45 protein-coding genes and 4 tRNA genes (2 of these 49 running past the window's edge) are annotated in these 57,671 nt (G+C 36.0%); 21 read left to right on the top strand and 28 right to left on the bottom strand.

Annotation, left to right across the window (positions count from 1 at the left end; genetic code table 11):
- Nucleotides 1-600 carry the 5' portion of a carbonic anhydrase gene (locus AO58_RS0107535; RefSeq protein WP_074917619.1) on the bottom strand. 57 nt of this gene lie to the left of the window's left edge, so the window shows 600 of its 657 coding nt (coding positions 1-600); the start codon lies at nucleotides 598-600; the stop codon falls past the left edge of the window.
- A 263-nt stretch (nucleotides 601-863) separates the two neighbouring features.
- Between AO58_RS0107535 and AO58_RS0107530 the strand changes: the two genes are divergently transcribed.
- The 8 genes from AO58_RS0107530 to AO58_RS0107495 all read left to right on the top strand — a co-directional run bounded on the left by AO58_RS0107530 (nucleotide 864) and on the right by AO58_RS0107495 (nucleotide 8,036).
- Complete coding sequence (locus AO58_RS0107530; protein ID WP_024981123.1) at nucleotides 864-3,053, top strand: TonB-dependent receptor; 2,190 nt, start codon at nucleotides 864-866, stop codon at nucleotides 3,051-3,053.
- Nucleotides 3,054-3,501: 448 nt separating this feature from the next.
- Nucleotides 3,502-3,906: a DUF2141 domain-containing protein gene (locus AO58_RS0107525; RefSeq protein ID WP_024981122.1), complete on the top strand. Its 405-nt coding sequence runs from the start codon at nucleotides 3,502-3,504 to the stop codon at nucleotides 3,904-3,906.
- A gap of 136 nt (nucleotides 3,907-4,042) precedes the next feature.
- A complete protein-coding gene (locus AO58_RS0107520; RefSeq protein WP_024981121.1) occupies nucleotides 4,043-4,666 on the top strand; it encodes a hypothetical protein in 624 nt (207 codons plus the stop codon).
- Between the two features lie 77 nt (nucleotides 4,667-4,743).
- Complete coding sequence (locus AO58_RS0107515; protein ID WP_024981120.1) at nucleotides 4,744-6,099, top strand: histidine kinase; 1,356 nt, start codon at nucleotides 4,744-4,746, stop codon at nucleotides 6,097-6,099.
- Between the two features lie 2 nt (nucleotides 6,100-6,101).
- Nucleotides 6,102-6,428, top strand: coding sequence for a 2TM domain-containing protein (locus tag AO58_RS0107510; RefSeq protein WP_162150398.1), 327 nt, complete (start codon nucleotides 6,102-6,104; stop codon nucleotides 6,426-6,428).
- 2 nt (nucleotides 6,429-6,430) lie between these two features.
- Complete coding sequence (locus tag AO58_RS0107505; protein ID WP_024981118.1) at nucleotides 6,431-6,736, top strand: 2TM domain-containing protein; 306 nt, start codon at nucleotides 6,431-6,433, stop codon at nucleotides 6,734-6,736.
- Nucleotides 6,737-6,754: 18 nt separating this feature from the next.
- Nucleotides 6,755-7,105 (top strand): 2TM domain-containing protein, encoded by a 351-nt coding sequence (locus AO58_RS0107500; RefSeq protein WP_024981117.1) that lies wholly within the window; start codon nucleotides 6,755-6,757, stop codon nucleotides 7,103-7,105.
- A gap of 163 nt (nucleotides 7,106-7,268) precedes the next feature.
- Nucleotides 7,269-8,036 carry a LytR/AlgR family response regulator transcription factor gene (locus AO58_RS0107495; RefSeq protein ID WP_024981116.1) on the top strand — a complete coding sequence of 256 codons (768 nt, stop codon included), beginning with the start codon at nucleotides 7,269-7,271 and terminating at the stop codon, nucleotides 8,034-8,036.
- Nucleotides 8,037-8,130: 94 nt separating this feature from the next.
- Here AO58_RS0107495 and AO58_RS0107490 read toward each other — a convergent pair whose 3' ends face one another.
- On the bottom strand, nucleotides 8,131-8,904 hold the full coding sequence (locus AO58_RS0107490) for a CDP-alcohol phosphatidyltransferase family protein (protein WP_024981115.1): 774 nt from the start codon (nucleotides 8,902-8,904) through the stop codon (nucleotides 8,131-8,133).
- A gap of 163 nt (nucleotides 8,905-9,067) precedes the next feature.
- On the opposite strand from AO58_RS0107490, the gene AO58_RS0107485 reads away from it, so the two are divergent.
- Nucleotides 9,068-9,538 (top strand): hypothetical protein, encoded by a 471-nt coding sequence (locus AO58_RS0107485; protein WP_024981114.1) that lies wholly within the window; start codon nucleotides 9,068-9,070, stop codon nucleotides 9,536-9,538.
- Nucleotides 9,539-9,552: 14 nt separating this feature from the next.
- On the opposite strand, the gene AO58_RS0107480 is transcribed toward AO58_RS0107485, so the two are convergent.
- The 3 genes from AO58_RS0107480 to AO58_RS0107470 all read right to left on the bottom strand — a co-directional run bounded on the left by AO58_RS0107480 (nucleotide 9,553) and on the right by AO58_RS0107470 (nucleotide 12,707).
- Nucleotides 9,553-10,572: a COX15/CtaA family protein gene (locus AO58_RS0107480; protein ID WP_024981113.1), complete on the bottom strand. Its 1,020-nt coding sequence runs from the start codon at nucleotides 10,570-10,572 to the stop codon at nucleotides 9,553-9,555.
- Nucleotides 10,573-10,652: 80 nt separating this feature from the next.
- Nucleotides 10,653-12,080, bottom strand: coding sequence for a CCA tRNA nucleotidyltransferase (locus AO58_RS0107475; protein ID WP_024981112.1), 1,428 nt, complete (start codon nucleotides 12,078-12,080; stop codon nucleotides 10,653-10,655).
- A 66-nt stretch (nucleotides 12,081-12,146) separates the two neighbouring features.
- Entirely contained in the window at nucleotides 12,147-12,707 is a 561-nt protein-coding gene (locus tag AO58_RS0107470) for an L-threonylcarbamoyladenylate synthase (RefSeq protein WP_035717448.1), read from the bottom strand.
- A 267-nt stretch (nucleotides 12,708-12,974) separates the two neighbouring features.
- Between AO58_RS0107470 and AO58_RS0107465 the strand changes: the two genes are divergently transcribed.
- Nucleotides 12,975-13,670 carry a TapB family protein gene (locus AO58_RS0107465; protein ID WP_024981110.1) on the top strand — a complete coding sequence of 232 codons (696 nt, stop codon included), beginning with the start codon at nucleotides 12,975-12,977 and terminating at the stop codon, nucleotides 13,668-13,670.
- A gap of 45 nt (nucleotides 13,671-13,715) precedes the next feature.
- Here AO58_RS0107465 and AO58_RS0107460 read toward each other — a convergent pair whose 3' ends face one another.
- Entirely contained in the window at nucleotides 13,716-15,281 is a 1,566-nt protein-coding gene (locus AO58_RS0107460; RefSeq protein WP_024981109.1) for a protein adenylyltransferase SelO, read from the bottom strand.
- 275 nt (nucleotides 15,282-15,556) lie between these two features.
- Between AO58_RS0107460 and AO58_RS0107455 the strand changes: the two genes are divergently transcribed.
- Together AO58_RS0107455 and AO58_RS17560 are read left to right on the top strand one after the other, a co-directional pair.
- Nucleotides 15,557-18,085, top strand: coding sequence for a mechanosensitive ion channel family protein (locus AO58_RS0107455; RefSeq protein WP_024981108.1), 2,529 nt, complete (start codon nucleotides 15,557-15,559; stop codon nucleotides 18,083-18,085).
- A gap of 85 nt (nucleotides 18,086-18,170) precedes the next feature.
- Nucleotides 18,171-18,812 carry a COG3650 family protein gene (locus tag AO58_RS17560; protein ID WP_024981107.1) on the top strand — a complete coding sequence of 214 codons (642 nt, stop codon included), beginning with the start codon at nucleotides 18,171-18,173 and terminating at the stop codon, nucleotides 18,810-18,812.
- Between the two features lie 54 nt (nucleotides 18,813-18,866).
- Here AO58_RS17560 and AO58_RS0107445 read toward each other — a convergent pair whose 3' ends face one another.
- The 5 genes from AO58_RS0107445 to AO58_RS0107425 all read right to left on the bottom strand — a co-directional run bounded on the left by AO58_RS0107445 (nucleotide 18,867) and on the right by AO58_RS0107425 (nucleotide 24,507).
- Nucleotides 18,867-19,769: an N-acetylmuramoyl-L-alanine amidase gene (locus AO58_RS0107445; protein ID WP_024981106.1), complete on the bottom strand. Its 903-nt coding sequence runs from the start codon at nucleotides 19,767-19,769 to the stop codon at nucleotides 18,867-18,869.
- A gap of 33 nt (nucleotides 19,770-19,802) precedes the next feature.
- The gene (locus tag AO58_RS0107440) at nucleotides 19,803-20,258 is read right to left on the bottom strand and encodes a hypothetical protein (RefSeq protein WP_024981105.1); all 456 of its coding nucleotides are present in this window, start codon (nucleotides 20,256-20,258) and stop codon (nucleotides 19,803-19,805) included.
- Nucleotides 20,259-20,287: 29 nt separating this feature from the next.
- Nucleotides 20,288-21,601, bottom strand: coding sequence for a 30S ribosomal protein S12 methylthiotransferase RimO (gene rimO, locus AO58_RS0107435; protein ID WP_024981104.1), 1,314 nt, complete (start codon nucleotides 21,599-21,601; stop codon nucleotides 20,288-20,290).
- 342 nt (nucleotides 21,602-21,943) lie between these two features.
- The gene (locus tag AO58_RS0107430; protein WP_024981103.1) at nucleotides 21,944-23,446 is read right to left on the bottom strand and encodes an OmpP1/FadL family transporter; all 1,503 of its coding nucleotides are present in this window, start codon (nucleotides 23,444-23,446) and stop codon (nucleotides 21,944-21,946) included.
- Nucleotides 23,447-23,496: 50 nt separating this feature from the next.
- Nucleotides 23,497-24,507: a hypothetical protein gene (locus AO58_RS0107425; RefSeq protein ID WP_024981102.1), complete on the bottom strand. Its 1,011-nt coding sequence runs from the start codon at nucleotides 24,505-24,507 to the stop codon at nucleotides 23,497-23,499.
- A 102-nt stretch (nucleotides 24,508-24,609) separates the two neighbouring features.
- Here AO58_RS0107425 and proS point away from each other — a divergent pair, with 102 nt between their 5' ends.
- The 6 genes from proS (at nucleotide 24,610) to rpsT (ending at nucleotide 26,871) form a co-directional block, all read left to right on the top strand.
- Nucleotides 24,610-26,088 (top strand): proline--tRNA ligase, encoded by a 1,479-nt coding sequence (gene proS, locus AO58_RS0107420; RefSeq protein WP_024981101.1) that lies wholly within the window; start codon nucleotides 24,610-24,612, stop codon nucleotides 26,086-26,088.
- Nucleotides 26,089-26,164: 76 nt separating this feature from the next.
- A tRNA-Glu gene (locus tag AO58_RS0107415) sits at nucleotides 26,165-26,236 on the top strand.
- A gap of 46 nt (nucleotides 26,237-26,282) precedes the next feature.
- A tRNA-Glu gene (locus tag AO58_RS0107410) sits at nucleotides 26,283-26,354 on the top strand.
- 44 nt (nucleotides 26,355-26,398) lie between these two features.
- A tRNA-Glu gene (locus tag AO58_RS0107405) sits at nucleotides 26,399-26,470 on the top strand.
- 42 nt (nucleotides 26,471-26,512) lie between these two features.
- Nucleotides 26,513-26,584, top strand: a tRNA-Glu gene (locus tag AO58_RS0107400).
- 35 nt (nucleotides 26,585-26,619) lie between these two features.
- Nucleotides 26,620-26,871 (top strand): 30S ribosomal protein S20, encoded by a 252-nt coding sequence (gene rpsT, locus AO58_RS0107395; protein ID WP_024981100.1) that lies wholly within the window; start codon nucleotides 26,620-26,622, stop codon nucleotides 26,869-26,871.
- Nucleotides 26,872-26,931: 60 nt separating this feature from the next.
- Here rpsT and AO58_RS0107390 read toward each other — a convergent pair whose 3' ends face one another.
- Both AO58_RS0107390 and AO58_RS17035 read right to left on the bottom strand, forming a co-directional pair.
- Entirely contained in the window at nucleotides 26,932-27,342 is a 411-nt protein-coding gene (locus AO58_RS0107390; RefSeq protein WP_024981099.1) for a response regulator, read from the bottom strand.
- Nucleotides 27,343-27,347: 5 nt separating this feature from the next.
- Complete coding sequence (locus tag AO58_RS17035) at nucleotides 27,348-28,994, bottom strand: PAS domain-containing sensor histidine kinase (protein WP_255211331.1); 1,647 nt, start codon at nucleotides 28,992-28,994, stop codon at nucleotides 27,348-27,350.
- A 225-nt stretch (nucleotides 28,995-29,219) separates the two neighbouring features.
- Between AO58_RS17035 and typA the strand changes: the two genes are divergently transcribed.
- Nucleotides 29,220-31,016, top strand: a complete 1,797-nt coding sequence (gene typA / locus AO58_RS0107380) for a translational GTPase TypA (protein WP_024981098.1) — start codon at nucleotides 29,220-29,222, stop codon at nucleotides 31,014-31,016.
- A gap of 183 nt (nucleotides 31,017-31,199) precedes the next feature.
- Here typA and AO58_RS0107375 read toward each other — a convergent pair whose 3' ends face one another.
- The 7 genes from AO58_RS0107375 to AO58_RS0107345 all read right to left on the bottom strand — a co-directional run bounded on the left by AO58_RS0107375 (nucleotide 31,200) and on the right by AO58_RS0107345 (nucleotide 43,950).
- A complete protein-coding gene (locus AO58_RS0107375) occupies nucleotides 31,200-31,613 on the bottom strand; it encodes a DUF2141 domain-containing protein (protein WP_051536639.1) in 414 nt (137 codons plus the stop codon).
- Nucleotides 31,614-31,624: 11 nt separating this feature from the next.
- On the bottom strand, nucleotides 31,625-32,542 hold the full coding sequence (locus AO58_RS0107370) for an alpha/beta hydrolase (protein WP_024981096.1): 918 nt from the start codon (nucleotides 32,540-32,542) through the stop codon (nucleotides 31,625-31,627).
- A 7-nt stretch (nucleotides 32,543-32,549) separates the two neighbouring features.
- A complete protein-coding gene (locus AO58_RS0107365; protein WP_024981095.1) occupies nucleotides 32,550-34,385 on the bottom strand; it encodes a glycoside hydrolase family 13 protein in 1,836 nt (611 codons plus the stop codon).
- 204 nt (nucleotides 34,386-34,589) lie between these two features.
- Nucleotides 34,590-39,533, bottom strand: coding sequence for an FIDD domain-containing protein (locus AO58_RS17025; protein WP_024981094.1), 4,944 nt, complete (start codon nucleotides 39,531-39,533; stop codon nucleotides 34,590-34,592).
- Between the two features lie 304 nt (nucleotides 39,534-39,837).
- On the bottom strand, nucleotides 39,838-42,174 hold the full coding sequence (locus AO58_RS0107355) for a T9SS type B sorting domain-containing protein (protein WP_024981093.1): 2,337 nt from the start codon (nucleotides 42,172-42,174) through the stop codon (nucleotides 39,838-39,840).
- Between the two features lie 15 nt (nucleotides 42,175-42,189).
- Nucleotides 42,190-43,026, bottom strand: coding sequence for an ABC transporter permease (locus tag AO58_RS0107350; RefSeq protein ID WP_024981092.1), 837 nt, complete (start codon nucleotides 43,024-43,026; stop codon nucleotides 42,190-42,192).
- Nucleotides 43,027-43,056: 30 nt separating this feature from the next.
- On the bottom strand, nucleotides 43,057-43,950 hold the full coding sequence (locus AO58_RS0107345) for an ABC transporter ATP-binding protein (RefSeq protein WP_024981091.1): 894 nt from the start codon (nucleotides 43,948-43,950) through the stop codon (nucleotides 43,057-43,059).
- A gap of 188 nt (nucleotides 43,951-44,138) precedes the next feature.
- Here AO58_RS0107345 and AO58_RS0107340 point away from each other — a divergent pair, with 188 nt between their 5' ends.
- Nucleotides 44,139-45,200 carry a hypothetical protein gene (locus AO58_RS0107340; protein ID WP_024981090.1) on the top strand — a complete coding sequence of 354 codons (1,062 nt, stop codon included), beginning with the start codon at nucleotides 44,139-44,141 and terminating at the stop codon, nucleotides 45,198-45,200.
- Nucleotides 45,201-45,231: 31 nt separating this feature from the next.
- On the top strand, nucleotides 45,232-46,443 hold the full coding sequence (locus tag AO58_RS0107335) for a TCR/Tet family MFS transporter (RefSeq protein WP_024981089.1): 1,212 nt from the start codon (nucleotides 45,232-45,234) through the stop codon (nucleotides 46,441-46,443).
- A gap of 135 nt (nucleotides 46,444-46,578) precedes the next feature.
- On the opposite strand, the gene AO58_RS0107330 is transcribed toward AO58_RS0107335, so the two are convergent.
- From AO58_RS0107330 to purL, 8 genes are all read right to left on the bottom strand, one after another.
- The gene (locus tag AO58_RS0107330) at nucleotides 46,579-48,369 is read right to left on the bottom strand and encodes an acyl-CoA dehydrogenase FadE (RefSeq protein ID WP_024981088.1); all 1,791 of its coding nucleotides are present in this window, start codon (nucleotides 48,367-48,369) and stop codon (nucleotides 46,579-46,581) included.
- A 76-nt stretch (nucleotides 48,370-48,445) separates the two neighbouring features.
- The gene (locus AO58_RS0107325) at nucleotides 48,446-48,811 is read right to left on the bottom strand and encodes a four helix bundle protein (protein WP_024981087.1); all 366 of its coding nucleotides are present in this window, start codon (nucleotides 48,809-48,811) and stop codon (nucleotides 48,446-48,448) included.
- Nucleotides 48,812-48,942: 131 nt separating this feature from the next.
- Entirely contained in the window at nucleotides 48,943-50,124 is a 1,182-nt protein-coding gene (locus AO58_RS0107320; protein ID WP_024981086.1) for a thiolase family protein, read from the bottom strand.
- Nucleotides 50,125-50,173: 49 nt separating this feature from the next.
- A complete protein-coding gene (locus AO58_RS0107315) occupies nucleotides 50,174-50,536 on the bottom strand; it encodes a four helix bundle protein (RefSeq protein WP_024981085.1) in 363 nt (120 codons plus the stop codon).
- Between the two features lie 45 nt (nucleotides 50,537-50,581).
- The gene (locus AO58_RS0107310; protein ID WP_024981084.1) at nucleotides 50,582-52,972 is read right to left on the bottom strand and encodes a 3-hydroxyacyl-CoA dehydrogenase/enoyl-CoA hydratase family protein; all 2,391 of its coding nucleotides are present in this window, start codon (nucleotides 52,970-52,972) and stop codon (nucleotides 50,582-50,584) included.
- A gap of 46 nt (nucleotides 52,973-53,018) precedes the next feature.
- The gene (locus AO58_RS0107305; RefSeq protein ID WP_024981083.1) at nucleotides 53,019-53,510 is read right to left on the bottom strand and encodes a MarR family winged helix-turn-helix transcriptional regulator; all 492 of its coding nucleotides are present in this window, start codon (nucleotides 53,508-53,510) and stop codon (nucleotides 53,019-53,021) included.
- Between the two features lie 341 nt (nucleotides 53,511-53,851).
- Nucleotides 53,852-55,633 (bottom strand): AMP-dependent synthetase/ligase, encoded by a 1,782-nt coding sequence (locus tag AO58_RS0107300; RefSeq protein WP_024981082.1) that lies wholly within the window; start codon nucleotides 55,631-55,633, stop codon nucleotides 53,852-53,854.
- Between the two features lie 346 nt (nucleotides 55,634-55,979).
- A protein-coding gene (purL, locus tag AO58_RS0107290; RefSeq protein ID WP_024981081.1) for a phosphoribosylformylglycinamidine synthase crosses the window boundary here: on the bottom strand, nucleotides 55,980-57,671 show its final stretch. Its footprint extends 2,010 nt past the window's final position; the window shows 1,692 of its 3,702 coding nt (coding positions 2,011-3,702); its start codon lies off the right edge, out of view; it ends in the stop codon at nucleotides 55,980-55,982.

Here is a 57,671-nt window from a genome sequence, read left to right as displayed (position 1 = left end):
AATTTCTTTTTGATCGATGAAAGCATTGGCTAGGATTTGATGTGTCGAATGTTTGATATTGGCAATTACACATTCATTAAGATGTTCTTTGTGAGGTCTTGGAACGTTTTTTTCTTCATCCTCTTTTTTGATGGTTTCAATAATAGTTGAAATATGACCATGAGCCGGATGTTTTTCTGTGCTTTCTTCATCTTCTACGAAAGCCTTAATAGCACCACATTCGGTATGACCCAAAACTACCACCAACTTTGTGTTTAAATGTTCAACAGCATATTCTACGCTTCCCATCGCAAAATCAGACATCAAATTTCCGGCATTTCTAATCACGAATAAATCTCCGATTCCTTGGTCAAAAACAATTTCTGGACTTACTCTACTGTCAGCACAAGTGATGATTACGGCAAAAGGATGTTGTGCTTTTTCGTTAGCGATAACAGCAGCTTTGTCTTGGTGTAAATGAACCGATCGATTGTTTAAAAATCGCTCATTTCCTGAGGTAAGTTTGTCAATATTTGAAAGTGTAGGGGTTTGTTGTAGTGCATCGTTGCAGCTGGTTACTACCATAGAAAGTAGTAATAAGCCAATTGAATATATTTTCATTTTTAAAGTGTTAAATTGTACTGTAAATTTAATGATTTCAAGGGTTAGACATTTTTTTAGTCCCTTGTTTTTTTCCTTTTTTCCGATATTTAAAACGGGTCTCAATTGAATAAAATGCAGTGAATTTTGGTCGAAAACGATTAAGAAAACGGCTATTTTTTACGTTTTTACAATTCAGCCTTACTTTTCTACAATTCAGTCAAAACTTTTTAGAGAATCGATAATCTCGTAACATCTTTGTTGTGTTAAAAAAAACTATCAAAATGAAAACTTTTACTACACTTACCAGACGATTTCTTCAGCTTTTTCTTGCTTTATTTTTTTTAATGAGCATGACTTCATGGGCTCAAAACACCATTTCAGGAAAAGTTATTGACCCAAAAGGTAAGCCCGTCGTTAGCGCCAATATTTATATCGAAGGCACTTATGATGGCGCCACAAGTGATGAGAAAGGACTTTTCTCATTCGAAACCACAGTCAAAGGAAATGCGACCTTAATCATAAGCTCTTTGATACACGAAACAGCTACCATTTCAATAGATGTTGCGAATTACAAAGACAAAACAATAACCCTCAAAGAGAATGTCAACACCTTAGATGCGGTGGTGATTACAGCTGGAACTTTAGAATCAGGAGACAAAGCTCGTGTTTCGGTGTTGAAACCTTTAGATATTGTAACCACAGCGGGTTCTGCTGGAAATATAATTGCAGCGCTACAAACGTTGCCAGGGACACAAAACGTGGGTGAGGACGGTCGTTTGTTCGTTCGTGGGGGCGAAGCCAATGAAACGCAAACTTTTGTCGATGGTATCCGAGTAGCACAGCCTTATGGCGCCAGTACGAATAATTTGCCAACTCGCGGACGCTTTTCTCCGTTTTTGTTTAGCGGAATTTCCTTCTCTACTGGAGGTTATTCTGCCGAGTATGGCGAAGCTTTGTCGAGTGTGTTATTATTGAATACCCAAGACGAACCCGACCAAAACAAAACCGAAATCGCCTTAATGACTGTAGGTTTGGGCGTTGGAAATACACAAAAATGGAAAAAAAGCTCGTTGAGCGTCAATGCTGCTTACATCAACTTGGCGCCGTATCAAAAAGTAGTGCCTCAAAATATCGAATGGAACAATCCTTTTCAATCCCTTTCTGGCGAAACGGTATACCGCTACAACTTCAATAACGGTATCCTAAAATTATACGCAGCTTTCGATTCCTCTAAATTCGATTTGAATCAAGAAAGCGTTAATTTACCTAACAAAGTCAGAGTCGATTTGAACAATAACAACTTTTACTTAAATACTTCCTACAAAGGTGGTTTTGGAAACAATTGGCAAGTGACAACGGGATTGAGTTATGGCTATTCCAAAAACAAATTAGGATTGGATTTGGATAAACTAAACAATGACGAAAACGCCTCACATCTTAAATTCAAACTCCGTAAAAGCATTTCGCAACACGTTAAATTAGCTTTCGGAACGGATTATTTCATTACTAGTTTCAACGAAGATTTCACGCCAAATTCAGGCATAGGTGGGACTAGCGGATACAACTCTTCAATAGCAGCAGCTTTTGCCGAAGGCGATATTTTATTCACAAAAAACTTTGCTGCCAAAGTCGGGGTTCGTGCCTCATACAACGATTTGTTGAACGAAACTGCCGTTGCTCCTCGTGTTTCCTTGGCTTACAAACTGAATAAAACCAGTCAGTTTTCTTTCGCTTATGGCGATTTCACTCAGGCGCCAAGTGTCGATTTTATCAAGTATTCCAAAATGCACCAATTCGAAAGCGAAAAAGCATCGCATTACATCTTAAACTTTCAATACAACAACGACCGTCAAACGTTTAGAGCCGAGGCTTATTACAAAGACTACAGCAATTTGGTAAAATTTAATACAACAACGCCAATGTTTAATTCAGTGTACAACAACAACGGTTCTGGTTACGCCAAAGGACTCGATTTGTTCTGGAGAGATGGTAGCTCGATTAAGAATTTAGAATATTGGATTTCCTATTCTTACATCGATACCGAACGCGATTATCGCAACTTCCCTAAACAAGTCACCCCAAGTTTTGTGGCGGACCATACAGCGTCTTTGGTGACCAAATATTTCATCACCGACTGGAAATCACAAATCGGTTTCACCCATTCGTTTGCCACAGGTCGTCCGTACAACAATCCAAACGAGACCCAATTTATGAACGGAAAAACCAAAGCTTTCAATAATTTGAGTTTCAATTGGGCGTACTTGGTGTCGCAACAAAAAATCCTGTATTTCTCCGTGTCCAATATTTTGCAAACTCAAAATGTCTTTGGTTACGAGTACGCCAATACTCCAGATGCAGCGGGCGTTTACAACCGCAGAGCCATCACACCAACTGCCGATAGTTTCTTTTTCGTAGGTTTCTTTTGGACCATCAGCGACAACAAAAACGACAACCAGTTAAAGAATTTATAAGCTAATTAGGAGCAGTAAGCATAGGGCTTTTCCAGCAGGCATTGTCCCGTGATACGCTATATCTTTGCTGCCGAACCCCGTCAGCAAAGGATGCCGCTCCTCCCGGGGCTAAGAGGCAAGATAAGGTGTTTTTGGAAAGAAAAGTGTTTTTACAATTCATCCAAGGCATTTGCTTTTAAAAACATTCACCACGAATTCACTAATGAATTACGAATAAAAATGTGTTTTAATGATACGAATTATTACTATTGATGGAATTCGCGACATTCAATTTCAGTTTCGATGACAATTAGTGACAAGTCGTGTAATTAGTGGCTAACTTTTTTTAAAAGCGAATGCCTACAATTCATCCTCCAAAAACAACAGTTCAGTTGCAATCAATTTTAGTTTCGATTGGTCCAAACTACTTTTACATCAGCATAATAAAACAACCTTAAAAAAATAAATTATGAAAACATCAGTTCTTATCCTGTTCTTAGCCATAAGTGCAATGGCAACCGCTCAAGTCGCTATCAAAGTAGACATCGTTGGTCTAAAAAACAACAAAGGGCAAGTCCTAATCGGATTGTACAATTCCGAGAATCATTTTCTAAAAAAAGTCTACAAAGGCAATGTCGCTTTAATCAAAAATGCAAAAGCAACGGTCACTTTTGAAAACCTTCCTGCTGGCGAGTATGCTATTAGCGTTTTTCACGATGAAAATAGCAACGGAAAATTAGACACCAACTTTATGGGAATTCCAAAAGAAGCTTATGCCGCTTCAAACGATGCCAAAGGGTTTATGGGGCCTCCAAAATACAAAGACGCTAAGTTCCAAGCCACCCAAAACAAGCACATCGTATTGAAAGTATAATCAGTTTACAATTCATCCTCAAAAAACGACAGTTCAGTCAGAATCAATTTTACAGCAGTTACATCAGTAGTACTTTTACATCATCAAAATAACAACAACCATTTAAAAGAAATTAACAACTAAAAAAATAGAAATTATGATTAAAGTTTTAACCGCCACCGCTTTATTTATTTGCAGTTTATTAGCTGCCCAAGGACAATACGAACAAGGAATGGGAAAAGCGTTCCAATTGTGGGGAGAAGGCAAAAATACCGAAGCTGTAGCTTTATTCGAAAGAATTGCAGCAGTCGAAAAAAACAATTGGTTACCTAACTATTATGTGGCTTTAGTAAACACTACAACCGCTTTTAGAACCAAAGGTAAAGACGAAGTAACCGCTTTGTTGACAAAAGCACAAACCGCTTTGGATGTAGAATTAATCAAAAACGAAAACAATCCTGAGTTATTAGTAATGCAAGCTATGATTCACACCGCTTGGATTGCTTATGACCCAATGACCAACGGACAAAAGTTGTCTGGAAAAGTAATGGAACTCTACGGTAAAGCACAGGCTATTGCTCCAGAAAACCCAAGAGTGGTATTCTGTAAAGCCGAATTCGAAATTGGTGGAGCCAAGTTCTGGGGAACAGATACAACACCTATGTGTGCACAAATTGATAAAGCTATCGGACTTTTTGCTACTTTTAAACCAGAAACAGCTTTCTCACCAAAATGGGGATTAGATCGCGCTCAAGAAGCTCAAAAAAATTGTAAAAAATAGCATTAACCCTTTCAGAGTTTTAACCCTTTCAGAGTTTTGAACTCTGAAAGGGTTGAAAAACTCAAAACCTAAATAAAATGGAAAAACAAAAAAACAGCACGCTAGAAGTAATCAAAAAAGGTTTTATCGATTGCTTAAAGATTACACTGGTATTTACGCTTGTTTTTTCGTTGTTGCAAGGGGATTTCAGTCCTCAAAGTCTACTCACCACTTTTTTAGTTAGTGCCTTGTATTCTTACGGAATTGGTTTTGGAAACGGACTCATCAATGATATTTTGGACCGCAGATGGAATTGGTTAGAGCAAACCAATTTGAGAGTGTATTTTGGGATTTTTTGCACCATTTTGTACACCGTTCCTGTAGTTTTAGGGATAGACTATTTGACTTTTGTAGTGTTTTCAAAACTAGAAGTTTCGGAGTTTTTCAACAACAGAATGGTTTGGGTGCATATGTTTTATATCATTCTTTCTTTGGGAGTTTCTACATTTATGCACGCACGTAGTTTTATGCTCAATTGGAAACAAGCATCTAAAAAAGAAGTATTCGAACAAAAGATTATTGCAGGTACAGCTTCGGCTAAATTTGAAACCTTAAAAAATCAAATCGACCCACATTTTCTTTTCAATAGTTTGAATGTGTTAAGTTCGCTGATTGAGGAAAATCCAGAGAATGCCCAACGTTTCACTACTTCTTTGTCTAAAATTTACCGCTATGTGTTGGAACAAAAAGATAAAGAATTGGTATCGGTAGCCGAGGAATTGAGTTTTGCAACTACGTATATGAAATTGCTGAAAATGCGCTTTGAGAACAGTTTGTTTTATGAGGTGACTGCCGAAGTTCAAAATCCAGATGCCAAAGTAGTGCCGCTTTCACTGCAATTGTTATTAGAAAATACCGTAAAACACAATGTGGTAAGCGAACAAAGACCTCTACACATCCGAATTTATATTGAAAATGACTATTTGGTGATTCAGAATGATTTTCAAAAGAAAGAAGTATTGCAAGACCGACAAGGCGTTGGATTACAAAACATCATCAATCGATACGCAATCATTACCAAACGAAAAGTACTGATTGAACAAAACGAACAAACTTTTACCGTTAAAATACCCATTTTAACCCAACAAATAACTGTTATGGAGACGACATTAAATTACAGAGAAAACAATGCGTACTACCGCGCAAAAAAGAGAGTAGAGGAATTAAAAGGATTTTATGGCAACCTGATTTCGTATTGTGTAGTGATTCCCATTTTAATTTATGTGAATCTTACTTTTGTCCCACAATTTCATTGGTTTTGGTTCTCCGCTGGAGGCTGGGGATTCGGTTTGATTATGCACGGTTTCAAAGTTTTTGGTTACAGCTCTAGCTGGGAAGAACGAAAAATTCAAGAGATTTTAAGAAAAGAAGACGAACAACAAAAATGGAAATAAAGATGGAACGAATAGATACCAATCAAGAACAAGAAGCTTTGGTTCAAATGGCCAAAGAAAGAGTGAAAAAGTTTAATGATTTTTATTTTCATATGGTGTTTTTTATGCTAGGCGTAGTAATTTATGTTTTGAAAACGTATTATGGTGCACCTTTGAACTTTTTTCCCATTCGTTACATCAACGGTTTTGTAATGGCGATTTGGACTACTTTTTTTGCTATTCAAGCGGTTCAATTGTTTTTTACCGAAGTAATTTTGGGTAAATCATGGGAAGAAAAGCAAATTAAAAAAATGATAGAAAAGAACAACGAAAAACAAATCTGGAAATAATTATGGAAACGAATTTTCAAGAAGAAGATAGATATTATCAAGCCAAGAAAAGAGTAGAGGATTTAAAAGGATTTTACGGAAATTTGACCTCTTACATTGTAGTGAATATATTTTTAGCAGTAATTAATTTGTTGACCTCGCCAGGATATTTATGGTTTTTTTGGCCTTTACTAGGTTGGGGTGTAGGCGTGTTCTTTCACGCGATGAAAGTGTTCAATTGGATGCCTTTTTTCGGCAAAGAATGGGAAGAGCAAAAAATCAAAGAGTTTATGGAAAAAGAAAAACAATCCAGAAACGATTGGAAATAAATTAAAATAAAAAACATCATGGAAAATAATCAAAACAAATACGATCCATTTTTGGATAAGACTCAAGAAGAGCGTTACGAAAGCGCTTTTAAAAGAGTGCAAAAAATAAAAGGATTTTATGTGCATCTAATAGTGTATGTTTTAGTCAATATCGGATTAATCGCTATGAGAGCAAGACATTTGGATTCATTAGATACCAATTTTTGGAGTTGGCAAACACTCAATACCGCTTTCTTTTGGGGCATTGGATTGGTAGCACACGGAGCTTCTGTTTTTGGGAAAGATTTGTTTTTAGGCAAAGATTGGGAGAAAAGAAAAATGGAGGAATTTTTAAAGGAAGAAGATGAAAAACAACAACAGTGGAAATGATTTCTGTTTTCGGTTCTGAGTTTTCAGTTCTGGGTTCTCGGTTTTCTGCCTTCTGCCTTCTGCAATCTGCTTTCTGCAATCTGCCTTCTAACTTCTGCCTTCTAACTTCTGCCTTCTAACTTCTGCCTTCTGCCTTCTAACTTCTAACTTCTAACCTCAAATAATGACTACTATAATAATCGAAGACGAAAAACCAGCAGCGCGTTTGTTGCAACGTAAACTCGAAAAACTACAAATCAATGTAACCGTGTTACTGCACTCGGTAGAAGAGGCTATCGAATGGTTTTCGAACCATCCCCATCCTGACCTTATTTTTTTGGATATTCAATTATCGGATGGCTTGTCTTTTGCCATTTTTGAAGCAGTCGAAATTAAGAGTGCTATCATTTTTACCACCGCTTATGACGAATATGCTTTGCGTGCTTTTAAGCTCAACAGTATTGATTATTTACTCAAACCCATCGATGAAGATGACTTGGAAATTGCAGTGAATAAATACAAATCTCGAGTGCCAGAAAAGGCACCTGAAAACCCTTCGCTTGCGTTAGATTTTGAAGCCATCAAAAAGATGCTGACCAACCCATTTGAGAAAAATTATAAAAAGCGTTTTACACTAAAAATTGGGCAACATTTGAAAGTGATTTCAGTGGATGAAATTGAATGTTTTTACAGCGAAAATAAAGGAACCTATTTGCATACTTTCGACAACAGAGATTATCTTTTGGAAACCACTTTAGAAGTTTTGGAACAAGAATTAGATCCTGCTGCTTTTTACAGAATCAGCCGAAAATTTATCATTCCACTAAAAGCCATAAAGGAGATTGTGGTGTACAGCAACTCCCGTTTGAAGATTATTTTGCCTACTTATAAAGCAGAAGAGGTGATAGTAAGCCGAGAAAAAGTAGCCGATTTCAAAAATTGGATTGGTTAAGAATTGACTTGATTTTTTAGTTTAGATAAAAACAGTTAAAAATATTGGTTATTAGTTATTTAGATATTTGTTATAGGATTTATCTATAAGGCTTTTATTCGCAAATAAATCGTTTTCTAATGGCGATAAGCACAAAAACCATAAGTGTATAAGCAATAAAAAATGGTGCTATATATTCGATAAGATGCAAAGGTAACATCACGGCAATAATTAGCAATTGAAACCCTAAACCATAAATAGATAACAAGCTCATAAACCAATTTGGAAACGTTTTTACTTTGTAAGCTTCTTTATCTAGAGCGTGAATTATTTTGTCAAAAAGTCCATAAACTATTGTATAAATTCGGAACAAAAGAGTCACCGATTTTTGTGTTTCTCCAGGTAAAGCTTTGGGTGTTTTGTATTCAAAAATTTTACTGGTGCTGTCTCCTCCAACCGATTTATGTCTCAGAATTACGTAGTAATAATTGTATAAAGTTCCTTGTAATTGGATGCCAAAAAAAGCGGCAAACGCATACCAAAATGTCGTTTTTGAAACCCAACAAATGGCCATAAAAATCATAAAATTTAGGATAATATCAAACACGCTATCAAGGTATCTTCCAACATAGGAAGGGGTGTTTTTTAGTCTCGCTAATTCACCATCAGCAGCATCAATTCCTGATTTTAGAACTATAAAAAAAGCAGCCAAAAAGTAATGATTTGACAAAATACAAGCGATGGCAATTAGGCCTGAAAGACCAAAAAGTAGTGTTACGTGAATGGGTGTAAAACGTGTTTCTTTTAATTGTTGTGCAAGGAATTTACCAAATGGGCGACCATAATCGGAGAGGTCGAAGAACTTATCTTGTGCAGCAAGTTTAGACATTAATAGTGGATAAAAAGGGAAGGACAATATAGTCGAGGCGCAAAAGTAGCTCTATTTAAGTTGAATAGTTGCCTAAACAATAGTTTACTTTGTGTTAAAGTAAAAAAAGCGCGTTTCGAGTTTTAGTACTTTTATGGTATTAAAAAACCAAATTTATTGTATTATGGCGGCACCAAATTTAAAAGTAATTCAAGCCCTTAGAGAAACAGCGAAACAAATTGCAAGTAGCGGTCGTTATGAATGGGGGCATATGGGAAGTTGTAATTGTGGGCATTTGGCACAAAATATAACTTCGTTTACCAGAGCAGAAATTCAACAATTTGCCTTGCAAAAACGCGGTGATTGGTCGGAACAAGTTATAGATTATTGCCCAACGAGTGGTTATCCTATGGATTTAATCATTGGTAGAATGATTGAGTTTGGATTTACAGCTTCTGACTTAAGACAACTCGAAAACTTGTCCAATCCTGAGATTTTAGCCAAAGCTGGTGTGACTTCTTTCAATAGAAATGTGATGTCAGATACGGTAAAATATATGAATGCTTGGGCAGATTTGTTAGAGAGCCAATGGATGGAGCAAAACATAAATCACATCGTTTTACCCACTTTTGAAAGAGAAGAGATGGTGTATTAAGCCATCTCTTTTTTTTATTTAGTGAAACGGTGTAGCGTGTAAGTCATAGCTGTCAATAAAAAGAAAGCTGTGATTTGGTGTGCCAATCCTAACCAAAGGGGTACGCTGTATAACAAAGTCAAAACGCCTAGTGCAAATTGTACAAAAACAAGTATAACAAGCGCATTGAGACCGTTTTGTTGCGCTATTGACAAAGTGTACTTTTTGCTTTTGAAATACAACAAAACCATTAACGCCACAACAAGATAAGCGGTTGTACGATGCACGAATTGTACGCCGCTTTTTCCTTCAATCAAATTGAGGAAAAAACTGTTTTTTTCGATAAATACACTGTCGTGAATGAATTGGCCATCGCTCATTAATGGCCAATGGTTGTGAATTAATCCAGCGTTTAAACCTGCAACAAAACCACCGTATATGATTTGAATAATCAAAAACACAAAGGCAAATCGAGCAATAGTTCTCAACTGAGGATAAAAGTTGTCTTTGTTAGGATAAATTAAATCCAAAGCCACCCAAAGGGTATAAGCAAAGGTGATGAAAGCAAAAGTAAGGTGTAACGCCAGTCTAAAATGGCTCACATCTGGATTGTCGATTAAGCCACTTTTTACCATAAACCAACCCAAAAAACCTTGAAATCCTCCCATACACAAAAGAACAATGCATTTTTTGATAGTAGATTTGTCTAATCTTTTTTTGGCTAAAAAATAAAAGAAAGGAATTAAAAACACCATCCCGATGATTCGACCAATAAAACGGTGAAACCATTCCCAGAAGTAAATGAACTTATAGTCCGACAATTGGAAATCATTATGAATATTAATTTTTTGATACTCTGGAAATTTCTTGTATTCATTGAAGGCTTCTTGCCATTTTTCTTCACTCATCGGAGGAAAGGTATCTGTTACCAAATGCCAGTCCGTCATAGATAATCCGGAGTTGGTTAAACGTGTGATGCCACCCACAGTGACCATAATAAACAAAAGAAAGCAACCTGAAAGGAGCCAATAGATTACGGATTTATTTGAATTCATTTTCGTAGTAAATTTGATGCAAAATTAGGGGTTAACTTTTGATTCAAACACAGAACAAAAGTTAATGTTTCAAGTTATACTTAATTTTTTGTCAGTCCCATTTTTGAGGCGCGTTGCAGGATAAAATCGTAAGCTGCTTGGTATTCGTTCGGGATTTCTCCTTCGAGTATGGCTTCTTTTACAGCTTCTTTCAAAACACCAATTTCTCTTGATGGTTTTAAATTGAAGAGCTCCATTATTTCCTCACCACTGATTGGAGGTTGAAAATTCCGAACGTGATCACGATTCTCAACTTCTACAATTTTTTTGCGTACAATTTCAAAATTACTGTGGTATTTTTTGAACTTGTTTGGATTTTTAGTGGTGATATCGGCTTCACAAAGTGTCATTAAGTTTTCTACATCTTCTCCTGCATCAAAAACCAAACGACGTACTGCTGAATCGGTAACTGTGTCTTGAGCCAAGACAATAGGTCTCGAACTCATCACTACCATTTTTTGTACAAATTTCATTTTGTGGTTCAAGGGCATATGCAATCTTTCGAAGATTTTCTTAACCATTTTACCACCCAAAAACTCGTGTCCGTGAAACGTCCATCCTTGTTTTTTGTTGAAGCGTTTCGTTGGAGCTTTTCCGATATCGTGCAATAAAGCAGCCCATCGTAACCAAACATCGTCTGTGTTCGGGCAAATGTTATCGACTACTTCAAGTGTGTGATAAAAGTTGTTTTTGTGTGTGTGTCCTTCTATCTCTTCTACTTGATTCAAGGCGGTTAATTCAGGTAGAATCAGTTCTAATAATCCCGTTTTGTAAAGCAATAAAAAACCCAAAGAAGGTTTTTCAGTCAGAAGAATTTTGTTTAACTCTTCAACAATGCGTTCTCCTGAAATTATTTTTATTCTTTCTGCATTTTTGGTAATAGAAGCTAAGGATTCTGGATGTATTTCAAAACCTAATTGCGTCGCAAAACGTATGCCTCTCAACATTCTTAGCGGGTCATCCGAAAAGGTGATGTCTGGGTCAAGCGGAGTTTTTATTGTTTTAGATTCTAAATCAGAAATACCAGCAAAGGGATCTAAGAGTTCTCCGAAGTTAGATGGATTCAAAGACAAAGCCAAGGCGTTTATGGTAAAGTCACGGCGGTTTTGATCATCTTGTAAGGTTCCATTTTCTACGATAGGATTTCGGCTATCGTGGGTGTAGGATTCTTTTCTGGCACCTACAAATTCAATATCGGTATCTTCAAAACGGAGCATAGCAGTTCCGTAAGTCTTGAACACTTGCACCTTTGGTTTTTTAGGTAAAAGTTCTGAAACTTTGAGTGCCAATTCGATGCCACTGCCTACAGCCACCACATCGATATCTTTTTTAGTGCCTCTTTTTAAAAGTAAATCCCTAACGAACCCACCAATTACATAACTTTCTATGTTTAGTTCTTGGGAAGCTTTTGATATTACTTCGAATATTGTATTGTTAAGTGCTGATTTATATGAAGTTTCAATGCTCATTTTAAAATGTTTAAAGTTTAAAGTTTAAAGTTGTTAAACTGAAAACCGAAAACTGTATTCTGAAAACTATTTTCTTATGATTTTAACTTGAGAATCATTCGTCAATTTAATAATCGTAGAAGGTTTTCCTGCAATTTTTTCGTGCTGCAAATTTACAACATAGTCTACGCCTTTTATAATTTCTGGACTAATTTCTTTGAAAGAACTTGGTGTAGGTTGCCCAGAAATATTAGCAGAAGTAGAAACTAGCGGTTTCTTCATTCGCTCCAATAGCTTAAAGCAAAAAGGCTCTTTTACCAATCGAATTCCTAATGATTTGTCTTCAGAAATTAAATTAGGAGCTACATTTCTAGGATTGTCCAAAATCAAGGTGGTAGGTTTCTCAGATAAATCTAGAATTTGCCAGGCTACTTCGGGAATTTCCTTGAATACATTGTACATCATTTTTTCCCCATTCATAAGGCAAATCATACTTTTGCTTTCGGTTCTTTGTTTGAGTTGGTATATTTTGGCCACGGCTTCAGGATTCGTCGCATCGCAACCAATGCCCCAAACCGTATCCGTTGGATAAAGTATGATGCCGCCGTTTTTTATAACTTCAAAAGCATTGATAATCTCTTGATTCATCTTTATTTTATTTTAAGGATTTTGATTTTGTTCTATAAAATGCAAAACTATCCATTTGATTTTTGATAGCGTATAAAAAAGAGTATTTTTTGACACCGCTTCATAATTATAATTTGATTTCAGGTTGTTAATAGTAATAAATGATTTTGAAATCATATGCTGGCTATGTTTTATGAGGTAATCGTGCTGTAAATATTTCTATTTTTTCAATTTTTTTTCTTTTGAAAAAGTTATATTTGCTTGTGTATCAACTTAAAAAGAAATAATATGAAACGAAAAGTATTGCATCAATTTGGTTTTTTAGTACTGGTTTTATTATACTCAACTACTTTGGTATTTGGACAAAAACCGTGTGACGGATATTTTGCTGCCCACAAAGGAGCTAAATATGAAATTACGGCCTATGATAAAAAAAATGAGGTAGAGGCAGTTTCTAGTTTTTTGGTAAAAGATGCTTCATCAGGCAAAGTTGTCATTCATCTTGTGACCAATTCCAAAGGAAAGGAAACCTTGAATACCGAGTACGATATCACTTGTGATGGTAAGGTAGCTATCATGGATCAGAAAAAGATTGTAAGTAATCAATTAAAATCTAATATGAAAGATCCCAACATTACAGTAGATGTTTCTGGTAAAGATGTTGAGTCACCGCTAGATTTAAGTGTTGGTCAGACATTACCAGATAGTGAAATTGATATTGCTGTAAAATCCTCAGCAATGAATATGAATATGTATTTTAAAACCTTGGATAGAAAGGTAGTTGGGCAAGAGAAAATAACCGTTCCTGCAGGTACTTTTGACTGTATGATTATTACGGCCACAACAGATACTAAATTGCTTTTTGCCAAAAAAGGTACTACTAAGCAATGGGTTGCTAAAGGAGTAGGTATGGTGAAGCAAGAAACCTATGCTAAGAATGGCAAGATTGAGAAAACGGAGTTGTTGACCTCTTTCTCAAAGTAAAAAATGATTTTTAAATGAAAAAGGAAGCTTTACAGCTTCCTTTTTTTATGAACTGCAACTAAGCATTGAGCAACCTATCTTCACTCTTGCCCAATCAGGTCGTTTAGCGTACCACTTTTCATATTCGGGTTGTTCTTCGTAAGGTTTTTGTAAAAGTTCAAACAATTCTTTTAGTATAGAATAGTCTTCTTTTTCAGCGGCATCAATAGACAATTGCGCCATATAATTGCGAAGGACATATTTTGGGTTAACTTGATTCATAGCGGAACTTCTTTCTGCATCAGAGAATGTTTCTAGTTGAAGTCTGTTGCTATATTTAGTGAACCAATTGTGCCATTTCAGAGCAATACTTTCATTACAATCATTAGCATTATAAAAGGCAAATTCAATTTTTGTTAAAGCAGTTTCTGGAGTATCATTTTTAAGTACTAAACTCAAGTTTCTAAAGAAAATAGTCATATCTGTTTCTATGGCTTGAAGTACGTCAATAAGTTCTTGAATTAAGTCGCGATCTTCTTTATCGTTTATTTGTAATCCCAATTTTGATTGCATCATTTGGAGGTATTTTAAATCATACGCTTTGGTGTAAGCATCCAAAATAGCTTCCAGCGGTTGAGTTTCTTCAATTAAAGGATATAAGGCATTGGCCAATTGATACAAATTCCATAAACCAATTTGGGGTTGATTTTCAAAACGATATCTTTTGTTTTGATTGTCAGTGGTGTTAGGTGTCCAGGTGGGATTATAGTCTTCCAGCCATCCATAAGGACCATAGTCAATGGTAATTCCGTGAATTGACATATTATCTGTATTCATAACTCCGTGAACAAAACCTACTCTTTGCCAGTTAAGAATCATCTCCAATGTGCTTTTAGAAACCGCTTCAAAAAATTGGATGTATTTTTCTTTTCCTGTTACTTTTATCGATGGGAAATAATGCAGTATTGTAAAATCAGCCAATAGTTTAAGATTCGTATGATCTTGTCTAGCAGCGAAAATTTCAAAATTTCCAAAGCGAATAAAACTAGGAGCAACTCTGCATACGATGGCTCCTTTTTCATAAGCGGGGTTCCCATTGTACATAATGTCTCTAAGCACTTCGTCTCCAGTTAAAACCAATGAAAGTGATCGAGTGGTAGGTACTCCAAGATGATGCATAGCTTCTGCGCATAAGTATTCCCGAATGGAGGAGCGTAAAACTGCCAATCCGTCTGCTGTTCTAGAATAGGGGGTTGGTCCAGCACCTTTTAATTGTAAGGTAAAGTTTTTTTCTTTATGGTTGATTTCCATTAAATTTATGGCCCTTCCATCACCTAATTGACCTGCCCAATTCCCAAATTGATGACCTGCATAGCATAAGGCAAACGGTTGAGTGTTTGGGTAAATTTTTGCTCCTGAAAAAAAAGCTACAAAATCCTCATCTTCAATATCATTTTTATTCAAACCTATTTCTTCAGCCATTTGATGCACAACGTGAATTATCGATGGATTTGAAGGGATTTTGGGTGATACATACGAAAAGCAAGCATTGTACACCTGTCTAGGAACATTGTTGGTGTCAGTGTCGGCAGGTAATTCTTTGGTAAATAGTTTGTTGAGATTTAAGACCATTTTTTGAATGCGATAATAGTATTTCTCTAAATTGGATACAATTTTGAAATACTGAATTAGCTAGTAAAATTAAATCAATCTACTGTAATCTCTTTTGTTTTTTGATTTTTATTAACGATTGTAATCATTAGATTCTTTATATTTTATTCATTATGAAATAGTTGTGGTTTTGTTTTTTTAACTATTTTTATGATAAATTTTGTAATTTATATCTCAAAAGATACTATGAGAGGTGTTTTTTTGATACTACTTATGTTTTTATTTAATCTTATACTATGATGCAATTTTTTATGAAAAACAGCAAAAAAAGGCCCTTTACCGATTTTTTCTATTTCAATTCAAAAAGTACCTATGTTGTATTCTTTTTTATTTTGAATTCAATTGCTTTTGGTCAAACAAAAGAAGCTGTCAATAAGGATACTTTAGCCAAAGAGAACAAACAATTGGATGCACTTATGCAACAATTAAATGCAGAGAGTTTAAATGAGAATAAAACAAACTACGAGTTTAATGTGTTGACCAATAAGCAAAATAGTAGTTTTAATTTGCTTAATGAGGAAATTCAGAAAGCAAATACCATACTGAAAGAAGGTATCGATTATAAGGGCTTTACCAAAGAACTTGAATTATTAGTAGAATGGAAAGAAAAATCAGTAAAAGGCATCGTGCAGAATGTAAGTAAGATGCAGACAGCTAGGGATTTAACAACAACTTCTCTATTGTTGAAAGAATTGCTTAAAAGAACTGATTATCAATTAGATAGAATTTCATCAAATAATAAATCTTTGAGTGAAATTCAAAGAAGAATGGATTCCTTAGCTACAGATAAGATTTTTTATCAAATCCCTGCTCAAGAAGCTGCAAAAAAAAATTATTATCAGCGAATGGTATTAATGGCTAAAGATTTAAATATTGCGAATACTAATTTAAAAAATGCTATTGATAGCATCCAAAAGTTAGAGGTTAACGGAAAAATGTTCAAATTTAGTTTGGAGTCAGATTTAGCTGTTGTAAATAACGCTAGAAAGAAACTAAGTGAAAAGGTTAACTCAATTTCGCCAGATATTGTTGATGCAAAAGAGAAAAGTTTGTCATTTGTTGAGAATTTTGTGCATTCCTTTACAAAAGGATATTTATTATTTATATTTTATTTTGCCAATCAAACAGGGATTTTGTCCTTGTTACTTCTCTTTATTATTGGGCTCACACTTTATTTAAGAGTCATTAGAAGCAAATATAAGAGGGCAAACTTATATGAGAATTTAAAATACCCAGGGAACGTTTTGAATTATCCTTTGGCAGCTTCTATATTGATTATGATTTCTATTTTTCAGTTTTTCTTGCCTTCACCACCGTTTGTATTTAGTGCCTTTTTATGGATTATCGCTGGATTAGCACTAACGCTTATTTTATACAAGTCGGTTAGTAAATATTTGTTTTTAATTTGGATAGCATTTTTTGTGCTCAATAATTTGGCTTTTCAAGATAATTTATTGTTGCTCTATACTGTATCAGAGTCTCGATTCGTATTGTTTTTAAGTGTTATAGGACTTGCTTTAGGACTTTATGTGTTTTTGAACAGAAAGAAAAAGGATAAAGAAATACAAGAAAAAAGTTTTGTAATTGCATTATTGGTATTTATGGTTTTTGAATTCAGTGCTATGGTCTTATCATTTGCAAATTGTTATAATTTATCCAAAATTTTAATGACCTATGGTTATTTTACAATTTTAATCGCTTACCAATTAATTTGGTCATTTGGTTTAAGTTTAGATATTTTAAACTTTTCAAAATATTTATCACAATCTGAAGAAGATGCGCTTTTAGCAGAAGAAAAAGAAGGGGAGAGTTTTAAAGTACCAAGTTTTATTTATGTTTTATTTGCTATAGCTTGGTATGTTTTAATAAGTAGAAATTCCTATAGTTTTCAAAGTTTTATAGAGCCTATTTCCGAGGCTTTTTATGAAGAAAAACAATTTGGCGAATTCAAGTTTTCATTTAACGCGATATTCTTATTTTTCTTCATTTTATTCATGTCAGGGTTAAGTGCCAAAATTGTTTCGTTTTTAACCACCGATAATAAAGGAGCAAACAATGGAACACCAAAATCAGGTTTAGGCAGTTGGTTATTGCTGATACGTATTGCTATAATCACCATTGGTGTTTTAATCGCTTTCATATCAGTGGGAATACCTATGGATAAAATAGCATTGATGATTAGTGCATTGAGTGTGGGTATTGGTTTTGGTTTACAAAATGTAATTAACAACTTAGTTAGCGGATTAATCATTGCTTTTGAAAAACCCATCAATTTGGATGATATTGTTGAAGTAGGTGGGCAGACTGGAAAAATGAAATCAATTGGAATTCGAAGTAGTGTTATTACTACTTGGGATGGAGCCGATGTGATAATTCCAAATGGAGATTTGTTGAGTCAACATTTGGTAAATTGGACTATGGGTAGTAATCGCCGAAGATTTGAGATTGATCTTGGTGTAGCTTATGGTTCAGATCTGAATGAAGTAAAAACTATTTTGATAGAGATATTAATGCAACATGAATTGGTATTAAAAAATCCAGCTCCGATGGTTTGGGTGACTAAATTCAATGATAGTTCTATAGATTTTGCTGTAAAATATTGGGTGCCTCATTTTAATTTTGGGAATGATGTTCGCAATGATCTCATTATAGCTATTGATGTAGCTTTTAAAGCCAACGGCATAGAAATTCCTTTTCCACAGCAAGATTTGCATATTCGGCCCAATGTTTCTAATAACAATGATGAAAATTTAGATAAAGAATAATTTTTATAAAGTGGAATGATTTTTGTACTCACACGATTAAAACTATACAATTGAAAACTAATTTTTATATAAAAAAAACACACCTATGAAAAAAGCAATAATAACTCTAGCCATTGTGGCCTTTTTTGGAATAACTTCCTGTAAAAAAGAAGCAAAACCAGAGGAATCAATTACTGATACTACAACAGTTGCGGTAGATTCTTCAAAAACAGAAGCTTTGGTAGATCCAGACCCAACCGATACCATTCCAGCTGGTAGTTATGGAATTAATTCTTCTAATTTGAAAACAGCAGATTTAATCCGATTAACTATTAAGGATTTGTACAAAGATGATTTGGCAAAGAATATTGTCTCTGATTTGAGTCAAAAGTTTATTTTCTTCGAATATGATTTAAATGAAGACGGTAAAAAAGAAATTCTAGTAGGATTTACAGGACCATATTTTTGCGGTTCTGGAGGGTGTACTCAACTACTATTAGATGATCAAGGAAATGTAATTACACAATTTTCTGTATCAGGCAATCCCGTTGTAATTGATATCAATAAAACTAATGGATGGAAAGATCTTTTTATTTACAGTGGAGGAAAATACCGTATCGTGAAGTTTAATGGAAAGAAGTATCCGTCGAACCCATCAATGTTACCTGAACTAAAAGTAACTCCTGGAGATGGTTTACCAAGAGCATTAGATTTTGAGCATGAACCTTATGCTTGGTTTAAATTTTAGTATAAAAAAAAGAGGCTTTTGAATTGTTCTAAAGCCTCTTTTATTGTAATGAATTTAGAGCTGTTTCTTATAAACAGCGTAAAGTACGTTTAATGTTTTTTGATCGATAACAGCGTCTACCTCCGTTTTTATGTAGTGAAGTTTGAAGGCTTTAATGGCAGCATTCAAGTTTTTGGTATCGTATCCTATTATTCTTAAGGCCATTTCTGCATTAAAATCAGTAGGTGCATTTTCTACAACGGCGTCAGGCCAAACGCCAAATCCTTTTTCGGCTAATAATTGCCACGGAAATAAAGCACTCGGATCTACTTTTCGAGTAGGAGCAATGTCCGAATGACCAATGAAATTTTGGGTCGGAATATTATAGTCTTTTTTTAATTTGTTTAGTAATGCCAACAAACTATTGATTTGTGCTTGTGAAAAGGGTTCAACTCCATTGTTGTCTAGCTCAATCCCAATAGAAGAAGAGTTGATGTCATTATTTTTCCCCCAAATTCCATTACCAGCATGCCATGCTCTTAAGTAATCGTTTAACATTTGAATTACTCTTCCATCATCTGAAATTACGTAGTGTGCACTCACGTTGGTGCGGGCCAATGTAAATGTTTTAATAGTTTGCTGCAAGGAGTCTTGTGCAGTGTGATGGATAATCACAAAGTTGGGCTTTCTCAGGTTGAAATTTACTGTACCAATCCATTCTGTCACTGTGTTTTCTAAAGCCGCTGGATTTGTTTTGGAAATAGAATCCTTTATAGCATTAATTTGCTTGGTAAAAAGGGTATCTAATGTACTGGTAGTTTCTATTTTTTTTAAAGTAATAGCTTCTTTTTCTGCCAGTTTCTGTTGTAAAATTTTCAGTTGCTCTTCATAAGCTTTATTACTCTCTTTATACGGATTGGTTCCGCAAGAATAAAGCATAAATCCAACCGTAAGAAGTACTATAATTTTTTTAAGCATCATTTTTTTGGGTTTGGTTAGTCAATAATTGCTTTATTTTTTCTTTTTCTTTTTGAAACCTTCAGATGAGATTTTTTTGTAGATCTCTTTTTGGTCCGGATTTAGTAATTCTAGAATTTTACGATCGGTATTTTCTGAAATTACTTTTAAATCTTCTCCTTTACTTTCGTTAGAGGTTTCTTTTTTTATGATAACACCTTGGGCGTTTAGACTTTCAATCAGAATATTCTTTACCGCAATTTCTTGCAAGGCATCAAGCGATAATTCTGGTTTGAGGCGCTCCATAACTTTTGAAGCGGTCTCTTCATTAGAAGGTGGTTTTGGTGCACTTTGTTGTGAAGGTAGTTGACTCATTTGGTTCATTTGTCCCATTCTCCCATTGTTACCATAACCATTATTACCGTAGCCATTGTTGTAATATTGTGACCAACTGTTTTGTGTAAAAAACAGACCTAATCCTAAACAAACTAAAAATAATCCCTTTTGCATACTGTGTTTTTAAAAATCAAATATAACAATTATACTGGTTCTCCGTATAAATCAAATTCGGTAGCTTCGGTAATTTTTACCAACACAAATTCTCCAGTTTTAACATAATGTTTTGATGCATCAATTAAAACTTCGTTGTCAACATCAGGACTGTCAAATTCTGTTCTTCCAATAAAATGAGCACCTTCTTTGCGGTCAATAATACAACGGAACGTTTTGCCTATTTTTTCTTGGTTCAAATCCCAAGATATTTGCGATTGTAATTCCATAATTTCGTTTACACGATCTTGTTTTACATCGTCTGGAACGTCGTCTTCTAGCAAGTAAGCATGCGTGTTTTCTTCGTGTGAATAAGCAAAACAACCCATTCTGTCAAATTTCATTTCTTGAACAAAATCTTTCAAAGTGTCAAAATCCTCTTGAGTTTCACCAGGATAACCTACAATTAATGTAGTACGAATTGTAATTCCAGGTACAGCCGCTCTAAAATCTTTTAACAATTGAGTAGTTTTTGCTTGAGTAGTTCCTCGACGCATTGATTTCAGAATGCTATCCGAAATATGTTGCAAAGGAATATCAATATAGTTACAAATTTTTGGCTCTCGTTTCATGATTTCCAATACATCCATCGGGAATCCAGTAGGGAAAGCATAATGCAAACGTATCCATTCAATGCCTTCTACCTTTACCAAAGCTTCTAATAAATCACCAAGAGCACGTTTTTTATACAAATCAAGTCCGTAATACGTCAAGTCTTGCGCAATCAAAATCAATTCTTTTACACCATCTTTGGCTAAACCTTCGGCTTCTTTAACTAATTTTTCAATAGTTTGCGAAACGTTTTTACCTCGCATTAACGGAATGGCACAAAAACTACAAGGTCTGTCACATCCTTCCGAAATTTTTAAATAGGCATAATTTTTTGGTGTTGTAGTCAAACGCTCACCCAATAACTCGTGTTTGTAATCGGCTCCAAGTGCTTTCAATAATCCAGGCAATTCAGTAGTGCCAAAAAACTGATCCACATTTGGGATTTCTTTTTCTAAATCAGGACGATATCTTTCAGATAAACAACCGGTTACAAAAACTTTGTCTACCAGTCCTCTTTCTTTTTTATCAGCATATTCCAAAATCATGTTTACCGACTCTGCTTTGGCATTGTCAATAAATCCGCACGTATTGATTACAATAATATTACCCTCATCGGCCGCTTTCGCCTCATGCGTTACCTCTTTTCCACTGGCGCGAAGCTGTCCCATAAGGACCTCACTATCATATACGTTTTTAGAACAACCTAAAGTAATGACATTAATTTTGTTCTTTTTTGATGACTTTGTTCTCATAATTTTACTCTTTCTTCTTCGAAACGGCAAAATTACATTTTTTTCTACTTCAATTGCTATGATCTTCAAAAAAGCCTGCTTTTGGACCAATTATTTATAGCTTTAGTTTTTATTTAATAGTAAAAAACGTCGCACAAAATCTTTAGGTTGGTTTTTGAAGTAGTATCAATAGGCTTCTTTATTCTCAAAGTCCCGTTATCCGCTATATCTTTGCTTTGAAAAAAAAAGCAAAGGATGCCGCTCCTACCGGGGCTAAAGACCGGCATGGTTGCTTCTTTACCAGCAAAAAAAAAGCGAAGCCTACCATTTTAGACTTCGCTTTTTATTATCATACAGTTTGTTTTATAATTCAAACAATAAAGTTAAGGATACATTATTATTGATCACATCAATACTTGCCGCATCAGTCAAGCCAGTATTGAAGAGTCCTTGTTGGTAGTTTCTTTTGGCATAAGAGTAAGAAATGTCTACTCGTGTGGAGCCAAAATTATAACCCAATCCGCCGGAATAACTAGATAAATCACCTATGGTTGTATTGTTCTTATATGGACTTTCTTCCATACGGTATCCAGCTCTCAGGCTCAAAGCCTTAATTTTATACTCGGCACCTATTCTTAGTTCGGCCGCATTGCTCAAATCAGCCTGCATGGATCTATTCAAATCACTGAAATAGCTGTTGTTTGAAGGTTTGAATTTGGTGTTGCTATAGTCTTTAAGGCTGTAATCTACACTAATCAATCCTTTTCTTCCAAATACATACGCCGCACTTCCTGTAAATTTACTTGGTGTTTGTATGCGATACGGTTCGTAAAAATTAGTCACCCTTGGATCTACAAGAGTTGGTGCTAATTCACCCGAAAGACTGCTTCGAACCGAGTTAAGGCTTTGTGAATATTCGTCACTCAAGTTCATCCATGTGGGAGATTCATACGCCAAGCCCAATCGTAATCCATCAGTAACTTTCGCAATGGCGCCCAGTTGAAACGAAAATCCTGTTCCCGAAGTCAGTAAGTCATTCGAAAAGCGCATTCTTTTAATGCGTTCTACATTGGACAATGTATTGTTGTTGTCCTCATAAAAGCGTTGTGATTGCGTATAATTTGAAAAATGTGAATTCAAATTAACGCCAATATAAATACGATCTTTGTATGAAGAGGCAAAGTTAAAAGACAGTTTTCCATTGTATCCTGTACTATAAACGCTATTTTCTTGGAAATAATTTCCGCCTTCGCGTACGTTCGAAGTATAACTAGTGTTGTTGAGATCCTCACTAACGGGATTGATCATGTATCCATGATAGCCTAAAAAAGCTTGCTGCTCTGCATTGTTTAATTGCGAATAGTAACTGTTCTTTATAACTTTTAGCGGAATTCCATTGGCGTAGTTTAAGAAATAGTTTGCAATCGAATTCCTTTGATTGGTGCCTGCAGAAAACTGTTCGTTGTCAAAATTATTGGTGTTTTCATAATTAACAGCAAAAGCAATTTTTGTCCAATTGGCATTTTTTGCTTGATTTTTAAAAATGAATACGCCACCTGCCTGATTTATATCAAATGTGTTTTCAGATGCGCTTGTTGCGGTTCCAAAATAATTAGAATTGTTCTCAGTGCTATAATTCGTAAGGGTGATTCCAATTTGGTTGTTAGCAAATACCGCGCTACCCGCAGGATTTGAATTAATAGCTGATAGATCTCCGCCAAGCGCTCCAAAAGCACCTCCCATCGCTCTATAACGAGCGGTTCCATTCAGATTATCTACCGAGTAACGTAAAGCGTCTTTAATTTCTTGCGCATGTACTGATGAAACCATGAGTGCTAAGGCAATTACAATAAAATTATTCTTCATTTTCTAGTTTAGTTTTTCTATCAAAAATTCAACATTTAACTCGTGTATTTTTAACCTCGGCCACCACGACCACCTCCGCCAGAGCTTCTCATACCGCCGCCGTTGCCACCACCAGATGATCTCATGCTTCCGCTTGAAGAACTTGGAGAATAGGAGCGGGTAGGAGTGTAGTTACTGCCTCTGTTTCCTGAAGTGTTATTTGAACTGTTGTTGTTGTAAGTTCGGCTTTCGCTTCTGGTATTGTTTCTTGTGTAAGTAGAATTGTTTTGTTGATTTACTCTATTGGTAGAATATCCGGGATTAGCAGTGCTACTGCTATTTCTTCTGTTGGAAAAGTTACTAGATGTGTAGGTGGTATTATTATTTCTATTAAAAGTCGTACTGCCTCTTCTGTTGCTTGCACCATTACTAGTATAATTGCTAGAACTTATTCTGTTACCACTTCTATTTAAAGTATTGTATCCATTAGTGTATCCTGAGCTTCTTCTGCTAGAATTATAGTTGTAATTGGTATAACGATTTTGGTTTGCCCAATGTCCGTTATTCCATCCGTTGTTCCATCCCCAGTTTGGACCATACCAGTTGTTCCATCCCCAACCCATATTCCATCCCCAGTTAGGGCCGTACCAGTTGTTCCATCCCCAGCCACCATACCAGCCGTTCATGCCCCATCCCCAACCAGTGCCATACCAGTTATTCCAACCGTTGTCGTTTATGTATATGGTTGTAGATTGTGGACTGCTTCCCCAACTTGCGTATCCTGTAGAAGGCGCTTGTATGCTGTCATTACTATCGTTGTAACTATTGTAATTTTCTACATTAGTAAAAATATCATCAGAGTTTTCATTGTTTTGTAATGAATTAAAATATTCTTGATATTGAGTTCCAGAATTGTTTTGGGGTGCATTATAAACTACCCTGGGCGAACTTGTGCCATACACACCATCAGATTCGTAATAGGAGCTGTTTTGATAAGACCCACACGAGGTAATTAGTAAGGTTAAAAATCCAATAAGAGTCAATTGGCTTGTATTTCTTCGGGAAAAAAGGGTTGTTTTCATATCTATGGGATTTTTTATTGTTGAACAATACAAAAATAGTTAGTTTTGCGTAACTTATTAGTTAAATAGTATTAAAACAAAATTTGTGCCAAACAATTCAATATGAGCAAGAACCTTACTACAAGAGAAGAAGATTATTCAAAATGGTATAATGAGCTAGTGGTTAAAGCAGATTTAGCCGAGAATTCAGGAGTTAGAGGCTGTATGGTTATTAAGCCTTATGGATATGCAATCTGGGAAAAAATGCAAGCCGAATTAGATCGTAAGTTTAAAGAGACAGGGCATCAGAATGCTTATTTTCCTTTGTTTGTGCCAAAAAGCATGTTTGAGGCAGAAGAGAAAAACGCAGAGGGTTTTGCGAAGGAATGTGCTATAGTTACGCATTATAGATTAAAAAATGACCCTGATAAACCAGGTAAACTAATAGTGGATCCTAATGCTAAATTAGAAGAGGAGCTTATTGTTCGTCCAACTAGTGAGGCAATCATTTGGTCTACCTACAAAGGTTGGGTACAATCGTATCGTGATTTGCCTTTATTGATTAATCAATGGGCTAATGTGGTGCGATGGGAAATGAGAACGCGTTTGTTTTTAAGAACAGCTGAATTTTTATGGCAAGAGGGGCATACAGCACATGCTACAAAAAAAGAAGCTATAGAAGAGTCTGAAAAAATGATGAATGTATATGCTGATTTTGTACAAGATTTTATGGCTATTCCGGTGGTAAAAGGATTTAAAACGGAAACCGAAAGATTTGCTGGTGCCGAGGAAACGTATTGCATCGAAGCTTTGATGCAAGACGGAAAAGCATTGCAAGCGGGAACATCACATTTCTTGGGGCAAAATTTCGCCAAAGCTTTTGATGTTAAGTTTGCCAATGCTGAAGGGAAACAAGAATATGTTTGGGGAACTTCTTGGGGAGTTTCAACCCGATTAATGGGGGCTTTAGTTATGACGCACTCTGATGACAAAGGATTGGTGTTGCCTCCTAATTTGGCGCCAATACAAGTGGTAATTGTACCTATATATAAGTCAGAAGAGCAATTGCAAGCTATTTCGGCTGCTGTTGCTACTGTTTCAGCTGCGCTGCGCAAACTTAATATTAGTGTTAAGTATGATGATAGAACCACGCAGAAACCAGGGTTTAAATTTGCTGAGTGGGAATTAAAAGGTGTTCCTGTTCGAATTGCAGTAGGACCAAAAGATTTAGAAAATGGAACTTTTGAAGTAGCTCGACGAGATAATTTGTCCAAAGAGGTGGTTGCTGCAGACGGGATTGAAAATTATATTGCTAATTTACTTTCTCAAATTCAAACGGATTTATTTGATAAAGCTTTAGCCTATAGAGAATCTCATATTACGGAAGTAAATAGTTTTGAGGAGTTTAAGTCTGTTTTGGATCAAAAAGGTGGATTTGTAGCGGCACATTGGGACGGTACTGCTGAAACAGAAGAGAAGATTAAGGAATTGACCAAAGCGACTATTAGATGTATTCCTTTGGATAGAGTCGAAGAGTCCGGAAGCTGTGTGTTTACTGGGAATTCTTCTGTTGGAAGAGTGTTTTTTGCGAAAGCATATTAAAAAAAATATTTTTTTTAGCCTCTACTATTGTACGTTTAAAAAATAGTTGTATTTTTGCATCCGCATTAGAGAAGCAGGCCCGTTCGTCTATCGGTTAGGACGCATGGTTTTCATCCATGTAAGAGCGGTTCGATTCCGCTACGGGCTACAATTTCTTTGCAGATTAAAGTCATCCTGAACTTAAGAAGGATAATGGCCCGTTCGTCTATCGGTTAGGACGCATGGTTTTCATCCATGTAAGAGCGGTTCGATTCCGCTACGGGCTACATATTAAAGGTTAAAAAGTCATCCTGAACTTAAGAAGGATAATGGCCCGTTCGTCTATCGGTTAGGACGCATGGTTTTCATCCATGTAAGAGCGGTTCGATTCCGCTACGGGCTACTAATTCATTTTGAAAGATTGAAAAACAACTTAGGAGAACAAGGTCCGTTCGTCTAGGGGTTAGGACGCCAAGATTTCGTCTTGGTAACAGAGGTTCGATTCCTTTACGGACTACAAAAAAAAATAGTAAAAGATAAAAAAGAAATAAAATGGCAAATCATAAATCAGCTCTAAAAAGAATTAGAAGCAACGAAAAAAGAAGAGTATTAAACAGATACCAACATAAAACTACTCGTAATGCTATTAAAGCATTAAGAATAGCTACTGATAAAGTTGATGCTACATCTAAATTATCTGCTGTTATTTCTATGATTGACAAGTTAGCTAAGAAGAATATCATCCATGATAACAAAGCTTCAAACTTAAAATCTAAGTTAACTAAGCACGTTGCTAAATTGTAAAACAATTTATTTGACAATATATTAAAAAACCCTTTTTTAAGGGTTTTTTTTTTTGTTCTTTTATTTTAGCTTCTCCATTAAATATTCTAACATTTCCACGGTTATTGGTTTGGGGAGAAAATCCACGACAATGGGAAAGTTTTTTGCCCTTGCTAAGTCTTGAGGGTCAATTGTAGATGAAATGATGATTACCTTGGTGGTTTTGTTGAATCTAGAGTATTCCTCGTTTGTGAAAGTTTCTAGAAACTTCCATCCATTCATAACGGGCATGTTTAGGTCTAGAAAAATTAAGTCAATTTGTTTTATGGCTATTTCAGATTTGTCTTCTGATAATTTTTGATAAAGCTCTAGTGCATCTTGACCATTTTTTGCGGTTATTACTTCTTTGCAAAAAGCAATTTTGGTATTTACTTTTTTACAAATCAGTAATGCGATTGGGTCATCATCTATGTATAACAGTGTGTTGAACATAAATTTTAAAATAGTAAGGTGAATTCGGTTCCTTTGTTTACTTCGCTTTCTATAGCTATACTTCCTCCGAGTGATTCAATTTGAGATTTTACAAGGTAAAGTCCTAATCCTTTACTATCGGGGTGGTCGTGAAATCTTTGGTATAGTCCAAAAACAAGATCTGAATGTTGTTTTAGATCGATACCGATTCCATTGTCTTTGTATTTTAGTTGTATTTTATTTTTTACTAATGCAGTGGATATGGATATTTTTAATTTTCTGTCTTCTGATTTGTATTTTATTGAATTGGTTAATAAATTCATTATAATACTTTCTAGATACGCTTTGTTGGTGTATATGCTATTGGCGGAATGTAGTTCATATTCAACTTCGGGTTCTATGTTTTTGATTTGAAATTTAAGCTGATTAAAAAGGTGTTCTAGGGTTTTGTTTATTGATACATTTTCCATGTGTATGGATACTTTGTCTTTAATTACAATAATATTTACAAGATCATTTATGGTTTCGTTTAATTGGTAGGTTGATTTTTTGAATCCATAAAGTATTTCTGATAGTTCGTGATTGTAAATAGGAATTTCTTCTAACAAATTAAGCAGACCTATTAAATTGGATAATGGTGCGCGTAAATTATGAGAGGTTATGTATGAAAATTGTTTTAAATCTTTGTTGTTTTGAGTAAGCTCTCGAATAAGTTGTTCTTTTTCTTTTTGTTGTTTGCGTTCTTCGGTAACATCTTTTTGGATAGATATCCAATGTGATAGTTCTTGTTCTGCGTTGTATACTGGTATCATGGAGAAGCGAACCCAGTATTCTTCTTTGTTTTTTTTGCAGGTTAAGGTTTCAATTTGGCATTCTCTTTTTTCCTTAATTGCTGTTTTAAATTTTTCAAACTCATTTAAATCATAAATTTCAGTATTAAATGGATTGAAGGGCTTGTATAGTACCTTTTTGGAATGGTAGCCAGTCATTAGGCTGAATGAGTTGTTTACGTATATGATATTGGGTAATGTAGTGGAGTTTGGTGCTGATTTTGTGATGACCACAGCGTCTTTAGTTTGTGTGACTACTGTTTCTAATAATTTTAAATTTTGTTCTTCTTCTTTTTGTTTTGTAATGTCCTGAATGGCACCAATCATTCTGAGTGCTCTTCCTTCTTGGTCTTTAATAAGGTAGCCTCTATCGAGAACATATTTATAGGTTTGGTCTGCGCATCTAAAGCGATATTGATCTTGCCAGTTTTCTGATTTTTGTTCAAGGAATGAATACAGTTTTATAGACATTTTTATGCTGTCCTCTGGATGAATTTTGTCAAACCACCAAGACGAACTTGTTCCTACTTGATCTTCTGTGTAACCAAAAAGGGTTTCTATTCCTTTGTTCCAGATGATGTTGTCTTCTTGGATTTTCCAATCCCAAATGGCATCACTTGTTGCTTTTGATACAATATTATATCTTTTGTTGGATGCTTTAATCTCATTGTTGATCGATTTTAAACGGTCAAGTATTTTGAGGTTTCTTTTTTCATTTTTAGATAAAATGTATCTGAATAAAAAACTTACAAATAAGATGTAAAAGACATCCTTTGCTAGGTTAAAATAGAGAAGGTTGGTGAAAAAGTATTTAGCAGATAATTTATGCCAAAATATTGCCATAAATAGCGAAAAAAGAATGAAAACGCTGATTATTTTATTCGTTTTATTTTTCATTACCCAAATATAAATAATTTTTTTGTTATAAAATTAAATATTATTTAACAAATGGATTTACTTTATTAAGAATTTACCGAATTGATTGTTATTCAAACTTTTAGTAAACAATGAGTGAAAGGTTTTTTATATGAAAATAAAGTGTACATTTGCACCCACAAAAAATCTCAGATGGAATCTATTAGAAATATTGCAATTATTGCCCACGTCGATCACGGTAAAACCACTTTGGTTGATAAAATTATGTATCACTGTCAATTATTTCGTGACAACGAAAACACAGGTGATTTAATTCTTGATAACAACGACTTAGAGCGTGAAAGAGGAATTACTATTACATCAAAAAACGTTTCGGTACAGTACAAAGGAACAAAAATCAATATTATTGATACTCCTGGTCACGCCGATTTTGGTGGAGAAGTTGAACGTGTTTTAAACATGGCTGATGGTGTTTGTTTGCTTGTAGATGCCTTTGAAGGACCAATGCCACAAACTCGTTTCGTATTGCAAAAAGCAATTGATTTAGGGTTGAAACCATGTGTAGTAATCAATAAAGTTGATAAAGAAAACTGTACTCCTGAAGAAGTTCACGAAAAAGTTTTTGACTTAATGTTCGAATTGGGTGCACAAGAATGGCAATTAGACTTTCCAACCGTTTACGGTTCTGCCAAGAACAACTGGATGTCTGATGATTGGAAAAATCAAACCGAAAACATCGAGCCATTATTGGATATGGTAATCGAAAATGTTCCAGCTCCAAAAGTATCTGAAGGGACGCCACAAATGTTGATTACCTCTCTTGATTTTTCCGCTTTTACAGGTCGTATCGCTATTGGTCGTTTGGAAAGAGGTGTTTTGAAAGAAGGTATGCCAATTTCTTTAGTAAAAAGAGATGGTTCTATCTCTAAATCTAAAATTAAAGAATTACATACTTTTGAAGGTCTTGGACGTAAAAAAGTAGAACAAGTAATTGCTGGAGATATTTGTGCCATTGTTGGAGTTGAAGGTTTTGAAATTGGTGATACTATCTCTGATTTTGAAAATCCTGAAGGATTGGCGTCTATTGCCATCGATGAACCAACCATGAGTATGTTGTTTACCATTAACGACTCTCCATTCTTTGGAAAAGAAGGTAAATTTGTAACTTCTCGTCATATTAGAGAGCGTTTAACCAAAGAATTAGAGAAAAACTTAGCTATGAAATTGGGTGAAACTGATTCAGCGGATAAGTTTATGGTTTTTGGTCGTGGTGTATTGCACTTGTCTGTTCTTATCGAAACCATGAGAAGAGAAGGATACGAGTTACAAATTGGTCAACCACAAGTAATCATCAAAGAAATTGATGGTAAAAAATGTGAGCCAATTGAAGAGTTAACTATCGACTTACCCGAAAATCTTTCTGGAAGAGCTGTAGAGTTTGTTACTTTGCGTAAAGGTGAAATGCTCTCTATGGAAACTAAAGGAGAGCGTATGATTATTAAATTTAATATTCCATCTCGTGGAATTATCGGATTGCGTAATCAATTGCTTACTGCTACTGCAGGTGAGGCTATTATGTCACACCGTTTTATCGGTTATGAGCCTTACAAAGGTGAAATTGCTGGACGTAACAAAGGTTCATTGATCTCTATGGAGAAAGGGAAAGCTATTCCTTATTCTATCGATAAATTGCAAGATCGTGGTAAGTTTTTCGTGGAGCCAAATGCTGAAATCTACGAAGGACAAGTTATTGGAGAAAACTCTCGTGGAGATGATATGTGTGTAAACGTAACGAAAGAGAAAAAACAATCTAACGTACGTTCTTCTGGAAATGATGAAAAAGCTAGAATTATTCCTCCAATTATCTTTTCATTGGAAGAAGCTTTAGAATACATTCAAAAAGATGAATATGTAGAGTGTACACCAAAATCTATTCGTTTGAGAAAAATCTATTTAACTGAAACAGATAGAAAAAGATTTAAAGTTTAAATTTTTCTAAATATCAAAATAGTAAATCCCAAATTCCAAAGTAATGGAGTTTGGGATTTTTTTATGGTGTTTCCCGCCAGAAAAAGGCGGGCCGGGCTATCCGCTATATCTTTTTGGGGCTAGAAAAAAGCCCCAAAAAGGATGCCGCTGCTATCCCTAACACAATATTACTACCATTAGAAATTATAATTTATCATTCATTTTGATCGTAATTTTTGAATCAGTGACAAGCGAAAACTTCGCATCCTCATATTTTGGAGGTCCCATAAAGCCTTTGGCATTGTTAGAACAAGCAACGGGTTCTTTGGGCATTCCGATGAAGTTTTTGTCCAATTTCCCATTGTTGTTTTCGTCGTGATATACCATAACAGTGTATTCGGATTTGGGTAAATCGCTAAAAATAACAGTTGCTGTATTTGATTTTATACTTGTTGAGGTTGTTTTATAAGCGGATTTCAAAAACTTTCCTTTCGAGTTGTAGACTTCAGCCATAAGTTTTCCAGAGTTGTTTTGAATGCCAGTGATAGTCACCGTTAAAGCGTTATTTTGAGCAAAACCTATCGCGCTAATCAGTAAAAGTAAAGAGGGTAGTTTCAATTTTATTTATTTTAATTTTTTAATAAAAACAATAAAGGAAGATCCAATCGTTTGGCCCAGGCTGTTTCGGAATGGTTTTCTCCAGGGAAAAATTTGGTTTCCCAGTTATTCGAAGTAAATCCCTTGTTCATCATCACTTGATCTACTTTTTGTTGCAAGGCTGGATATAAAGCATCCAAGGTTTGATCGCCATAATCAAAGTAGATTTTATGATTTTTAGGATCAGGAAGTTTCTTTTGAAGGTACGCTACAAAGGCATCAGGAATAGGATTATTACTTATTGCGAATGTTCCGGGCCAGTGTGTAGACAAACATGCGGCACCTCCAAAAACTTTTGGATATTCACAAATAGCATACATCGAAATCAAGCCACCCATACTAGATCCTGCTACAAAAGTGTTTTGTTGATCCTTTTTGGTAGAGAAAGTCTTGTCGATAAAGGGTTTTAGCTCGGTAACCAAAAATTTCAAATACAAATCAGAGTAGGGTTTAAAGATGTCTTTGGTTCTACCTGCTTTTTGTAATTGAGCTGTTACTGTGTCTTTTTGTATTGGAGTCAAGCTCTCAAAAGGTTTTTGAGGAAAATATTCAGGGTGGCGTTTTGGGCCGTTGTTGTAAATGCCTACCACAATAAATTTTTTAGTTTTTCCTGCGGCTATCAATTTTCCTGCTACTTCGTCTACTTCCCACGCTTGTTGGTTCCAAGTACTTTCAGCGTCATACAAGGCTTGGCCGTCATGCATATACAAGACGGCATATTTTTCTTTATTGGAATAACCTTCTGGGAGCCAGACATCGATTGTTCGAGCATCAATTAATTTTGATTTGAAATTTTCAAAGCGCTGTATTTTGCCTGAGGTGACTTTTACTTGTGCTTTTGTGAATGTAATCAAAAACAGCGTTAGGAGAAGGATGCAATACTTTTTCATCGAACTGTTATTTAATTTCTAGAATTAAGGCTGATTTTGGGGCGACTTCTAGTGTTTCATTTACATTTATTTCTTTTCCCGTTAAAGCTTCTTTTGCATTGAAGCTGGCAGGAATCATGTCATGATATGTTTTCATGTCCAAGGTGATTTTTTTATCGTTTTTATTCAAAATCACCATGATTTTTTGCGTATCGGTAGATCTGAAATAAACGTATGCTTCATTTTTCTCAGGCACATAATGGGTGAATTTTCCATCGTGAATAGCTGTAGCTGTTTTTCTCCATTGAAAGAGATTTTTGAAGAATTTTTGGGCTTCTAATTCATCGGCAGTCATTCCTTTGCCTGTAAGTGCATTTTTGGTATCACCTTCCCATCCTCCATAGAAATCGGCTCTGCGTTGCCCGTCATTACCCATTTTTTCATGTGTAAATAATAATTCGGTTCCGTAATAGATTTGCGGAATACCTCGCATGGTGGCATACAACGTCATGGCTAATTTCCAATTGTCTAAATTTTTATTCAATCTAGAGTAAATACGATCCATATCGTGATTATCTGGAAAAATCAATAGATTATTGGGGTTAGGAAAAATATGGTCTTCTCCCATACCTTTGTATACTTCTTTCCAAGTCGATTCCCATTCATTTTTGGTATTCAACGCTTTTACCAAATTATCCGTTAAGGCAAAGTCCATTAACGAGGGTAGATAGCATTGGTAACCGTCTACATTTTTTTTGTCTTTTTGCCAATAGGCTGCAATTTCTTTTACATTGGTCATTTCCTCGCCAACAACATTAAAGTTGGGATATTCCTCTAAAATAGTTTTGGTCCAATACGTCAAAAAGTCTTTATCGGCATACGAAAAAGTATCTTCTCTAAATCCTGAAAGTCCTGCATATTCGATCCACCAAATGGTGTTTTGGGTCAAATAACTGGCCATGAATGGGTTTCTTTGGTTTAAATCTGGCATAGTGGTATCAAACCAGCCATCGGTGTACCCTTTTTTATCCTCAGCGGTTGCGTAAGGATCCAAAAGTGTCGATTTAAGGTGATTGGTTCTGGTCTTGGTATCTGGAACATTTACCCAATCCTTCATCGGCATGTCTTTGATAAAGTAATATTCTAAACCACAGTGATTCAATACTACATCCCAAATCAGGCCAATGTTTCTTTTTTTAGCTTCGGTCACTAGTTTTTTGAAATCTTCATTGGTTCCAAAACGAGGATCTATTTTGTAAAAATCGGTAGCCGCATAACCATGATAGGAATATTTTGGCATGTTGTTTTCGAGTAGTGGTGTATTCCAGATTTGAGTATAACCAAGGGATTGGATATAGTCTAAGTTGTTGATGATCCCTTGAATATCGCCACCGTGTCGTCCGTTTTCGTCTGTGCGATTGGCTTTTTCAAGACTGCCAGGCATGTTGTCGTTTTTGGGATTGCCATTGGCAAAACGATCGGGCATGATTAACAGTATGGCATCTTTGTTAGAAAAACTGGCTCTAGTAGCACTGTTTTTTTCTCTTGCCAATAGCGGAAAATCTTTGGAAATAATCGTTTTTCCTTTTTTGTTGAAGTTAATTTTGGCTGTTCCTGCAACAGTTTCCGGGCTGATATTGACTGTAACAAAAAGATAATTGGGATTTTCAACTTTTTCAGTTTTTACTATACTTAACCCCTTGTATTTTGTGTTGGGTTCTAAATCTTGAATATTGTTGCCGTAAACCAAAAGGGTAATTTGGTTTAATTTCATACCTACCCACCAATTAGCGGGCTCAATGCGATTGATTTGTGCTTGAAGGGTAGTAGTGATAAGAAGTAAGAGTAGGGTTGCTTTTTTCATTTTAAAACAGATTTATTAAAGAATGATTATAAAACACTTCTCTTTTTTATTTTTTTTATGAAAAAGAGAAGTATTTCATTTCTAAATTTACCGATAAAACAAATAAGCAAATTTGTTCTTAACTTTTTTTTTAGATACTAAAGTTACGCAAACGATGGTAGTTGATAATTTTTTGTGCTAAATGATTCTTTATTTACCGTAAATCTAGCGTTTCAGGGCAAAATGACCTTTGATTTCGCGACCATCTTCGAGTGTTGCGATGTACCAATAATCATCAGCGGGTAGCGGTTGGCCGTTAAAGGTTCCGTCCCAGCCATTGCTGTTCGGGAATATTTGCTTGAGCAATTTGCCATAACGATCAAAGATTCTTATCGTCGATTTGGAATTTGCTGTAGTATTGGTTCCTTTTACATTCCAATAGTCGTTGAAACCGTCACCGTTTGGGGTGAAGAATTTAGGAGCTCCCACCACTGCGATTTCTTTGCTCACTATTCCACAGCCATTTTTATCATTGACATAAATTGTGTGAATCCCTGAAGGAATGTTTTCAAACACATTCGAGGATAAAAAAGGACCTGTCGCATCATTTAAACTGTATTCATAATCACCAGGACCTGAAACATTAATAGTTATTTTATTTATATCGTTCAAATCCACCACTTCTACCGATTCAATTTTGGCAATATCTGAGGCCGTTACTTTGATAGATCTAGTGCTACTGCAGCCTTGGAGATTGATGACTTCAACAGTATACAATCCGGCACTATTAACTGTTAAGGTATAATTTGTTTGCCCTGATAGTATCGCTCCGTCTTTTGTCCAAACATAAGTATAGTTTGTACTCGGACTTCCATCGTTGATGCCTCCATCGAGTTGTACACTGAAGGTAGGCAAATTGGTACATACCAGTTCATCTTCAGATCCATCCGTATTCAAGTTGATATTAGGCAGGGGGTTAACAATAAAAGGTATACTATAAGTTGCTTTACAATTTGGATTGCTTAGGTTTTCAATTGTGGCGGTAATATTTTGTGTTGCAGTGAGAAATGGATTGGGTAGCGGACTTGGTAATGCCGCACCATTTTGGTCAACATAAGAAACTACCAAACCTGTTTGGCCTCCAAGTAAAGTGGCTTGAATGGTTGATGTGTCAAATGCAAATTTTCCGTCTTGTGTTATTGGGTCCGCCTCATCATCGCAGGTAGTGGTTAACGATGCAGGTAATGGAAAAACTTCTGGTAAATCGTCAACAATAAACTCAATTAACGTTTCATCAAAACATTGCAGCGTGGTGTTATTGGTAACCACTGCTTTTATGATCTGTGAAGTGGAAGCAAATGTTGTTGGAAATGGGCTATTAATCAAAACTCCATTGGCATCTTTCAAAGGATTATTTGAAGCATCAAAATACCTTACTGTTACTGGAAAGGATTGATTGGTTCCGATCAAGGAACTTTCTAATGTAGAGGTGTCAAAATTAAAAACCCCGTCTTGATTATCATCGCATTGTCTAGCAATGTTAAATGGGTTTGCAATTGGCAATTTTTCTACTGTAATCGAGACAAAAGGACCTAGTCCAAAACAAGCATTATCAACATCGCTATCCACGCGCACCCAAATATCTTGTGTGTCAGGATAACCTATATTTCTATAATTGGCGATATCGGTGATGGCATTGAGTTCGGATAAAGCATCGGCCTGATTTCTATAATAAACAACGTTATACGCCACGCCAGCTGTTGTGGGTAAAAGGTCTTGAATTGTTGCTTTTGTTGTCGTTAAATCAAATGAAGCGATCCCATCTCGCTTGTTATTATTCGCATTATTGACTCCATTACTATCCAAAAAATCATCGCAAACAGTTGGGACTATAATTTTATAGTTTGAAGGAATACTTGTGGCGACAACTTGTAGGTTTATTTTAGCCACACTAAAGCAACCGTTACTGTTTACCACTCTTGCCCAAACATCCATAGTGCCTGGAATGGTATTAGTAAAAGCAAATGGTGCAGTAATTAATTGCAGGGAATTTGCAGTAGTAGCACCGGCTAGTGTGGTATAGTAAGTGAAAATTTCGTTGGCAGCATTACTGGAAATAGCGTCGTTTTTTACGGTTAAATTAAATGTAGAAATAGCATCTAAATCATCATCGCATTGCACAATGGTAATAGGGGCAACGGTTGGCAGCGCAAAAGTCGTTAAGGTTGCTACTGTAGAGATTAAACCACAAGAGTTTCCAACTCTGTTTAATAGTACTCTATAACTGTAACCATTCATAGTTGAAGCAATATTATTTACTTGCAGAATTGCTGTGGTTACCCCAGTATAATCAACATTGTTGATTAAATTGTTCCAAGTCACTCCATCAGTACTCCATTGCCATTGAAAACTTTCGGCATTGGATACCACTTCAAAAGTTGCGCTTTGCAAAAGGCATTGCGATTTGTTTGCCGGTTGCGTCGTGATTGTGATTGGTGCTGCAATACTGTAATTAGGATTTGGAAGGGTATATGGTGCACCAATTACGCGCCCGTTGGTATCAACCAAAATAGGAGCCGTTCCCAGTTTTCCATCTCCATCAGGATCAGGAAATCCAGCTTCAATAACATCGTTGCATGAATCGTTATCACGGTCAAGATCGCGATAGTTAGCACTGCCGTCAGCATCTTGATCTGAGCCTGTTTCTGTAGTATCTAAAATTCCGTCGTTGTCACTATCTAAATCTTTGTAATCGGGAATACCATCGTTATCCGTATCTATTGGAGTAAAGCCTGGTTCGAAGGCGTTATCCAACCCGTTTTTATCGGAGTCAGTGTTGGCAATTGTTACAGTAGTATTTCCTTGTGCTTCGAGGGTGTCTAAAATGCCATCGTTGTCACTGTCGGAATCAAATTGGTTAGGAATTCCGTCAGCATCTGAATCAACGGATCCAAAAGTGTAAATTTGAAAAGGAGCTTGGTTACTAGTTGATTCCGAAAGATTACTATGTTTAAAAATTAACGAGTCAATAGCATATCCTTGGATTTTAAATCGCATGCTACCAGCAGGTATGCTGGTCGTGCTTTTAAAACGGAACCTGATTTCGAAAGAGGTAAATTCTTTTACACCGCTTTCGTAAATGCCATCAAAGTTGGTGTCAATCAATAATTCATCAAACGGGTCAGTGATTGTTAGCGTTTGATTTGGAGGTACAGAAATGATAAAATCCCCATCTCCATTAGCTAAATCAGCAACTGGAGTAGTCTTTCCAATATCAGGACCTATGTAGTTAAATGTTACTGATTCAGGTTTTGTCCAGTTAAGGTTATAAATGGTAGGATTGTTTTTGCCTGCTGGAACATTTGAGACAAAGCCGTAATCAACATAGCCAGAAATAGATCCAGTACCAGTAACTGTACCAGCGTAATTGCTGCCAACTATAGGATTACTTTGATTTACCAGCATGAGCGCGCCTTCTGTTGTATTTACTATTCCATCGTTGTCCCAGTCAATATCGATGTTGTTGTTTGTGCCATCATTGTCATCATCTTTAGGACATTCACTTACGGGAATTTTATCCGAAAAAACTTCACTCAAGCAGCCAGAAATACTTCCTCTTACTTGGTAATAACCAGGAGTTGTAGGCGTATAAGTATTAGTTGTTGCTCCCGTTATTTCTACATCATCTTTGTACCATTGAAAATTATCATAAGCCGATAAACTACTAATTTTTAATACCACATTGGGTATGCAAGACGAAGTACCGATAGCTATTTTATCCGAAACAATTTCAGGTTTCAAATCAAAACCAGAATAATATCCACCATAAGTAGCCGCTCCATTAGTTCCAGAATACGAAACATAGACTTGTTTGGTGGATTTCACGGCAATATTTCCAAAAAGGCTTGTTATGGTATATTTTACAAAAGCAGGATTCCCAGTAATGGTTTGAGGTAATGCCGAAATCGGTGCGTTGTTCACTAAAACCGTAGCTCCGTTTTCTGTAATAATATTTAGTCCCCCCGAGTAAGTAATGGCTCCTATCTCTTGAATATCAGGAATGTTATCTACTACATTCGGCGTTGAGCAATTTAAGGGCGGTACAAAAAACATATTTTGATTCGCTGGTGAGTTTGTTCCCCCAATACTTTGGTAGGCAAATACTTTTTCCGAAGTTTTAATGTACAAGCTCCCGTTACTAAAATAGGATCCATCAATAACCGCATATTCTCCTTTGTTTAGAACGGCAAAAGGTATGCTATTACCATTCAACAAAATACTAGTAGCATCAGTATGCGCAACTAATAATACGCGCTCCAATTCATCGGTTCCATTGCCTTTGGCAAAAATATATTCGGTTCCCGTGCGTTCCAAAGGTACAATTTGGTCAAAACCTAGATCTCGTCCAATAGGAATGCCTGCTCCATTAACCTCAGTACTGTTACTACCACAAATTGAACCAGCATTCACCACTACTGATTTGTCTGCTTCCACTAAGGCACCAATCATTTTGGCACTATTTGACGGAATGGCGCTAGAATTTGTATTTTCTAAAGCAAGAACATAACTTTCATTTTTGTTCAGCGTCACAGTTATAGGACCGCTCACCACGCTACCATCCGTAAGCAAGGTGCCTGTTGGAAGGTTAGATATCGTAACTTTTGTCCCATTTTCAGTAGCTAACACCGAAGCAAAATTCAATAAGGTAGCATCCACCATTGGATTCAACATCGCGCCTAAACGGAATATTTTTCCTAATGCACTATTTCCTTTCGAGACGATACCTCCGGCGTGATTAAATCCGCCAAACTGACTCGGACTAGCATTCATTCGAATACTGGCATAAATTAGGTCATCAGCCTCAATCACATAGCCTTTGTTTTTCACGACCCCGATAAGACTTTTTGGAGTAATCAATTGTGTATTGTCACCCGATCCAATAGAATAACGATAAGGCGATGTTTTGCTTACGGTACCCGTAATTACAGTACCTCCATTTTCAATAATTTTAAACGGCACCGCAGTTGCATTGGGTGTCGAAATGTAGATGTAATGATCTCGAATAATATTAGTTTGACCTGTAAGTGGTGGTAAATAATGTGTTTTACTAAATTGAGCTTGAGTCAAAGCCGCTGCAAATAGCAACAAAAGGGTAAAAAGGTTTTTCATAGGTTAGTTACAAACAGTCTTGGTGGTTAAGTCATACTACTTTTTTAGGAGCAGTAACAATAGGCTTTATCAGGCAACATCGTCCCGTGATCCGCTGTATCTTTTCCTTTTTAAAGAAAAAAGGAAAAGGATGCCGCTACTCCCGGGGCTAAAATCAAAGAAGTGGCTTTTTTAGTCACAATCAACCACTTGGTATTGAGATTTCAAAACCAAAAATAGTCTTAATAAGTGGATAAAAAAAGAGTAAGAATAAGAATTATAATCACGTTTTTTCAGCGGATTTAGGTAATAAACAATCGATAGTTTAGCGCTTCAAGCTAAAATGCCCCTTGATGATTTTACCCTCTCGCAAAATCAGTTGAAACCAATAATCATCCGAGGGCAAGGGGGATCCCGTAAAGGTTCCGTTCCAGCCTTCACTGCCGTGGCTTAATTCTTTTACCAGTTTTCCATAGCGATCAAAAAGTAAGATTCTTGAAGCGGGCAAAGTCTCCCAATTCTTGATTTTCCATGTATCATTATACCCGTCACCATTTGGAGTAAAAAAGCGAGGATAATCCAACACATAAATTAAATCACTAACAGTTATACCACAACCATTTTTATCTCGAATATAGGCCGTATAACTTCCGGGCGCCATATTGCCAAAAGTGGGACTGTCTTGATATTGACTACCATCCAGTGAAAATTCATAATATCCAGTTCCTGAGAAATTTAGCGTAATGGTGTTTTTATTACCAGCAAAATCATTAACAACAGCATTTAAAAACACCGCTTTTTCAGAGGATACTACAATAAAGTCTTTTGTTTTTTGACACCCTTTTTCGTTAGTAACCGAAACAAAATACTTACCCGCTTGAGACACCACAATCGATGCTGTGGTAGCGCCAGTATTCCAAACATAACTTGTGAAATCATCGGCTACACGGAGAGTTGTATTGCTCTCCGCACAAATAAAAGCTGTGGTAGGTTCAAAATCTACCGGATCAAAAGTGTTGACAACCAAAGTAATTGGAGTGATGCCGTAACAGTCGGTACCATTTTTAATTCTAGCATAAATGGTTTGTTGCAATGCTTGAGTATTGGTAAAATTGAGGTTGATTTTATTTTTCTCCACCAAAGCATCTTCATTGGATAAATAATAATCTACGATCAATACATTAGGTAGTCCACTCAAAATAAGGGGAGTTACTTGAATAGCTAAATCAAACTGGGACAAGCCATCTTGTTTTGAATCTTGATCGCAAATTTCTATGGGACTCGGACTAGGTACTACTGTAGTAGCCGTACTCAAAGTCACTGTAACAATTTTTGTACAACCGTAAATAGAAGTCGCTTTTACATAAAGCACTTGATCGACACTCGTATTGTTAAAAGCAGCTAAACTAGTCAATGCATTACTGTTATTCTGAGCATCCATCAAGTTGAGAAACCAATTGGTCTTGGCAATTTTGGTATCGATATTTTTGAGGGCAGTATCGTAGGTTTGTAAATCATAAGTTGTCAAGCCATCGGTATCAGTATCGCATTGCAGGATTACACTATTGCTAAAAACAAGATCTGGTGCAAATTCTATTTTAATTTCTTCAGTAATAATACAAGTTGGTGAAAAAGCAACGGCTACTTTGTATGTTCCAGGAGTTGTAACCGAATAGGTAGGTTGGTTTGCGCCCGTAATCTTTAAACCATCTTTGAACCATTCAAAACTGTTGGTAGCAGGAAGATTGGTATTTAGGATCACTTGTTCCCCAAAACAAACTGGGGTATTGGTCGACAACAAACGATCAGGCCCCAAATCAATTTTGGAAGTAAAGCTTCCTGCTTCGATAAAAACAGCCGAGTTATAATCCACTAATCGATCATCCGCAATCACTAGTTTTATTTCATAGGTTTTGCCAGCGGTAACTTTGGAGCTTGCGGTTAAAACTTTAGTTTGCCCAGCATAATTTATGGGACTTGTAAAAGAATTATATCCTCCAAAATACACCTCGTTTTTGGCAGGACATCCGGGCTTGATACCATTGTTAGTGTTAGTTGGATCGATGAAGGGATGCACGCTAGTTGAGGCCACAGGAGTTGTAGATTCTGGAAGCACCGCTAAATTTTGATACGTACCGGTGCTTCCTTTTTCTTTAATCAAAAAAGCAAAGCCATCTGAATATTCGCAAGGAAAATACGAGTAGTATTCATTAGAAGCAAACACGTAATTAAAACTTATAAAATCAGTCAAAGGCACAAAATCAAATCCGATCACTGAGGCATTAATGCTTGAGATCCCCAAAATAGCATCCAAATCAGCATCGCCTTTCCAATTAGAAACTCCATTATTAATTCCATTATCGTCTTGATTAGCCAAGTATGGACCAGGAGTGTTACTACTGCTCCATGTACTCAAGAAAATTCCTTGTTTGAAAGGGAAAGAACTGCAATTAAAGTCAAAAAAACCAAGACTTTTTCGACCAGCGGTAAATGTATCTCCTGAGCTGATAAAATTAGATACTTGTGCACAAGAACTATTTACCAATACTTTTTCAACCAAATGTTGTGTACTAAATGTATCATCAACAGTTATGTTTTGGGCTTTAATTTCTGGAAGAAAATAAAAATAAACTAGTAAAAATAAAAGGAGATGGAGTCGCATAGTATGACAAATATACTATAAATCTCGCTTTTTCAATATATTGTATGATGCGTAATTTAGAATCCCCGTCCAAGCTATAACAATTAGTAGGCTACCGAATCCTACGCCATATTCTTTGGTGTTTTCAACCCCTAATTGCGAACCGATATTTTGTACCACCGATAATCTGGTGAAAGGTTCGGTAATTAAATTTGACATAGCTTCCAAGGGAAAAAATTGGGTAATGTAGCCTGCAATTGGGCTGTCAGGAAATATTTTAAAGGTTAAAATTCCGTCAGCTATTCCTTCTACTATTGATAATACTAATATAAAGCCTAAAGCAAAAGCCGAACGTTTGACCAAAATACCAGCAAACAAACACAAAGAAAAGAATCCGACTAGTTTTACAAAAAAGGCCAAAACATATTCCAAATCCGAAAAAATGATACCAATTTCAGTGTAAGAAGAAAAGCATAATCCCAAAATTAAACTCATGACAAAAACGAACACAGTAGAAGCCGCTGCAAATGAAACTACAGTTAGGAATTTAGATAATACCAGTTCTTTTTTGCTCATACCATCGATGAGGTTTTGTTTTAGCGTGCCATAACTGTATTCGTTGGCCATCATCGAAACAATAACAATGGCTAAAAAGAATTTTAAAATAGCGGCAATATAGGTGTTGAAATGCCAAATAAAAGGGAAGTTAAAGATACCCATTTCGGCCAAGTGAAATTTGAAAACACCCAAATCAAATTTGATAGAGGCAATTAAGGCGATAAAGGAAAGCAATATAAAATAAGTAAGAGTAAGGACTCTACTGGCTTTATTCAACCAGATTTTTTGGAGTTCTATAGCGAGTAATCGTTTCATGATTTTATTTTTAGAGGTAGAGAAAGTAAACTATTTTTTGGTCAATGTTAAAAATTGCTCCTCCAAACTGTTTTTACGTTTTACAAGGTGCTTTAGCGTGATCTGATTGTCAAATAAGTAGCGATTCAAATCTGATGCTGGCCACTCGCTTTTCAAGTAGACCAATATTTTAGCATCTTCATCGACCACTTTTTCTACAGCAGGATGTGTTTGCAGCATGGCTTTGAGTGCTTGATTGTCATCTGCTTCTAGTTCAAAAAATCCTTCATTTGCAGCTATTCCGTCCACAGGACCAGCATACAAAATTTCGCCTTTTTGTAAAACAACAACGTGAGAGCATACTTTTTCTACTTCGTCTAAAAGGTGGGAGGCCAACAAAATTGTGGTGCCTAAAGCGGCTATTTTTTTGATAATATCCCGAATTTGATGAATACCTTGTGGATCTAAACCATTGGTGGGTTCATCCAAAATCAAAATCTCGGGATCGTTGAGTAGGGCAGAGGCAATGGCCAAGCGTTGTTTCATACCCAAAGAAAAAGTGCTGAATTTGCTGTCTTTTCTTTCGATAAGCCCTACCAATTCTAATTTTTCTTCAATTTTAGAATAATTGATGTTTTTTATTTTGCACACTAATTTAAGATTTTCATGTGCAGTCATGTACGGATAAAAATTAGGCCTTTCGATGATGGCGCCTACTTTTTTGAGCGCCTCATGCGTTTCTGTTGTTCCATCAAACCATTGATAGTTGCCGGATGAAGCATTAACTACATTGAGTGTAATGCCTAGTGTGGTAGATTTACCACTTCCATTTGGGCCCAAAATTCCGTAAACATTGCCTTTTTTTATCTCAAACGAAACATTTTTCAAGGCTTGTATTTTGCCATATCGTTTGTTGAGATTATTGATGCTGAGTATAGTTTCCAAGTGCGTTATTTTTAGTTTATTATAGGACGACTCAATACAGTATTTGTTACTCATTTGCTTACTTTTTTATACCACAAAAGTGTATTCGATATAAAATTTGTTTTAAAAAGGAATAAAAAACCTTGTCAAGCATGGGTTTTCTCAGCATAACAACTGAAATTACTTAAATTTGTAAAAAATACATTCTTATGAGCGAGCCGTTAATGGTTTTTAAAAAGCCATCTTATCCTATCAACAAGCCTTTAATGGAATATTTAGAGCGATTTGAACGCATTTCAAAAGTGCCTATTTTTTACGATGATTTATTACGATTTTCGGGTGCCATAAATGTATACGATAAAAAAAACAACGATACGCTTTGGATTCGCGTGTATTATAATGAATTTGAAAGGGCTGAGATCGATTTGACGCTGATGAAAATTTATTCCTTACTTCATTCTGATGGAAATACCAATATCATAAAATACCTCAATATCGACTGTATCGATTATTGTACGTTCGGGAATTCGAAGCCGTTCCGTATTAAAGTTAGAAATATTTTAAACGACAATTATACTCACTTTTATATTAAAAAAGCCGACGCATCTAGAGTATATGGTTTAGAGTTTGAACACATACTTTCGCCAGATAAAATTAACTTTTTAGTGTATGGTGACACATTGGTGGAGGAGCATATTATGGGTATTCCAGGCGATATGTTCATGAAAGAACGTTTGTCAAAATGTTCAGAAACGGCCAAAGCACAAATCGCGAAGGAATTTGTTAAGTTTAATGAACGTTGTATGATCCGTCTGCTAGGGGATATGAGGGCTTATAATTATGTAATTGTTCCCACACACGATTTTGATCAAGTGGTGTATCGCATTCGAGCGATTGATTTTGATCAACAAACTTATGAAGGAAATTTTAAAGTGTATCGCCCTCAATTTTTCAAAGAAAATTACCCCATGGTGCTATTGGTGAAAGATAAATTACAAGAAAGTTCTATCGAACAATACAAGTATGAGGAACGTTCTGCTATGGCCAAAAGAATTAAATCATACGAAAATAGAATCAAACGATTGGTTCAAATTATGACCAATGATCCCGTGGCTCCCATAGAGCACGTGAATCGATTAAAGCAAGAATTATTCAATTATACCCATGATATCAATTTTAAACATGCTAAATCAATGGGAGGTATTATGAATGCGGCTTTTGATTTTGTGACCCGAAATTTTAAAAACACTCATATTAGCCCGGGCTTTTAATGTTACATTTCATTAGTTGATTTTATTTTTTATGATAAGACAAAATAATAATGCCTTGCTGTTTATTTTTATTACTGTTCTAGTAGATGTCATTGGTTTGGGAATTATTATTCCAATAGTACCCAAATTGATTGAAAACCTTACTGGGCATGGAATCAGTGAAGCTTCAAAATATGGAGGTTGGTTGTTGTTTTCATACGCCATCATGCAGTTTCTTTTTTCTCCTATTTTGGGTGGCTTAAGTGATCGTTTTGGTAGACGACCTATTTTGTTACTATCGCTATTTGGACTGGGATTGGATTATATATTTCATGCCTTTGCACCATCCATAGCGTGGCTTTTTGTGGGCCGAATTATAGCGGGAATCATGGGCGCGAGTTTTAGTACTGCTACGGCTTATATTGCTGATATTAGTACACCCGAAAAAAGAGCACAAAATTTTGGTTTGATAGGCGCCGCTTTTGGTTTAGGTTTTATTATTGGCCCTGTAATTGGAGGTATAAGTAGCAAATGGGGTACGAATGTGCCTTTTTTGATTGCTGCTGGACTTACATTGTTGAATGTCATCTACGGTTATTTTGTTTTACCAGAATCCTTATCCAAAGACCATCGTAGGGCTTTTGAATGGAAACGTGCCAATCCAATTAGTTCCTTGCGAAATTTAAAGAAATATCCAGTGGTTTCGGGATTAGTGGTCTCGTTGGTTTTAACTTTTATCGCCTCTCACGCGGTACAATCTAATTGGTCGTTTTATACAATTTACAAATTCAATTGGACAGCCGAAATTGTGGGCTATTCGCTTGCTGTAGTTGGAGTATTAGTCGCTTTTGTTCAAGGATTTTTGATTCGGAAGATCATTCCTCGATTAGGACAAACGAAATCTATTTACTTAGGGATGTCGTTTTCTGCTATTGGATTACTATTGTTTGGTTTGGCTACCGAAAGTTGGATGATGTTCGTATTTTTGATTCCGTATTGTTTGGGTGGAATCGCTGGGCCTAGTATTCAAGGAGTGATATCGAGTCAAGTGCCTGCTAACGAACAAGGAGAATTACAAGGTGCCTTAACGAGTTTGATGAGTTTGTGTGGCGTATTTGGACCTTTATTGATGACCAATTTATTCGCCTTTGCGACCGTCAAAAATGGCCCGATTTATTTGCCTGGCGCTCCTTTTTTCTTGGCCTCTTGCTTGACTTTGATCAGTTTTTACCTTTCGTATCGCACATTATCTAACAAAAGATAGTTTTTCAACAATACCGCAAATTCGCTAATTATTTTCATTCTTATCAATGGTAATTTGCGGATTTTATGGAAATAAAAAAGCCGACTTGTACCACACAAGCCGACTTCTTTAAACAAATAAAAACTAAAAAAAATCTTAGAAACAATATGCGTTTTCGTTCACAAGTTTAGCAGCAATTTGCTCTCTTAAACTCACAACATTTGGCATATTGGTATATTTCGTATAACGACGCAATCCCATTAACATCATACGTTGTTCATCACCTTCAGCAAACGAAGCGATGCCCTCTTTACCTTTTTGAGTAATGATATCTACGGCTTTGTATAAGTACAATTGTGCCATTGCGATTTGCTCTTTTACGTTGTCTGCACCATTAGTTTTAGCTAATTTTTCAGTACGTAAAATGGTACTTTCAGCCATGTAAATTTCAATCAAAATATCAGAAGCAGCCATCAATAATTGTTGGTGCGCTTCTAAGTCTGGGCCGTATTTTTGAACGGCTCCGCCTGCTACCATTAGGAACGCTTTTTTCAATTTGCCAATCATTTCCTTTTCTTCAGCAAATAATTCAGAATAATCAGGTGTTTCGAAAGAAGGAATTCCCATTAATTCCGCTTGTACTTCAGAAGCTGGTCCTAATAAATCTACGTGACCTTTCATAGCTTTTTTGATCAACATACCTACAGATAGCATACGGTTGATTTCGTTCGTTCCTTCGTAGATACGAGCGATACGTGCATCTCTCCAAGCACTTTCCATCGGAGTATCTTCAGAGAATCCCATTCCACCAAAAATTTGTATACCTTCATCAGAACAGTTTTGAACGTCTTCAGAAACCGCTACTTTCAAGATAGAGCACTCGATAGCATATTCTTCCACTCCTTTTAATTCCGCTTCTTGATGCGTTGATCCAGCTGCTTCACGCTCGATGATTCTGTCTTCGATATCTTTTGCTGCACGGTATGAAGCACTTTCACCAGCGTAGCATGAAGTTGCCATTTCAGCTAATTTCGCACGGATAGCTCCAAATTGAGAAATAGAAGTATTGAACTGAATTCTTTCATTTGAATATTTTACAGACTCCGTAATTACTCTTCTCTGAGCGTCCAAACAAGCTGCTGCCAATTTGATACGTCCCACGTTCAACGCATTCATCGCAATTTTGAATCCGTTACCTCTTTCAGATAACATGTTTTCAACAGGAACTTTAGTGTCATTAAAGAACACCTGACGTGTAGAAGAAGAACGAATACCTAATTTGTGTTCCTCTTCATTCATAGAAATTCCGTTAGATGGATCGTTTTCTACGATGAAACCTGTAATGTTTTTGTCATCGCCAATTCTAGCGAAAACAATGAAAAGCGAACAAAATCCTGCGTTAGAAATCCACATTTTTTGTCCTGTGATGCTGTAATATTTTCCATCTTCAGATAAAACTGCTTTTGTTTTTCCAGAGTTAGCATCCGATCCAGCACCTGGCTCAGTCAAACAATACGCACCAAACCACTCACCTGAAGCCAATTTTGGAACATACTTTAATTTTTGTTCTTCTGTACCATACAAAGTAATTGGCATAGTACCGATACCTGTGTGTGCTCCAAAAGCTGTAGAGAATGATCCCGTTGCTCCAGAGATATAGTCACAAACCAACATAGTCGATACGAATCCCATTCCTAATCCGCCATAAGCTTCTGGAACAGCTACGCCAAGTAAACCTAGTTCACCAGCTTTACGCATGGTTTCTTCAGTATAAGCGTAATCTTTTTTCTCAAAACGAGCTTTATGAGCCCATAATTCTTTGTCTACGAACTCTTTTACAGAGTCACGCATCATTAATTGCTCTTCATTAAAATCTGCTGGTGTGAAAATATCTTCACATTTTGTTTCCTTTACGATGAATTGACCACCTCTTGTTTTATTGCTCATGTTTTTTTTAAATTTAGATGATAGATAATAGACGAATAGATAATAGACGCCGATTATTTATGAATTAATTTATAAGTTATTTATTTAATGTGTTTTGAAATGACATTGTTGCCTTTTGAAATTCTTCAATTTTTATTTCAATAAAATTGGTGTATTCGTCTGTTATATATTTTCTATGATTTGCAAGTAAAAGTTGTGTTTGTAGTTCAAAAGACGATCCTAAAGATATATTCAGAAAATAACTAAAAGATTTATCTGTTCTACTTGATCCTTCTGCAATATTTGATGGCATAGAAACAGTAGATCGATCCATTTGACTTTTCAATCCAAATTTTTCAGAAACTGGAAATGTATCCGTTGCATCTAAAATTAGTTTAGCAATCTCCATTGCCATTTGCCAAATTTTTAGTTTTTTGAAATTATGTCTTTTGAATTCGCTCATGTTTTTAAATTTTCGATGATAGACTGAAAGATGATAGGTAACAGATGGATAGACGGATAGATGAAAGATTTTGATTTGATAAAATTGAACAAAAATCTATTATCCATCCGTCTCTCATCTATTATCTCCTTTTACACCAACTCAAATATCCCTGCACTTCCTTGTCCTGTACCTACGCACATAGAAACAATTCCGTATTTGTTGCCTCTGCGTTTCATTTCGTCGAATAATTGAACCGAAAGTTTAGCACCTGTACAACCTAGAGGGTGACCTAAAGCAATAGCTCCACCGTTTACGTTGATGATGTCAGGATTTAAGTTGAGCTCTCTAGTTACTGCTAAAGCTTGAGAAGCAAAAGCCTCATTTAGCTCAATCAAATCGATGTCATTTAGTGTCAATCCTGCTTGTTTTAAGGCTTTTGGAATGGCTTTTACCGGACCAATTCCCATAATTCTTGGTTCTACACCAGCAGAAGCAAAGTTTACCAAACGGGCAATCGGCTGAATGTTTAATTCTTTTACCATTTCTTCGCTCATCACCAAAACGAAAGCAGCACCATCACTCATTTGAGAAGAGTTACCTGCTGTTACACTTCCGTCTGCTGCAAAAACAGCTCTAAGACCTGCTAGTCCTTCCAACGAAGTACCAACTCTTGGGCCTTCATCTTTAGTTACCACATAAGATTTGGTTTCTTTTTTACCATTTTCATTGATAAAAGTTTGCTCAACTGTAATAGGTACAATTTGGTTGTCAAATTTTCCTTCTGCTTGGGCTTTTAAGGCTTTATTGTGCGATTGAAAAGCAAACTCATCTTGGTCTGCACGAGAAATGTTGAATTGTTTTGCTACCGCTTCAGAAGTCAATCCCATTCCCCAGTAGTAATCTTCGTGACCAGCTGCAGCCACTTTGTAATCTGGTGTTGGTTTGTAACCTCCCATTGGAATATAACTCATACTTTCAGCTCCACCTGCAATGATACAATGTGCCATTCCAGATTGGATTTTGGCAGTTGCCATCCCGATAGTTTCTAAACCTGAAGCACAGTATCTGTTTACGGTAACTCCAGGAACATCGTCTACTTTTAATCCCATCAAAGAAATCAAACGTCCGACATTTAGGCCTTGTTCAGCTTCTGGCATAGCATTTCCAACCATTACGTCATCAATACGGGTTTTGTCAAAATCAGGCAACTCATTCATCATGTACTGAATGGTTTCTGCTGCTAATTCATCAGGGCGTTTGAATCTAAAAACTCCCTTTGGTGCTTTTCCTACGGCTGTACGATAAGCTTTTACAATATATGCTGTTTTCATTGTTAAAAGTATTAAGATTGGAGAATTAAGTATTAAGATTTTCCAATCGTTATTTGTTAATAGATTTTAGAGATTTTTGAAGAGTAAAATTCATGTTACTCACTTCCACTAAATTAGAGATGATTGGAGTAATTTTTTCTTCTTCAACTAATTCTAAGCGTTTTGAAATCATTAATTGAGTGATTAATTCATAAGTAGAACCATTTGCAATACCAAGAAAATGCACAAACTCATTATTTGAGTTTCTTCCTGATCCCTCAGCAATATTTGATGGAATAGAAACGGCACATTTTTTAATTTGATGTGTTAAGTTAAATTTCTCATCAGAAGGTAATTCTGAAGTGACTTTGTAAACATCTACAGCAATATCCATTGCTTTTTGCCAAATCTTTAATTTCTCAAATTGATGCATATTTCTAGGTCTTGATACTTAATACTTAATTCTTTGTACTTCAATCTAGTTTCTCAACGGTTTCCCTTTAGTTAACATAAATTGAATTCTCTCTAAGGTCTTTCTTTCTGTACAAAGCGATAAGAAAGCTTCTCTTTCGATATCCAATAAGTATTGTTCAGATACTAAGGTCGCTTCAGATAAATCTCCACCAGCCATTACATAAGCCAGTTTGTTGGCAATTTTCTTATCGTGTTCAGAGATGTATTTACCTGCTTGCATTTGGTCAGTTCCAACTAAGAACATTCCCAAGGCTTGTTTTCCTAATACTTTTACATCTTTTCTGCGAATAGGTTGAGTGTAACCAGCTTCGGCCATCAATAAAGCATGTTTTTTAGCCTCAGCAATCTGGCGATCTTTGTTGACTACCACCACGTCTTTACCATGTTGTAAAATACCTAAGTCAAAAGCTTCATAAGCAGATGTAGATACTTTGGCCATTGCCACTGTTAAGAAATACTCTTGAAGCACGTTCAATTCTACGTCGTTTTTACGGAACAAATCAGACGCTCTCAACGCCATTTCTTTTGATCCACCACCACCAGGAATAACACCTACACCAAATTCTACTAATCCAATGTACGATTCAGCTGCAGCTACAACTTTGTCAGCATGTAAACTCATTTCGCAACCACCACCCAATGTCATACCGTGTGGTGCAACTACTACTGGAATTCCAGAGTAACGCACGCGCATCATAGTGTCTTGAAACATTTTGATCGCCATGTTCAATTCGTCGTATTCTTGCTCTACAGCCATCATGAAAATCATTCCAATATTGGCTCCAACAGAAAAGTTTGCTGCTTGATTTCCAATTACTAAACCTTGGTATTCTTTCTCGGCTAGATCGATTGCTTTGTTGATTCCTTGCAATACATCGCCACCAATAGTATTCATTTTAGATTGGAATTCTAAGTTTAAGATACCATCTCCCAAATCTTGAATAATGGCGCCACTGTTGCTCCATACTTTTTTGGTTTCGCGTATGTTGTTCAAGATGATGAATGCATCTTGACCAGGAACTTTGGTTTGTGATTTTGTTGGAACATTGTAGAAATAAGTAGCACCTTCTTTTACTGTATAAAAACTAGTATTTCCAGTAGCTATCATTTCGGTAACCCATGCAGCAGGAGTAAGACCTTCAGCTTGCATAATTTCAATTCCTTTTTCAACACCTATGGCATCCCAAATTTCGAATGGACCATTTTCCCATCCAAAACCAGCTTTCATAGCGTCGTCAATTTTGTATAATTCATCTGAGATTTCAGGAATTCTATTCGAAACATAAGCAAACATTCCAGCAAAACTTTTTCTGTAGAATTCACCCGCTTTGTCTTTTCCTTTTACTAAAACTTTAAATCTATTGATTGGCTTGTCAATTGTTTTTGTCAATTCCAAAGTTGCGAAAGAAGCTCTTTTTGCAGCACGATATTCTAAAGTGTCTAAGTCTAAAGATAAAATTTCTTTGCCTTCTTTTTTGTAGAAACCTTGTCCTGTTTTACTTCCCAACCATTTGTTTTCCATCATTTTGTTGACGAAATCTGGTAGTTTGAACAACTCATGTTGCTCATCAGTTGGGCAGTTTTCGTAGATTCCGTTGGCCACATGTACCAAAGTATCTAGTCCTACAACGTCAACCGTTCTGAAGGTAGCCGATTTTGGACGACCAATAACTGGTCCTGTCAATTTATCAACTTCTTCAATAGTTAATCCCAATTCTTTTACCAAGTGAAACAAACTTTGGATTCCGTAGATTCCAATTCTGTTTCCGATAAAAGCTGGAGTGTCTTTGGCTACTACCGAAGTTTTTCCTAAGAATTTCTCACCATATCCAGTTAAGAAATCCAGAACTTCAGTAGAAGTTTGTGGACCTGGAATGATTTCGAATAATTTCAAGTAACGCGCAGGGTTAAAAAAGTGAGTTCCGCAGAAGTGCTTTTGGAAATCTTCACTACGACCTTCACTCATGAAGTGAATCGGAATACCAGAAGTGTTTGAGGTTACCAAAGTACCTGGTTTTCTGAATTTTTCAATTTGTTCAAAAACCAATTTTTTGATGTCTAAACGCTCAACAACTACCTCGATAATCCAATCTACACCTGCAATTTTCGCCATATCATCTGTAGTGTTTCCAGTACTGATACGGTTTGCGAATTTTTGATTGTAAATAGGAGAGGGCTTTGATTTTAAAGCGGTAGCTAAACTATCATTTACCAATCGGTTTCTCACGATTTTGCTTTCGAGAGTTAATCCTTTTTTGGCTTCTGCATCCGTCAATTCTCTTGGAACAATATCCAAAAGCAAGACTTCAACACCAATGTTGGCAAAATGGCAAGCAATTCCAGAACCCATAATTCCAGATCCGATTACTGCGACTTTTTTAATTGTGCGTTTCATACTTAGTTACTATTTATTTTTTTTGATTAATTTGGAATTCGTTTTTTTATGAAAGTTCATTCTCATCATAATAAGAATCATTTTCATTGAATGTGATATCTTCAGTATTGAAAATTCTTTTTTCGAGAATTAAGTCATTGATGATTTCGGCTACCTCCATAAAATGAAGTAATTTTTCTTCAGAGACGTGTTCACGTACAGTTTCATTGAACCGAAGTACCGTGTTTTTGGAAAGGTCTCTTTTTTCTTTACCAAAAGGAGTCAGATATAGTAAAACTCCCCGACCATCTTCTGGATTTTTTTTTCTATAAATCAACCCTCTTTCTTCCATTGATTTGAGTGTTCGGGTTAAACTAGTAGCTTCCATTCCCATTCTTGGTCCCAAAGCAGTCGATGGTGTTCCATCTTCCTTGTCAATGCTTAATAAGGCAAATCCTGTTGCCATGGTGGCATCATATTTAGCAGCTTCTTCGTTATACATTCTAGATACGGCTTGCCAAGTTGCTCTCAAAATGTAATCAATTGTTTTGTCTTTCATAGTTTACTATATCGATTTCAAATATATATAAAAAATACTATGCACGCATATTATTTTTTTTGTTTTTTTATAAAAATAAAAATTTAACACTGATAATCAGTATTTTGTATTTTATTTTCAATCTTTTATTAAGTTTTTTGACTCCAATTTTGGAAGGTGCAAAAAAAAAGTCTTTATGTGGTTCTTTGTTCAAAATGACTCTCTTTTTTTAATGGTATACCAGTACTTTTTCTAGCTAGATTTTTTTTAAGATTTTAAAAATATATAAAAACTGATCGGTATACTCCAAAAAAAAAGTCCTGAATTTGTAAATCAGGACTTTTGGTTGTGGTTGCATTTTTTTATGATTGACCGTAAATTTTTTCATATAACGGTTTATACATTTCCATGATAACCTTTCGTTTTAGTTTTAAGGTAGGGGTAAGTTGACCGCCATCAATAGACCAAACATCTGGAGTCAATTCAAAACGTTTTATTTTTTCCCAATTCCCAAATTTAGCATTCAAATGATCTACTTCTTCCTGTATTCTTGCAATAACTTTTGGATGCGAAATTACTTCCTGATTGGTTTTGCCAACTTCAATATCATGTAATTTTTCCCATTCTTTGATGAATTCAAAACTAGGTTGAATGAAAGCGGCTGGCATTTTTTCACCATCACCAATCACCATGATTTGTTCAATAAAACGAGATTGTTTCATTTTGTTTTCAATCATTTGAGGTGCAATATATTTTCCTCCTGAGGTTTTGAACATTTCTTTTTTTCGATCTGTAATGGTCAAAAAGCCCTCTGAATCGATGTTGCCAATATCTCCCGTATGAAAATAACCACCTGATAATACTTCGGCTGTTTTTTCAGGGTCTTTGTAATATCCCATCATTACGTTAGGTCCTTTACAAAGAATTTCTCCATCTTCGGCAATTTTCACTTCTACATTTTGAATAACCTTACCTACGGTTCCAACTTTGAAACCTTTGTTTCTCATATCATTTACAGCAATTACTGGGGAAGTCTCTGTTAGACCATATCCTTCCATTACTGGAATTTCGGCAGCGGCAAATACTCTAGATAATCGGGGTTGCAAAGCTGCACTTCCTGAGACCATTAAATCTAATTTTCCTCCTAATCCTTCTTTCCATTTGCTAAAAATTAATTTTCTAGCAATTTTTAATTGGAATTCATACCAAAAACCATTCGCGCCATACGGCGCATAATGTAGGCCCAAATTAATCGCCCAAAAGAAAAGCAATCTTTTGATTCCGGTTAATTCAGCTCCTTTGGCATAAATTTTATCGTATACTTTTTCTAGTAAGCGAGGCACGGCAGTAATCACATTAGGTCGCACCTCTTTAAGGTTATCGCTAATTTTGTCTATCGATTCTCCAAAATAAACCGAAACACCACAATATTGGTACAAATACAAAATCATGCGTTCAAAAATATGGCAAATTGGCAAGAAGCTTAAGGCAGTGTTTTTTCCTGATTCAAAAGGAACTCTTGGCGCACTATTTAATACATCCGAAACAATATTTTGATGAGAAAGCATCACACCTTTTGGTTTTCCAGTGGTACCAGAGGTGTATATGATAGTCGCCAAATCCATTTCGTTAACGCTAGATTTGCGTTGCTCTACTTCATTTTGGTTGCTTTCATCATTTCCTAAAGCGAATAAAGTAGTCCAATTTTGGCAACCTTCAATCTCATTAAACGAATATACTTCCTTTAAGCCCGGCACATTGGCTTGTATGTTTTTTAGTTTGTTGTACACATCAACATCCGAGACAAAACAATATTTGGATTCAGAATGATTCAAAATATATTCATAGTCTTCCTCTCCAATGGTAGGATATATCGGCACCGTTTGAGCTCCAGTTTGCAATACCCCAATATCCATAATATGCCATTCGGTTCTATTATTGGATGAGATAATGGCAATTTTGTCATTTTTTTGAATGCCCATTCGGAGCAATGCTCTTGAAATCGTGTTCGATTTTGCAATGTATTCTTCTGTCGAAGTTTTGATCCAAACTCCATTTTGCTTCGTCGCTAAAGCATCTGGAATGGAGTTAAATTTTTCTAATTGATAGTAGGGGAAATCAAAAAGACGTGTGATATTGACCATTGTAAATAAATTGAATTTGACGCAAATTAAATAAAAAATGCTAATTTCCTAACGTTTTGTAAAAGTAATTATTCTATTGATTACTAATTGTTTGGAATTCAGCGAAATCGTTTTCATAAATAATGGGATTTAACATTTTTAGAGCAGGCACAATTGGCATTTTAACATATATTGTCCCGCTGTTCGTTATATCTTTCCCGCCGAACCCCGTCGGCAAAGGATACCACTTCCATCGGGGCTATGAGGAATTATGGTTTCTTTTTTTGTTGTCATTATCATTTTAACTTTTGATAAAAAAAGCTCATTCCTATTTAGAATGAGCTTTTTACAGAAAGTAAAAAATGTTTTATTGTTTTTCAATCCATTTTCTAGCGTTTACAAAAGCTTCTAACCAAGGCGAAACTTCATCTTTTTGCCCGTTGTCTGGGTAATGTGCCCAGTTCCAAGGGAAAATAGAACGCTCAATATGTGGCATCATCACCAAGTGACGACCGGTAGCATCACATAACATAGCTGTGTTGTAATCCGAACCATTTGGGTTAGAAGGATAGCCTTCATAACCATATTTTGCTACGATATTATAATTTGCTTCTTGTTCTGGTAAATGGAATTTTCCTTCACCGTGTGACACCCAAACCCCAAGTGTAGCACCTTCTAAGCTAGAAAGCATCACCGAGTTGTTTTTTTGCACTTTTACCGAGGTAAAAATACTTTCGTGTTTGTTCGAAGTATTGTGGTGCATTTTTCCGTGTACTTTATGTTCTGGATTAATTAATTCTAATTCCATCCACAACTGACAACCATTGCAAATTCCCACAGATAAAGTGTCTTCACGTTTGAAGAAGTTTTTCAAAGCAGTATTGGCTTTTTCGTTGTACAAGAAAGCACCCGCCCAACCTTTGGCAGAGCCCAAAACATCTGAGTTAGAGAAACCACCCACAGCACCAATAAACTGAATGTCTTCCAATGTCTCACGTCCCGAAATCAAATCGGTCATATGTACATCTTTCACATCAAAACCAGCCAAGTACATAGCGTTTGCCATTTCACGCTCGGAATTACTTCCTTTTTCACGGATAATAGCCGCTTTTGGCTTCTCGACTGCGCTCGAAGTGACACCGACTGCGCTCGAAATGACAGCTGCTTTACCTGTAAAATGCGCAGGGAATTGATAGTCTAACGGTTGGTTTTTGTAATTGGCATAACGCGCTTCAGCCATTCCGTTGCGAGATTGCTTAGCATCTAACAAATACGAAGTTTTAAACCAAGTATCTCTTGTTTCATTTACGTTAAAAGTAAACGTATCTGCATTATTTTGAATAGTAACTAAGTCTCCTTCGGTAACCGTTCCAATTTTGAAAATCTCAACATTTTGAGCGGCAAAAAGAGCTTCAATGGCTGCATCGGCTTGGAAAACCACAGCAATATTTTCATTAAATAGTGTTTTTACTGAATCTGCTTCACCAAGAACGCTCAAGTCATAAGTCGCGCCTAAGTCTACTTCTGCAAACGAAAGTTCTAATAAAGTAGTAATCAAACCACCGCTGCCTACGTCGTGACCCGCTTTGATTTGGCGGTTTTTGATAGCGTCTTGTAAGGTGTTGAAAGCTGTTTTAAAATATGCCGCATCGGTAATACTTGGCACATCGGTTCCTACTTTGTTCAAAATTTGAGCAAACGAAGAACCACCCAATTTGAAACTATCTTGAGATAAGTTCAAATAGTAAATGTTGCCGCCATTGCGTTGTAAAACAGGTTCGACAACTTTGGTAATATTGGTACAATTTCCTGCCGCCGAAATAATCACTGTTCCTGGAGCAATAACCTCGTCGTTAGGATATTTTTGTTTCATTGAAAGTGAATCTTTACCCGTTGGGATATTGATTCCTAATTCGATGGCGAAATCAGAACACGCTTGAACTGCTTCGAACAAACGAGCATCTTCGCCTTCGTTTTTACAAGCCCACATCCAGTTGGCCGATAAAGAAACCGATTGTAAACCGTCTTTTAAAGGAGCCCAAACGATATTAGAAAGTGC

This window comes from Flavobacterium succinicans LMG 10402 (assembly GCF_000611675.1).
GTDB classification, from domain to species: domain Bacteria; phylum Bacteroidota; class Bacteroidia; order Flavobacteriales; family Flavobacteriaceae; genus Flavobacterium; species Flavobacterium succinicans.
The sequence above is the reverse complement of the archived record's forward strand: the minus strand, read 5'-3'. Positions and strand labels throughout refer to the sequence as shown.

Excerpts from the sequence above, each read along its gene's own strand:
- AO58_RS0107530 (WP_024981123.1), top strand. The coding sequence starts at position 864 with ATGAAAACTTTTACTACACTTACCAGACGATTTCTTCAGCTTTTTCTT.
- AO58_RS0107525 (WP_024981122.1), top strand. The coding sequence starts at position 3,502 with ATGAAAACATCAGTTCTTATCCTGTTCTTAGCCATAAGTGCAATGGCA.
- AO58_RS0107520 (WP_024981121.1), top strand. The coding sequence starts at position 4,043 with ATGATTAAAGTTTTAACCGCCACCGCTTTATTTATTTGCAGTTTATTA.
- AO58_RS0107515 (WP_024981120.1), top strand. The coding sequence starts at position 4,744 with ATGGAAAAACAAAAAAACAGCACGCTAGAAGTAATCAAAAAAGGTTTT.
- AO58_RS0107510 (WP_162150398.1), top strand. The coding sequence starts at position 6,102 with ATGGAACGAATAGATACCAATCAAGAACAAGAAGCTTTGGTTCAAATG.
- AO58_RS0107505 (WP_024981118.1), top strand. The coding sequence starts at position 6,431 with ATGGAAACGAATTTTCAAGAAGAAGATAGATATTATCAAGCCAAGAAA.
- AO58_RS0107500 (WP_024981117.1), top strand. The coding sequence starts at position 6,755 with ATGGAAAATAATCAAAACAAATACGATCCATTTTTGGATAAGACTCAA.
- AO58_RS0107495 (WP_024981116.1), top strand. The coding sequence starts at position 7,269 with ATGACTACTATAATAATCGAAGACGAAAAACCAGCAGCGCGTTTGTTG.
- AO58_RS0107490 (WP_024981115.1), bottom strand. The coding sequence starts at position 8,904 with ATGTCTAAACTTGCTGCACAAGATAAGTTCTTCGACCTCTCCGATTAT.
- AO58_RS0107485 (WP_024981114.1), top strand. The coding sequence starts at position 9,068 with ATGGCGGCACCAAATTTAAAAGTAATTCAAGCCCTTAGAGAAACAGCG.
- AO58_RS0107480 (WP_024981113.1), bottom strand. The coding sequence starts at position 10,572 with ATGAATTCAAATAAATCCGTAATCTATTGGCTCCTTTCAGGTTGCTTT.
- AO58_RS0107475 (WP_024981112.1), bottom strand. The coding sequence starts at position 12,080 with ATGAGCATTGAAACTTCATATAAATCAGCACTTAACAATACAATATTC.
- AO58_RS0107470 (WP_035717448.1), bottom strand. The coding sequence starts at position 12,707 with ATGAATCAAGAGATTATCAATGCTTTTGAAGTTATAAAAAACGGCGGC.
- AO58_RS0107465 (WP_024981110.1), top strand. The coding sequence starts at position 12,975 with ATGAAACGAAAAGTATTGCATCAATTTGGTTTTTTAGTACTGGTTTTA.
- AO58_RS0107460 (WP_024981109.1), bottom strand. The coding sequence starts at position 15,281 with ATGGTCTTAAATCTCAACAAACTATTTACCAAAGAATTACCTGCCGAC.
- AO58_RS0107455 (WP_024981108.1), top strand. The coding sequence starts at position 15,557 with ATGATGCAATTTTTTATGAAAAACAGCAAAAAAAGGCCCTTTACCGAT.
- AO58_RS17560 (WP_024981107.1), top strand. The coding sequence starts at position 18,171 with ATGAAAAAAGCAATAATAACTCTAGCCATTGTGGCCTTTTTTGGAATA.
- AO58_RS0107445 (WP_024981106.1), bottom strand. The coding sequence starts at position 19,769 with ATGCTTAAAAAAATTATAGTACTTCTTACGGTTGGATTTATGCTTTAT.
- AO58_RS0107440 (WP_024981105.1), bottom strand. The coding sequence starts at position 20,258 with ATGCAAAAGGGATTATTTTTAGTTTGTTTAGGATTAGGTCTGTTTTTT.
- rimO (WP_024981104.1), bottom strand. The coding sequence starts at position 21,601 with ATGAGAACAAAGTCATCAAAAAAGAACAAAATTAATGTCATTACTTTA.
- AO58_RS0107430 (WP_024981103.1), bottom strand. The coding sequence starts at position 23,446 with ATGAAGAATAATTTTATTGTAATTGCCTTAGCACTCATGGTTTCATCA.
- AO58_RS0107425 (WP_024981102.1), bottom strand. The coding sequence starts at position 24,507 with ATGAAAACAACCCTTTTTTCCCGAAGAAATACAAGCCAATTGACTCTT.
- proS (WP_024981101.1), top strand. The coding sequence starts at position 24,610 with ATGAGCAAGAACCTTACTACAAGAGAAGAAGATTATTCAAAATGGTAT.
- rpsT (WP_024981100.1), top strand. The coding sequence starts at position 26,620 with ATGGCAAATCATAAATCAGCTCTAAAAAGAATTAGAAGCAACGAAAAA.
- AO58_RS0107390 (WP_024981099.1), bottom strand. The coding sequence starts at position 27,342 with ATGTTCAACACACTGTTATACATAGATGATGACCCAATCGCATTACTG.
- AO58_RS17035 (WP_255211331.1), bottom strand. The coding sequence starts at position 28,994 with ATGGCAATATTTTGGCATAAATTATCTGCTAAATACTTTTTCACCAAC.
- typA (WP_024981098.1), top strand. The coding sequence starts at position 29,220 with ATGGAATCTATTAGAAATATTGCAATTATTGCCCACGTCGATCACGGT.
- AO58_RS0107370 (WP_024981096.1), bottom strand. The coding sequence starts at position 32,542 with ATGAAAAAGTATTGCATCCTTCTCCTAACGCTGTTTTTGATTACATTC.
- AO58_RS0107365 (WP_024981095.1), bottom strand. The coding sequence starts at position 34,385 with ATGAAAAAAGCAACCCTACTCTTACTTCTTATCACTACTACCCTTCAA.
- AO58_RS17025 (WP_024981094.1), bottom strand. The coding sequence starts at position 39,533 with ATGAAAAACCTTTTTACCCTTTTGTTGCTATTTGCAGCGGCTTTGACT.
- AO58_RS0107355 (WP_024981093.1), bottom strand. The coding sequence starts at position 42,174 with ATGCGACTCCATCTCCTTTTATTTTTACTAGTTTATTTTTATTTTCTT.
- AO58_RS0107350 (WP_024981092.1), bottom strand. The coding sequence starts at position 43,026 with ATGAAACGATTACTCGCTATAGAACTCCAAAAAATCTGGTTGAATAAA.
- AO58_RS0107340 (WP_024981090.1), top strand. The coding sequence starts at position 44,139 with ATGAGCGAGCCGTTAATGGTTTTTAAAAAGCCATCTTATCCTATCAAC.
- AO58_RS0107335 (WP_024981089.1), top strand. The coding sequence starts at position 45,232 with ATGATAAGACAAAATAATAATGCCTTGCTGTTTATTTTTATTACTGTT.
- AO58_RS0107330 (WP_024981088.1), bottom strand. The coding sequence starts at position 48,369 with ATGAGCAATAAAACAAGAGGTGGTCAATTCATCGTAAAGGAAACAAAA.
- AO58_RS0107325 (WP_024981087.1), bottom strand. The coding sequence starts at position 48,811 with ATGAGCGAATTCAAAAGACATAATTTCAAAAAACTAAAAATTTGGCAA.
- AO58_RS0107320 (WP_024981086.1), bottom strand. The coding sequence starts at position 50,124 with ATGAAAACAGCATATATTGTAAAAGCTTATCGTACAGCCGTAGGAAAA.
- AO58_RS0107315 (WP_024981085.1), bottom strand. The coding sequence starts at position 50,536 with ATGCATCAATTTGAGAAATTAAAGATTTGGCAAAAAGCAATGGATATT.
- AO58_RS0107310 (WP_024981084.1), bottom strand. The coding sequence starts at position 52,972 with ATGAAACGCACAATTAAAAAAGTCGCAGTAATCGGATCTGGAATTATG.
- AO58_RS0107305 (WP_024981083.1), bottom strand. The coding sequence starts at position 53,510 with ATGAAAGACAAAACAATTGATTACATTTTGAGAGCAACTTGGCAAGCC.
- AO58_RS0107300 (WP_024981082.1), bottom strand. The coding sequence starts at position 55,633 with ATGGTCAATATCACACGTCTTTTTGATTTCCCCTACTATCAATTAGAA.